The sequence below is a fragment of the Bacillus sp. YBWC18 genome (genome assembly GCF_002998775.1).
Taxonomy (GTDB): Bacteria; Bacillota; Bacilli; order Bacillales; family Bacillaceae; genus Bacillus.
The window spans coordinates 1-55,532 of sequence record NZ_PVRI01000010.1; the positions used below are offsets into that span (position 1 = coordinate 1).

General features: G+C 41.9%; 58 protein-coding genes, 2 tRNA genes, 2 rRNA genes and 1 pseudogene. 62 read left to right on the forward strand and 1 reads right to left on the reverse strand.

The window, feature by feature from the left end:
- Positions 1 to 42: 42 nt before the first annotated feature.
- The 14 genes from rrf to rsmI all read left to right on the forward strand — a co-directional run bounded on the left by rrf (position 43) and on the right by rsmI (position 9,464).
- Positions 43 to 158, forward strand: a 5S ribosomal RNA gene (rrf, locus tag C6348_RS18300).
- 171 nt (positions 159 to 329) lie between these two features.
- Positions 330 to 521, forward strand: a complete 192-nt coding sequence (locus tag C6348_RS18305) for a sigma factor G inhibitor Gin (RefSeq protein WP_017359334.1) — start codon at positions 330 to 332, stop codon at positions 519 to 521.
- Positions 522 to 650: 129 nt separating this feature from the next.
- The gene (locus C6348_RS18310; protein WP_106043928.1) at positions 651 to 1,265 is read left to right on the forward strand and encodes a 5-bromo-4-chloroindolyl phosphate hydrolysis family protein; all 615 of its coding nucleotides are present in this window, start codon (positions 651 to 653) and stop codon (positions 1,263 to 1,265) included.
- Between the two features lie 19 nt (positions 1,266 to 1,284).
- On the forward strand, positions 1,285 to 2,343 hold the full coding sequence (locus tag C6348_RS18315) for a toxic anion resistance protein (protein ID WP_106043929.1): 1,059 nt from the start codon (positions 1,285 to 1,287) through the stop codon (positions 2,341 to 2,343).
- A gap of 77 nt (positions 2,344 to 2,420) precedes the next feature.
- Positions 2,421 to 3,830 (forward strand): aminotransferase class I/II-fold pyridoxal phosphate-dependent enzyme, encoded by a 1,410-nt coding sequence (locus C6348_RS18320; RefSeq protein ID WP_106043930.1) that lies wholly within the window; start codon positions 2,421 to 2,423, stop codon positions 3,828 to 3,830.
- Entirely contained in the window at positions 3,827 to 4,465 is a 639-nt protein-coding gene (gene tmk, locus C6348_RS18325) for a dTMP kinase (protein ID WP_106043931.1), read from the forward strand. The genes C6348_RS18320 and tmk overlap by 4 nt, the downstream gene beginning before the upstream one ends.
- 79 nt (positions 4,466 to 4,544) lie before the next feature.
- Positions 4,545 to 4,874, forward strand: coding sequence for a cyclic-di-AMP receptor (locus C6348_RS18330; protein WP_106043948.1), 330 nt, complete (start codon positions 4,545 to 4,547; stop codon positions 4,872 to 4,874).
- Positions 4,875 to 4,886: 12 nt separating this feature from the next.
- Positions 4,887 to 5,327, forward strand: a complete 441-nt coding sequence (locus tag C6348_RS18335; RefSeq protein WP_034665673.1) for a YaaR family protein — start codon at positions 4,887 to 4,889, stop codon at positions 5,325 to 5,327.
- A gap of 11 nt (positions 5,328 to 5,338) precedes the next feature.
- Positions 5,339 to 6,328, forward strand: coding sequence for a DNA polymerase III subunit delta' (holB, locus tag C6348_RS18340; RefSeq protein ID WP_106037503.1), 990 nt, complete (start codon positions 5,339 to 5,341; stop codon positions 6,326 to 6,328).
- A 2-nt stretch (positions 6,329 to 6,330) separates the two neighbouring features.
- A complete protein-coding gene (gene ricT, locus C6348_RS18345; protein WP_012008643.1) occupies positions 6,331 to 7,158 on the forward strand; it encodes a competence/sporulation regulator complex protein RicT in 828 nt (275 codons plus the stop codon).
- 14 nt (positions 7,159 to 7,172) lie between these two features.
- A complete protein-coding gene (gene yabA, locus C6348_RS18350; protein WP_003217957.1) occupies positions 7,173 to 7,526 on the forward strand; it encodes a DNA replication initiation control protein YabA in 354 nt (117 codons plus the stop codon).
- Positions 7,527 to 7,581: 55 nt separating this feature from the next.
- Entirely contained in the window at positions 7,582 to 8,325 is a 744-nt protein-coding gene (locus C6348_RS18355) for a tRNA1(Val) (adenine(37)-N6)-methyltransferase (protein WP_044140390.1), read from the forward strand.
- Entirely contained in the window at positions 8,312 to 8,608 is a 297-nt protein-coding gene (locus tag C6348_RS18360) for a GIY-YIG nuclease family protein (protein WP_106043932.1), read from the forward strand. The genes C6348_RS18355 and C6348_RS18360 overlap by 14 nt, the downstream gene beginning before the upstream one ends.
- Positions 8,586 to 9,464, forward strand: coding sequence for a 16S rRNA (cytidine(1402)-2'-O)-methyltransferase (gene rsmI, locus C6348_RS18365; protein ID WP_060595349.1), 879 nt, complete (start codon positions 8,586 to 8,588; stop codon positions 9,462 to 9,464). Before C6348_RS18360 ends, rsmI begins: the two co-directional genes overlap by 23 nt.
- 45 nt (positions 9,465 to 9,509) lie before the next feature.
- Here rsmI and abrB read toward each other — a convergent pair whose 3' ends face one another.
- Complete coding sequence (gene abrB / locus C6348_RS18370; RefSeq protein WP_087975202.1) at positions 9,510 to 9,800, reverse strand: transition state genes transcriptional regulator AbrB; 291 nt, start codon at positions 9,798 to 9,800, stop codon at positions 9,510 to 9,512.
- A gap of 520 nt (positions 9,801 to 10,320) precedes the next feature.
- Between abrB and metG the strand changes: the two genes are divergently transcribed.
- From metG to C6348_RS18610, 48 genes and pseudogenes are all read left to right on the forward strand, one after another.
- Complete coding sequence (gene metG, locus C6348_RS18375; protein WP_106043933.1) at positions 10,321 to 12,318, forward strand: methionine--tRNA ligase; 1,998 nt, start codon at positions 10,321 to 10,323, stop codon at positions 12,316 to 12,318.
- An 82-nt stretch (positions 12,319 to 12,400) separates the two neighbouring features.
- Positions 12,401 to 13,168 carry a TatD family hydrolase gene (locus C6348_RS18380; protein WP_034665688.1) on the forward strand — a complete coding sequence of 256 codons (768 nt, stop codon included), beginning with the start codon at positions 12,401 to 12,403 and terminating at the stop codon, positions 13,166 to 13,168.
- Between the two features lie 244 nt (positions 13,169 to 13,412).
- Positions 13,413 to 14,615 carry a G5 and 3D domain-containing protein gene (locus tag C6348_RS18385; protein ID WP_106043934.1) on the forward strand — a complete coding sequence of 401 codons (1,203 nt, stop codon included), beginning with the start codon at positions 13,413 to 13,415 and terminating at the stop codon, positions 14,613 to 14,615.
- Positions 14,616 to 14,775: 160 nt separating this feature from the next.
- A complete protein-coding gene (gene rnmV, locus C6348_RS18390) occupies positions 14,776 to 15,336 on the forward strand; it encodes a ribonuclease M5 (protein ID WP_095286198.1) in 561 nt (186 codons plus the stop codon).
- Positions 15,329 to 16,207 carry a 16S rRNA (adenine(1518)-N(6)/adenine(1519)-N(6))-dimethyltransferase RsmA gene (gene rsmA / locus C6348_RS18395; RefSeq protein ID WP_095286199.1) on the forward strand — a complete coding sequence of 293 codons (879 nt, stop codon included), beginning with the start codon at positions 15,329 to 15,331 and terminating at the stop codon, positions 16,205 to 16,207. The genes rnmV and rsmA overlap by 8 nt, the downstream gene beginning before the upstream one ends.
- Before the next feature lie 135 nt (positions 16,208 to 16,342).
- Positions 16,343 to 17,227: a sporulation peptidase YabG gene (gene yabG / locus C6348_RS18400; RefSeq protein ID WP_012008652.1), complete on the forward strand. Its 885-nt coding sequence runs from the start codon at positions 16,343 to 16,345 to the stop codon at positions 17,225 to 17,227.
- 213 nt (positions 17,228 to 17,440) lie between these two features.
- Positions 17,441 to 17,698, forward strand: a complete 258-nt coding sequence (veg, locus tag C6348_RS18405) for a biofilm formation stimulator Veg (RefSeq protein WP_003217979.1) — start codon at positions 17,441 to 17,443, stop codon at positions 17,696 to 17,698.
- Positions 17,699 to 17,861: 163 nt separating this feature from the next.
- Positions 17,862 to 18,047 carry a small, acid-soluble spore protein, alpha/beta type gene (locus C6348_RS18410; protein WP_012008653.1) on the forward strand — a complete coding sequence of 62 codons (186 nt, stop codon included), beginning with the start codon at positions 17,862 to 17,864 and terminating at the stop codon, positions 18,045 to 18,047.
- 146 nt (positions 18,048 to 18,193) lie between these two features.
- Positions 18,194 to 19,063 (forward strand): 4-(cytidine 5'-diphospho)-2-C-methyl-D-erythritol kinase, encoded by an 870-nt coding sequence (gene ispE, locus C6348_RS18415; RefSeq protein ID WP_034665703.1) that lies wholly within the window; start codon positions 18,194 to 18,196, stop codon positions 19,061 to 19,063.
- 55 nt (positions 19,064 to 19,118) lie between these two features.
- Positions 19,119 to 19,952: a pur operon repressor gene (gene purR, locus C6348_RS18420; RefSeq protein WP_034665706.1), complete on the forward strand. Its 834-nt coding sequence runs from the start codon at positions 19,119 to 19,121 to the stop codon at positions 19,950 to 19,952.
- Between the two features lie 38 nt (positions 19,953 to 19,990).
- Positions 19,991 to 20,368, forward strand: a complete 378-nt coding sequence (ridA, locus tag C6348_RS18425; protein ID WP_106043935.1) for a 2-iminobutanoate/2-iminopropanoate deaminase — start codon at positions 19,991 to 19,993, stop codon at positions 20,366 to 20,368.
- A 225-nt stretch (positions 20,369 to 20,593) separates the two neighbouring features.
- A complete protein-coding gene (spoVG, locus tag C6348_RS18430; RefSeq protein ID WP_034324487.1) occupies positions 20,594 to 20,890 on the forward strand; it encodes a septation regulator SpoVG in 297 nt (98 codons plus the stop codon).
- Between the two features lie 199 nt (positions 20,891 to 21,089).
- Positions 21,090 to 22,460: a bifunctional UDP-N-acetylglucosamine diphosphorylase/glucosamine-1-phosphate N-acetyltransferase GlmU gene (gene glmU / locus C6348_RS18435; RefSeq protein ID WP_106043936.1), complete on the forward strand. Its 1,371-nt coding sequence runs from the start codon at positions 21,090 to 21,092 to the stop codon at positions 22,458 to 22,460.
- Positions 22,461 to 22,482: 22 nt separating this feature from the next.
- Positions 22,483 to 23,436 (forward strand): ribose-phosphate diphosphokinase, encoded by a 954-nt coding sequence (locus C6348_RS18440; RefSeq protein WP_034665714.1) that lies wholly within the window; start codon positions 22,483 to 22,485, stop codon positions 23,434 to 23,436.
- Positions 23,437 to 23,573: 137 nt separating this feature from the next.
- Positions 23,574 to 24,200, forward strand: coding sequence for a 50S ribosomal protein L25/general stress protein Ctc (locus C6348_RS18445; protein ID WP_060595355.1), 627 nt, complete (start codon positions 23,574 to 23,576; stop codon positions 24,198 to 24,200).
- 140 nt (positions 24,201 to 24,340) lie between these two features.
- Entirely contained in the window at positions 24,341 to 24,907 is a 567-nt protein-coding gene (gene pth, locus C6348_RS18450) for an aminoacyl-tRNA hydrolase (RefSeq protein WP_106043949.1), read from the forward strand.
- 55 nt (positions 24,908 to 24,962) lie between these two features.
- On the forward strand, positions 24,963 to 25,193 hold the full coding sequence (gene fin / locus C6348_RS18455; RefSeq protein ID WP_003217967.1) for an anti-sigma-F factor Fin: 231 nt from the start codon (positions 24,963 to 24,965) through the stop codon (positions 25,191 to 25,193).
- A gap of 67 nt (positions 25,194 to 25,260) precedes the next feature.
- Positions 25,261 to 28,794 (forward strand): transcription-repair coupling factor, encoded by a 3,534-nt coding sequence (mfd, locus tag C6348_RS18460; RefSeq protein WP_106043937.1) that lies wholly within the window; start codon positions 25,261 to 25,263, stop codon positions 28,792 to 28,794.
- Between the two features lie 139 nt (positions 28,795 to 28,933).
- A complete protein-coding gene (spoVT, locus tag C6348_RS18465; protein ID WP_003217990.1) occupies positions 28,934 to 29,470 on the forward strand; it encodes a stage V sporulation protein T in 537 nt (178 codons plus the stop codon).
- A 193-nt stretch (positions 29,471 to 29,663) separates the two neighbouring features.
- A complete protein-coding gene (locus tag C6348_RS18470) occupies positions 29,664 to 31,268 on the forward strand; it encodes a putative polysaccharide biosynthesis protein (RefSeq protein ID WP_106043938.1) in 1,605 nt (534 codons plus the stop codon).
- A complete protein-coding gene (yabN, locus tag C6348_RS18475) occupies positions 31,258 to 32,742 on the forward strand; it encodes a bifunctional methyltransferase/pyrophosphohydrolase YabN (RefSeq protein WP_106043939.1) in 1,485 nt (494 codons plus the stop codon). The genes C6348_RS18470 and yabN overlap by 11 nt, the downstream gene beginning before the upstream one ends.
- On the forward strand, positions 32,739 to 32,999 hold the full coding sequence (locus C6348_RS18480) for an RNA-binding S4 domain-containing protein (RefSeq protein ID WP_106043940.1): 261 nt from the start codon (positions 32,739 to 32,741) through the stop codon (positions 32,997 to 32,999). Before yabN ends, C6348_RS18480 begins: the two co-directional genes overlap by 4 nt.
- Before the next feature lie 74 nt (positions 33,000 to 33,073).
- The gene (yabP, locus tag C6348_RS18485; protein ID WP_034665732.1) at positions 33,074 to 33,382 is read left to right on the forward strand and encodes a sporulation protein YabP; all 309 of its coding nucleotides are present in this window, start codon (positions 33,074 to 33,076) and stop codon (positions 33,380 to 33,382) included.
- A complete protein-coding gene (gene yabQ, locus C6348_RS18490) occupies positions 33,379 to 34,017 on the forward strand; it encodes a spore cortex biosynthesis protein YabQ (RefSeq protein WP_106043941.1) in 639 nt (212 codons plus the stop codon). The genes yabP and yabQ overlap by 4 nt, the downstream gene beginning before the upstream one ends.
- Before the next feature lie 18 nt (positions 34,018 to 34,035).
- On the forward strand, positions 34,036 to 34,410 hold the full coding sequence (locus tag C6348_RS18495) for an FtsB family cell division protein (protein ID WP_003217952.1): 375 nt from the start codon (positions 34,036 to 34,038) through the stop codon (positions 34,408 to 34,410).
- Positions 34,411 to 34,492: 82 nt separating this feature from the next.
- Complete coding sequence (locus C6348_RS18500; RefSeq protein ID WP_003217901.1) at positions 34,493 to 34,891, forward strand: S1 domain-containing RNA-binding protein; 399 nt, start codon at positions 34,493 to 34,495, stop codon at positions 34,889 to 34,891.
- A 177-nt stretch (positions 34,892 to 35,068) separates the two neighbouring features.
- Positions 35,069 to 35,142, forward strand: a tRNA-Met gene (locus C6348_RS18505).
- A 26-nt stretch (positions 35,143 to 35,168) separates the two neighbouring features.
- Positions 35,169 to 35,240: transfer RNA gene (locus tag C6348_RS18510), tRNA-Glu, on the forward strand.
- Positions 35,241 to 35,443: 203 nt separating this feature from the next.
- The gene (gene spoIIE / locus C6348_RS18515; RefSeq protein ID WP_034665738.1) at positions 35,444 to 37,927 is read left to right on the forward strand and encodes a stage II sporulation protein E; all 2,484 of its coding nucleotides are present in this window, start codon (positions 35,444 to 35,446) and stop codon (positions 37,925 to 37,927) included.
- Positions 37,928 to 38,004: 77 nt separating this feature from the next.
- Positions 38,005 to 38,742: a vWA domain-containing protein gene (locus C6348_RS18520; RefSeq protein WP_034665741.1), complete on the forward strand. Its 738-nt coding sequence runs from the start codon at positions 38,005 to 38,007 to the stop codon at positions 38,740 to 38,742.
- Positions 38,726 to 39,733: a protein kinase domain-containing protein gene (locus tag C6348_RS18525; RefSeq protein ID WP_034665743.1), complete on the forward strand. Its 1,008-nt coding sequence runs from the start codon at positions 38,726 to 38,728 to the stop codon at positions 39,731 to 39,733. The genes C6348_RS18520 and C6348_RS18525 overlap by 17 nt, the downstream gene beginning before the upstream one ends.
- A 96-nt stretch (positions 39,734 to 39,829) precedes the next feature.
- Positions 39,830 to 41,252 (forward strand): annotated as a pseudogene (tilS, locus tag C6348_RS18530) (tRNA lysidine(34) synthetase TilS).
- Positions 41,249 to 41,788, forward strand: coding sequence for a hypoxanthine phosphoribosyltransferase (hpt, locus tag C6348_RS18535; protein ID WP_003217950.1), 540 nt, complete (start codon positions 41,249 to 41,251; stop codon positions 41,786 to 41,788). The pseudogene tilS and the gene hpt overlap by 4 nt, the downstream one beginning before the upstream one ends.
- A gap of 95 nt (positions 41,789 to 41,883) precedes the next feature.
- Positions 41,884 to 43,788: an ATP-dependent zinc metalloprotease FtsH gene (gene ftsH / locus C6348_RS18540; RefSeq protein WP_106043943.1), complete on the forward strand. Its 1,905-nt coding sequence runs from the start codon at positions 41,884 to 41,886 to the stop codon at positions 43,786 to 43,788.
- Between the two features lie 162 nt (positions 43,789 to 43,950).
- Positions 43,951 to 44,727, forward strand: coding sequence for a type III pantothenate kinase (locus C6348_RS18545; protein ID WP_060595364.1), 777 nt, complete (start codon positions 43,951 to 43,953; stop codon positions 44,725 to 44,727).
- Positions 44,728 to 44,742: 15 nt separating this feature from the next.
- Complete coding sequence (gene hslO, locus C6348_RS18550) at positions 44,743 to 45,618, forward strand: Hsp33 family molecular chaperone HslO (protein WP_060595365.1); 876 nt, start codon at positions 44,743 to 44,745, stop codon at positions 45,616 to 45,618.
- A gap of 46 nt (positions 45,619 to 45,664) precedes the next feature.
- On the forward strand, positions 45,665 to 46,573 hold the full coding sequence (locus C6348_RS18555) for a peptidyl-prolyl cis-trans isomerase (protein ID WP_034665753.1): 909 nt from the start codon (positions 45,665 to 45,667) through the stop codon (positions 46,571 to 46,573).
- A 77-nt stretch (positions 46,574 to 46,650) separates the two neighbouring features.
- Positions 46,651 to 47,574: a cysteine synthase A gene (gene cysK / locus C6348_RS18560; RefSeq protein WP_012008673.1), complete on the forward strand. Its 924-nt coding sequence runs from the start codon at positions 46,651 to 46,653 to the stop codon at positions 47,572 to 47,574.
- 124 nt (positions 47,575 to 47,698) lie between these two features.
- Complete coding sequence (gene pabB / locus C6348_RS18565) at positions 47,699 to 49,117, forward strand: aminodeoxychorismate synthase, component I (RefSeq protein ID WP_106043950.1); 1,419 nt, start codon at positions 47,699 to 47,701, stop codon at positions 49,115 to 49,117.
- Between the two features lie 13 nt (positions 49,118 to 49,130).
- Positions 49,131 to 49,724, forward strand: a complete 594-nt coding sequence (gene pabA, locus C6348_RS18570; protein WP_106043944.1) for an aminodeoxychorismate/anthranilate synthase component II — start codon at positions 49,131 to 49,133, stop codon at positions 49,722 to 49,724.
- On the forward strand, positions 49,721 to 50,569 hold the full coding sequence (gene pabC / locus C6348_RS18575) for an aminodeoxychorismate lyase (RefSeq protein ID WP_106043945.1): 849 nt from the start codon (positions 49,721 to 49,723) through the stop codon (positions 50,567 to 50,569). Before pabA ends, pabC begins: the two co-directional genes overlap by 4 nt.
- A gap of 9 nt (positions 50,570 to 50,578) precedes the next feature.
- Positions 50,579 to 51,436 carry a dihydropteroate synthase gene (folP, locus tag C6348_RS18580; RefSeq protein ID WP_106043946.1) on the forward strand — a complete coding sequence of 286 codons (858 nt, stop codon included), beginning with the start codon at positions 50,579 to 50,581 and terminating at the stop codon, positions 51,434 to 51,436.
- The gene (gene folB, locus C6348_RS18585) at positions 51,429 to 51,791 is read left to right on the forward strand and encodes a dihydroneopterin aldolase (RefSeq protein ID WP_034665765.1); all 363 of its coding nucleotides are present in this window, start codon (positions 51,429 to 51,431) and stop codon (positions 51,789 to 51,791) included. Before folP ends, folB begins: the two co-directional genes overlap by 8 nt.
- The gene (folK, locus tag C6348_RS18590; protein WP_034665768.1) at positions 51,788 to 52,291 is read left to right on the forward strand and encodes a 2-amino-4-hydroxy-6-hydroxymethyldihydropteridine diphosphokinase; all 504 of its coding nucleotides are present in this window, start codon (positions 51,788 to 51,790) and stop codon (positions 52,289 to 52,291) included. The genes folB and folK overlap by 4 nt, the downstream gene beginning before the upstream one ends.
- A complete protein-coding gene (locus tag C6348_RS18595; protein WP_003217963.1) occupies positions 52,243 to 52,476 on the forward strand; it encodes a helix-turn-helix domain-containing protein in 234 nt (77 codons plus the stop codon). Before folK ends, C6348_RS18595 begins: the two co-directional genes overlap by 49 nt.
- Positions 52,469 to 53,470, forward strand: a complete 1,002-nt coding sequence (gene dusB / locus C6348_RS18600) for a tRNA dihydrouridine synthase DusB (protein ID WP_095286206.1) — start codon at positions 52,469 to 52,471, stop codon at positions 53,468 to 53,470. Before C6348_RS18595 ends, dusB begins: the two co-directional genes overlap by 8 nt.
- 90 nt (positions 53,471 to 53,560) lie before the next feature.
- Positions 53,561 to 55,060, forward strand: coding sequence for a lysine--tRNA ligase (lysS, locus tag C6348_RS18605; RefSeq protein WP_106043947.1), 1,500 nt, complete (start codon positions 53,561 to 53,563; stop codon positions 55,058 to 55,060).
- Positions 55,061 to 55,402: 342 nt separating this feature from the next.
- Positions 55,403 to 55,532: ribosomal RNA gene (locus tag C6348_RS18610) — 16S ribosomal RNA — on the forward strand; the annotation flags it as partial.

A 55,532-nucleotide genomic window follows, 5' to 3' on the forward strand; every position in this document is an offset into this window, starting at 1 on the left:
AACATTGTTATCTAGTTTTGAGAGAACATTCTCTCCATCAGGTTTGGTGGCGATAGCGAAGAGGTCACACCCGTTCCCATACCGAACACGGAAGTTAAGCTCTTCAGCGCCGATGGTAGTTGGGGGTTTCCCCCTGTGAGAGTAGGACGCCGCCAAGCTTTTCTAAGGATCAGTTCCATACGGAACTGGTCTTTTTTGTTTTTTAAGAAAAGGAACAAACACCCGATCTGACATGGATACATATACTAAACTACCATCTAAAACATTCTTAATTTTGTATACAATTGAAAGCGCTAGGGCATACTGAAGCTATAAGTGGAGGTGTCACAATGAGCAAAAAAGAGCGAGAAGCGATTTGTTTGATTTGTGAAGAGAAAAAGACAAAGGGAATTTATTTATATCATCAGTTTTTGTGCCGAGACTGTGAGCGAAAGTTAATTTCTACATCGACCTCGGATCCTAGCTATGCCGATTATGTGAGAAAGCTTAAAAATCTTCATACGCCGCCTTTGTATTCATAGACCACTAGATGGTCTTTTTTTATGAGCTATGAAGGATTGGGCTTGTTTTTTGGGAACTTAGTTTGGACATCATCCGTAATTCATAATAAGATAAACAGAGAGCCTGATTATTCATAGGAGTCGATGAACATGAAATCAATCTTTTATACATTTATATGGGCCATCCTCTCTACTTTTTTTTCGGTTGTGATTTTAACCGTCAGTATAGGGGTTTTCCATCATCATGCTGGATTATCGATACTGTATGCGATGATTGGATGGGGTGTGATGTTTGTAGGGGGCAGATGGGCTGCTTTCCAATTGTTTTTAAAGAAACACGGACTGTCTCGTAGTGATTATGTATATATCAAACAGCATTTAAAAGAAGCAGGGCAAAAGCTCGTGCGTTTAAAAAAAGCTTTATTTGCTGTGAAAAACGTACAAACGATCAAACATAATTATGAAGTTCTTCGGCTTGCTCGACGAATCTATACAATAACAAAAAAAGAGCCAAATCGATTTTATGATGCACAGCGTTTTTATTTCGAAAGCTTGGATTCTGTCGTTGAACTAACTGAGAAATATGCACTATTGTATAATCAGCCTAATCGTAGTCATGAGCTGGAAATGACATTGAGCCAAACCCGAGTGACATTGACAGAGCTGCAAAAGCAATTGACCAATGATTTGCAGCAAGTTTTAGGAAGAGACATAGAAGCTCTTCATATTGAGCTTGAAGTAGCAGATAAAATGATGAAGAAATAGATGAAAGGAGTCAAACTCGATGAAACCGGAAGATCACGCCACACCATCACCTGCCTCCACTACAGATCTTCAGTTTCGGGTGTTTGATACCTTATCTGATGAGGAGAAAAAAGAAGCCGTGCAGCGTGCTAAGCAGATCCCTGACAATCCGCAAAAACTGCTTTTCTATGGTACACGTGTGCAGGAACAATTATTGGAACAATCACAACAGATGATGAAATATGTTGAGAAAAAAGATATCGATCAAATAGGAGACGTGCTTGAGACCTTTTTGCAGCAGCTGCATGTAGTGGAGCCTGAGGATTTACTGCCAAAGAAACAGGGCATTTTTTTAAAATGGTTTCAACGGGATAAACGATCTACTCAGGAGATCATATCGCGTTTTCAACATGCAAAATCACAGATCGAGAGATTGTCAGCAAGACTTCGTTATGCAAGAGGCGTATTAATCTCCGACCATATGTTATTAGAGCGTTTATTTGAAGAAAATCAAACTTATTTTCAAGAGATGACGCTGCAGGTCGCAGCAGTTGAAGCGAAAATGACAACGTTAGAGCAGCGGCCTATTTCAGAAACGCAACTTTCTGTTGACCGGACAATAGAGGAGCAATTGATGAGTCAAGAAGTCAATGAAGAAGAGTATGTGGAGAGACTAAAGGAACGAAAGTATGATTTGCTGTTAAGCCGGCAAATTGCATTGCAATGTAATGCACAAATTCGCATGATCCAGCATACGAATCATACATTGACCAATCATATTCAATCAACTGTTTCTGCGTCTATTCCTCTATGGATCAACCAAATGTCGATTGCGTTAACGCATATTCAGCAGCGGGCCAATTCAGCTCTTGAGAACCGAATCCAAAAAACATATGAAAAGGTATCGAAGCAGCAGGAACAGCTTCTTGAAGAGGCATCTTTTGCTCCTATAGATACGTTGAAAAAGGTCCAACGTCAATTAGCTGAAACATTACAGGAAACGTTACAGGTGAAAGAGCATGGAAGCCAAGAGCGAGCTCAATTGAAAAGCAGTATGTATGAGGCAGAGCAGCAGCTGGCGAATCCAATAAAGGAATGAGAAACCATCTTTCGGTTCACTTGTTTGAACGTTATAATAGACTTAAGATATCGTTAAAGTGAAAAGGGTCGATTTGTTTGAGAACACCTTTATATACAGCATTAGCACAGCATGCGGAAAAGAAGCCTTATTCTTTTCACGTTCCAGGACATCACAATGGAGATGTCTTTTTTGATGAGGCACGGTCCCACTATGCTTCAATCCTTCAGCTGGATGTGACGGAGCTTGAAGGTCTAGATGACCTCCATCACCCGACTGGTGTGATTCAAGAGGCAGAAAATTTATTGACTAAGCTATATGGTTCAGATCAAAGCTTTTTCCTTGTGAATGGCACAACAGTCGGAAATTTGGCGATGGTGATGGCGGCATGCCGCACGGGAGACGAGATTTTTGTCCAGCGTAATTGCCATAAGTCTGTCTTCCATGCGATCGAGCTTGCAGGGGCAACGCCTATTCTGGTAGACGCTGAGATAGACCCACACTTGCATGTTCCAACACATGTGACGGATGATACAGTCAGAAAAGCCATAGCAAGACATCCTAATTGCCGAGCAATCGTTTTGACTTATCCGAACTACTATGGACATGCAGCTGATTTATCAAAGCTGATTCACATGTGTCATGAAGCAGATGTGGTTGTTCTGGTTGATGAGGCTCATGGCGCGCATTTTGTATTAGGCGGCGCATTTCCTCCATCTGCTCTTTCCTATGGAGCGGACGTGGTGGTACAATCAGCACATAAAACCCTTCCGGCAATGACGATGGGTTCCTATCTTCATCTTCAAGGGGACCGAATCGATGCGAAGCGATTGAAAACATTGCTCACGATGCTTCAAAGCAGTTCGCCGTCTTATCCAATTATGGCCTCATTAGATGTGGCGAGAGCTTATGTCGAGGAGATCAAAGGAAAAGGGACATTGCATGTAATCATGAAAGAACTGACAGAGCTGAAAGATCAGTTCAACCGTCTGACTCATCTTGAAGTGGTTGAGCCTGACTCGCTGCTTTCCGATCCATTAAAATGCGTCATTCGATCAACAAAAGGACTGACTGGTTACGAACTAAAACGGGTGCTTGAATCAGTGGATGTTCATCCAGAGCTTGCGGACGAACTTCAGGTTTTACTTATTCTTAGCTTAGAACAGAGGAAGGACGTTCCTTTCAAGCGGATCGAGCAGGCTCTTAAGCAAAGTGATTCATTGCTCAAAGGAAAAAAACATATCCAAAATGAGACGTTATCTATTGAGACTGATGAGCAAAATCAAGACATAGAGGCTGTCCCATTTGAACATGCAGCAGGCCGGATGAGTGCAGAATCAATTATTCCCTATCCGCCTGGTATTCCTTTGATGATTAAGGGAGAGCGTATTGAGATAGATCAAATTGAGGCGTTAAGCCGTTTGCTTGGACATCAGGTTCATGTTCAAGCAAGTCAGGTCATTCATCAGAGAAAATTATATGTTTATATAGAAGAGGAGACACTATGAGGGGTATGTTTATTACGTTTGAAGGGCCAGAGGGCGCCGGAAAAACGACAGTGATTCGAAAAGTGTACGAAGAAATGGAACGTCAAGGATATGCAGTCATGGCGACACGTGAGCCGGGAGGCATTGAGATTGCTGAGCAGATTCGTGAAGTCATTTTAAATGAAAAAAACACGAAAATGGATGCGAAAACAGAGGCATTGCTGTATGCAGCAGCGAGAAGGCAGCATTTGGCTGAAAAGGTAGAACCGGCATTGCAGCGCGGAGACACAGTCTTATGTGATCGTTTTGTTGATAGCTCTCTCGCTTATCAAGGCTATGCGAGAGGGCTTGGAATTGACCAAGTCAGATCAATTAACGACTTTGCTATTGATGGCACGATGCCGCAAATGACCATTTATTTTTCCATTACACCTGAAGAAGGGTTAAAACGAATTCACGCCAATCAAGGAAGAGAAAAAAACAGATTAGACATGGAGACGCTGAATTTCCACCAGTTGGTCAGAGAAGGCTATGAACTGCTTATTGCGCAATCGCCAGAACGATTCCGTGTAGTAGATGCGTCTCAGCCGATGCAGGATGTCTATGAAGAAGTACTTCGGGTGATTCAGGACACATTAAAGAAAAATCAAATATGACCTCATTCCCAATCGTTGTTATAATATAGAGGAAGACATCGGCATGTCACCTGTGCCTAAAACAAAGGAGGCCAATCAAATGAAATTAATTGTTGCCGTTGTACAGGACCAAGATAGCAGCAAGTTGTTGAAAATATTGACTGAACATCATTTCGGCGTGACAAAATTAGCTTCAACTGGTGGGTTTTTAAAGTCTGGGAATACGACTTTTCTTATTGGTTGTGATGATGTCCGAGTGGATAAAGCATTACAGCTTATAAAAGAAAATTGCCGCAAACGTGATCAAATGATTGCACCTGTATCTCCAATGGGTGGTAACGCAGATTCATATGTACCATACCCTGTTGAGGTTGAAGTTGGTGGAGCTACTGTCTTTATTCTGCCAGTTGAACAATTTCATCAATTCTAAGGATGGGTTGCTGTGAAAATTAATCAAGATATGCGGCTGCTTTTAGAAAAGCGTGAACTCCAAGGCATTAAAGGAAGCCAAACATCTGCCTCCTTTAAAGCATCGATGGAGACGCAAAGCGGCAAAATGCGCTTAGAGCAGCTGACGGTCATGCTGAGTGATATCGAAGTGTTCGGTAAAAAGCTGACAAAGTCACGAAACCTAAAGGACTTGGCTAGGTTTAAAGGGCTTGTGAAGCGCTTTGTAAAAGAGACAGTCGATAATGGATTCAATATAGAAACATCAAGGAGCTTTGACATTTATGGCAACACGCGTACACTCGCTTTAGTCAAAGCATTAGATGAAAAGCTGATTGAATTAACAGAGGATATGATGGACCAAGAGAAACCTTCTATTGATTTGCTTGAACGTATTGGAGAAATAAAAGGTTTATTGATTAACCTTTACACATAGAGAGTGATAACATGGCAATTAGCTGGGATGACATGAATGATTTGCAGCCGCGCGTCATGCGGCTGATTTTTAATAGTATTGATAAAGACCGACTTGCGCATGCCTACTTATTTGAAGGAAAAAAAGGGACGGGAAAGCTGGATGCTGCGATGCTTTTGGCTAAGAGCTTTTTTTGCTTGAAAGCAGGAGTGAAACCATGTGAATCCTGCCAAAACTGCAAAAGGATTGAGTCAGGAAACCATCCCGATTTACATCTCGTGCAGCCTGATGGTCAATCGATTAAGAAAGCGCAAGTGCAGGCATTGCAAGAGGAATTTACAAAAGCAGGTGTGGAATCTCACCGAAAAATGTATATCATTCTTCATGCGGACAAAATGACGGTCAATGCCGCGAACAGTTTATTGAAGTTCCTAGAGGAGCCTAACCGGGAAACGATGGCAATTTTAATCACTGAGCAATCGCATAAAATGCTGGATACGATTATTTCAAGATGTCAGATGCTTAGCTTTCAGCCGCTGCAGCCGCAATCCTTGGAGCAGCAGCTATTACAAGAAGGCGTATCTCAGCATCTTGCAAGGCTTTTGTCGAATTTAACCAATAATTTAGCAGAAGCACTCGAATTAAGTCGAAATGATCAGTTTGCAGAGTCTAGAGCGAAAGTGATAAAATTGTATGAAGTCTTACACCAGCGAAAAGAACATGCATTTTTTTATATACAGGATCAATGGATGCCTTTTTTCAAAGAGAAAGACCTTCAAGAAACAGGTCTGGATATGCTTTTATTTATATATCGTGATGTATTGTCGATTCAAATAGGAAATGAAGATAAAGTCATTTATCAAGACTTATTCCAGACAATGAAGCAGCACGCGCTGCATTCCACACAGCAGATGGTGACGAACCAGATCCTTGCTGTATTAGAAGCGAAAAAGAGACTTCAATCCAACGTGAATGCCCAAGGGCTGATGGAGCAATTGGTGTTGATGTTGCAGGAGGGATAAGTTTGTACAACGTAATTGGTGTTCGTTTTAAAAAAGCGGGCAAAATCTATTATTTCGATCCTAATGGATTTCATATAGAAAATGATAGTTGTGTCATTGTAGAGACGGTCAGAGGAGTTGAGTACGGACAAGTGGTCATCGCTAATAAAAAAGTAGATGAACACGATGTCGTTCTTCCTCTGCGTAAGGTGATTCGTGTAGCAGACGAACGAGACCGGCTCATCGTTGAGGAAAACAAAGAAGCAGCGATGACAGCCTTTGATACATGTCTTCAGAAGGTAAGTGAACACGGGCTAGAAATGAAGCTGGTCGATGTTGAATTTACATTTGACCGAAACAAGGTCATCTTCTACTTCACAGCGGATGGCAGAGTAGATTTCCGCGAGCTAGTGAAAGATCTTGCTTCAATTTTCAAGACGAGAATTGAACTTCGCCAGATTGGTGTAAGAGACGAGGCAAAAATGCTGGGCGGCATAGGTCCTTGCGGGCGAATGCTTTGCTGTTCGACATTCTTAGGAGACTTTGAACCAGTATCCATTAAGATGGCAAAAGACCAAAACCTGTCGCTAAATCCTACAAAAATTTCAGGGCTTTGCGGCCGTTTGATGTGCTGCTTGAAATATGAGAATGATGAGTATGAAACAGCGAAAGAACAATTGCCCGATATCGGTGAAACGATTCAGACATCTAGTGGCTCTGCAAAGGTAGTAGGGCTCAACATTTTAGAACGAATTTTGCAAGTTGAATTAACCGGGCAAGAAAAAGTGATAGAATATACTTGGGAAGAATTATTACAAGAAGGCGTTGTATCTGCACAAACAACTGAGTAACGAGGTGTGCCACCTTGGATAAAAAGGAACTATTTGATACGGTGATCAATTTAGAAGAACAAATCGGTTCTCTTTATCGCCAGTTAGGTGATTTGAAAAATCATATCGGTGAAGTGATTGAAGAAAATCATCAGCTGCAGATGGAGAATCAGCACTTGCGTGAACGTCTGGATCAGTCTGATCGGGACAAATCGTCTGAGACAGAGAATGATTCTGCTCAGAAGCCAGGTCATTCTGATATAGGAGAAGGTCATGATAACCTGGCTCGGTTATATCAGGAGGGCTTCCATATTTGTAATGTACATTATGGGAGCATTCGTAAAGAGGGAGACTGTTTGTTCTGTCTGTCATTTTTAAATAAAAAATGAGAAAAGGCTTCCGCTGAATCGGAAGCCTTTTTCACAGGAAAAGAAAGGATACATCATGGTTTCGTTAAGAGAAGATGAACGATTAGATTACTTGCTCGCCGAAGATATGAAGATTATTCAAAGTAAAACGGTTTTCGCCTTTTCATTGGACGCAGTATTATTAGCGAAATTTGCGTATGTGCCAATCCAAAAAGGAGAGATCATTGATCTTTGTACGGGAAATGGCATTGTGCCATTGCTGCTTTCGACTCGATCTAAGGCCTCCATTACTGGGGTCGAAATTCAAGAACGGCTGTTTGATATGGCAAAAAGAAGCGTGGCGTATAATCAACTTGAAAAGCAGATTGAATTGATTCATGGTGATTTGAATGATATGCCAGCACGCTACGGCAACCACAAAGTAGATGTCATCACATGTAATCCGCCATATTTTAAGACACCTTCTAAGGAAGAAATCAATGAAAATGAATACTTGGCAATTGCCCGGCATGAAATCCATTGTACATTAGAAGATGTCATTCGTGTTTCTTCCACGCTGCTGAAGCAAGGAGGTAAACTGGCGATGGTTCATCGACCGGGACGGCTGCTTGAGATTGTGGAATTGATGAAGAAATACCGAATTGAGCCAAAACGAATTCAATTTGTTTATCCCAAACAGGGAAAAGAAGCCAATACCATCTTAGTAGAAGGTATAAAAGATGGAAAACCAGATCTGAAAATTCTCCCGCCTCTTTTTGTTTATGGAGATGATCAAGAGTATACAGAGGAAATCAGGACGATACTGTATGGAGAAGCATAATCATTATTTCTATGTATTGAAATGTGCAGACGGCAGCCTATATGCAGGTTATACAAATGATTTACAAAAAAGACTGACGAGCCACAATAGTGGAAAGGGAGCAAAATATACAAGAGCAAGACGGCCGGTTGAGCTGTATTATCATGAATGTTTTGCAACCAAAAGAGAAGCCATGCAGCAAGAATACCGTTTTAAAACGTGGACGCGGAAAAAGAAAGACCTTTATATAGAAGAAATGCGAATAGAAAAGGAGGCGGCACATGAAAACACAGAAAAGCTTTGATGGTCAATCAGATATGGGCATTCTGTATCTCGTCCCAACCCCAATTGGCAATTTAGAAGATATGACGTTTCGAGCCATACAAACATTAAAAGATGTAGACTATATTGCCGCAGAAGATACAAGACAAACGAAAAAACTTTGTCATGTCTATGAAATTGATACGCCATTAACGAGTTATCATGAGCATAACAAAGACAGCAGCGGCCACAAGTTAATCGAATGGTTAAAAGAAGGAAAAAACATCGCACTCGTGAGCGATGCTGGTTTACCGACGATCTCAGATCCAGGTGCTGAAGTGGTTCGAGACTTTACTAATATCGGCGGCTATGTCGTTCCGTTACCTGGAGCAAATGCTGCACTTACAGCACTCATTGCATCAGGGATTACACCTCAGCCATTTTTCTTTTATGGTTTTCTTGACCGACAAAAAAAGGAAAAGAAAAAACAGCTCGAAGCTTTAAAGAAGCGTCAAGAAACAATCATTTTCTATGAAGCGCCCCATCGATTAAAAGAAACACTGACTTTGATGAAGGAAGTGTGGGGCAACCGGAATATCGCCATTACGAGAGAACTAACGAAAAAATTTGAAGAGTTTATTCGTGGAGATTTAGAGTCTGTGCTGACATGGGCCGCAGAGCATCAAATCCGGGGTGAATTCTGTCTTGTCGTACAAGGTAATGATCAAGATGAAGAAGAGTTAAATGAAGATGTCTGGTGGAAGTCCTTATCTGAAAAGGAACACGTGATCCATTACATAGAAGAAGGATTAACGTCGAAGGAAGCCATTAAACGTACAGCCGTCGAACGTGGTGTACCAAAGCGCATGATATACGATGCCTATCATATTGAACAATAAAGAAAGGTTCTTGCAAACGGTGCAAGAACCTTTTTTATATAAAACTTATTTTTGTGATTGAAGTTGGTTTTGGATTTCGTTAATGATTTGCTCTGCACCTTCACGGCTAAGAACTAATTTACCATTAGCAAGTTTAAGGTTATCGTCTGATACTTCACCTGTAACTTGGCAAGTCATGTTTGGTTTATATTTTTTTAGGATAATTTTTTCATCATCAACATAAATTTCCAAAGCGTCTTTTTCAGCGATTCCTAGAGTACGGCGAAGTTCGATTGGAATCACCACGCGTCCTAATTCGTCAACTTTACGTACAATACCTGTAGATTTCATCTTCATTCTCCTCCCAAAGAGTTCTTATTCTTAATATAATATTATCTTCGTCATTATTCGACAAATTCCTTACATTCATAGCATAACAAGGTTTCCATAAATCGTCAATCATTTTGTTTACTATTGTTTGTAAAATATGACTCTTAAAGTCAAAAGACCTTGAAACTATTGATTTATAAGGATTTCTCGGGTTTTTTCTATGAAAATATGAGAAATGACGAGTTCAGATTAACAAGACTTTTGCCCTAAATTAGACAATTGTAAATCTGGAAATAGATTTCATACGACAATATTCGACAAAATGTCGACAGGTTTGTCGTTTTTTTCGAAAAACTCATCTTTTTCGATCATTTCATCTTGTTCTATGTATATATGCTTGATCTTAAAGGCTAAGATGGTATCATAGAGAAAGCACAAGTGCAAAATTTAATGAATTGATCTAACACATTTTCATGTAATGATGATAACCGCTCTCGTCCATTGGGCGGGAGTTTTTGACATTTACACACACGCAGGAGGTTCCGACATGCCGGAAAAGAAAAAAACGTTTTATCTGACAACACCTATTTACTATCCGAGCGGAAAATTACATATTGGACATGCTTATACGACAGTAGCAGGGGATGCTATGGCTCGTTATAAACGTCTTCAAGGCTATGATGTGATGTATTTAACGGGTACAGATGAGCACGGACAAAAAATTCAGCAAAAAGCTGAAGAACAAAATATTACACCGATCGAGTATTTAGATCCGGTCGTAGCAGACATTCAATCATTATGGAAGAAACTCGACATTTCGAATGATGATTTCATCCGTACAACAGAAAAAAGACATACGAAAATCATTGAGCAAGTGTTTCAAGAGCTGCTTGATCAAGGTGATATTTATTTAGATCAATATGAAGGCTGGTACAGTATTCCTGATGAGACATTCTATACGGAAACACAGCTTGTGGATGTTGAGCGGAATGAAAAAGGGGAAGTCATTGGCGGGAAAAGCCCTGACAGCGGACATCCTGTCGAATTAATTAAAGAGGAATCATATTTCTTCCGTATGAGTAAGTACGCGGATCGTTTACTAGACTATTATGAGAAGAATCCGACGTTCATTCAGCCTGAATCAAGAAAAAATGAAATGATCAATAACTTCATTAAACCCGGTTTAGAGGATTTGGCTGTATCAAGAACAACCTTTGATTGGGGAATTAAAGTTCCTAACAATCCAAAACACGTCATCTATGTATGGATTGATGCGTTATTCAACTATTTAACTGCGATTGGCTACGGAACTGATCAGGATGAAAAATATAAAAAATATTGGCCTGCTAACGTGCATCTCGTAGGGAAAGAAATTGTACGCTTCCATACGATTTATTGGCCAATTATGCTGATGGCACTAGATCTGCCGTTGCCGAAACAAATTTTCGCACACGGCTGGCTGCTGATGAAAGATGGTAAGATGTCTAAATCAAAAGGGAACGTAGTAGATCCCGTCACATTAATTGATCGCTATGGCCTTGATGCCCTTCGTTATTACCTCCTTCGTGAAGTACCATTTGGTGCGGATGGTGTGTTTACACCAGAAGGATTCGTGGAACGTGTAAACTATGACCTTGCCAATGATTTAGGTAACTTGCTTAACCGTACAGTTGCGATGGTACAAAAATATTTTGACGGTACATTAAGCAGCTATAAGGGTCCAGTTAATGAGTTTGATGAGGAACTTAAAGCGGTAGCTGAGCAAACAGTCAAAGCCTATGAAGAAGCGATGGAAAACCTTGAATTCTCGGTGGCTCTTTCAAATGTTTGGACATTAATCAGCAGAACCAATAAATATATTGACCAGACAGCTCCATGGGTGTTGGCAAAGGATGAAACAAAACGAAAAGAGCTGCATTCTGTCATGTATCATTTAGCAGAATCACTGCGCATCACAGCGGTGCTCTTAACGCCATTCCTAACGAAAACACCTGAGAAAATCTTCTTCCAGCTTGGCATTGAAGAAGAGAAGCTTAAAAGCTGGGATAGCATTCTATCTTTTGGTGCCATTCAACAAGCGACGGTACAAAAAGGAGAGCCTTTGTTCCCTCGTTTAGAGGTTGAAGAAGAAGTAGCGTATATTAAAGAGAAAATGCAGGGAAGTGCACCAAAGGAAGAAGAGAAAGTAGAAATAGAAGAAACGGAATTACCTGAGCTTGGAGCAGAAATTGCATTTGATGATTTCTCAAAAGTTGATCTTCGAGTAGCACAGGTACTGGAAGCAGCCCCAGTGAAAAAAGCGGATCGACTCTTAAAGCTTCAGCTTGATTTTGGATTTGAAAAAAGACAAATTGTTTCAGGGATTGCCAAGCATTATCAACCTGAGGAATTAGTAGGGAAAAAGCTCGTTTGCGTAGCGAATCTCACACCAGTCAAACTCAGAGGGGAAATTTCCCAGGGAATGATTTTAACTGGAGAAACTGATGGGAAATTGCAGGTTCTTGAAGTAGACCGATCTCTAGCAAATGGAACAAAAATTTTATAAATCAACAAAAGGTGTTCCACGTGTAACATTTCGTCGAACACCTTTTGTTTTTTAGAAGAATTGTCGAAAGGAGCAATCAACGATGTTATTTGATACACATGCCCATTTAAATGCTGAACAATATAATGAAGACTTAGAGCAGGTGATCGAAAGAGCGAAAAGTGAAAAAGTCGAAAAAATCGTGGTGGTAGGGTTTGACCGCCCGACAATTACGAGAGCAATGGAATTAATTGAAGAGTATGATTTCATCTATGCAGCCATTGGCTGGCACCCAGTCGATGCCATTGATATGACAGATGAGGATTTGCTGTGGATCAAAGAATTATCTCAACATGAAAAAGTCGTTGCGATTGGAGAAATGGGTCTGGATTACTATTGGGACAAGTCGCCAAAAGATGTACAAAAGGAAGTCTTTAGACGTCAAATTGCTCTTGCGAAGGAAGTGAATCTTCCAATCATTATTCATAATCGTGACGCAACGGAAGATGTCGTGACGATCTTAAAGGAAGAGGGAGCGGCTGATGTTGGAGGGATTATGCATTGCTTTACTGGCAGCCTAGAAATCGCAAAAGCGTGTATGGATATGAACTTTTATATTTCATTCGGTGGACCCGTGACATTTAAAAATGCCAAAAAACCGAAGGAAGTTGTCAAGGACATACCAAGTGACCGGCTTTTAATTGAAACAGATTGCCCATACTTAACGCCAGCGCCATTTAGAGGGAAACGTAACGAGCCAAGTTATGTGAAATATATCGCAGAACAGATCGCGGAGTTACGAGAAACAAGCTTTGAAGAGCTTGCTGAATTGACCACAAAAAATGCGAAAAAAGTTTTCGGTATAAACTGACAGTATATGATGTCAATCCTTGTTTAAGCTTGTCCAATTGTGAAACATAACGAAAATGTTCTACACGTTTGCGCCTCTTCATAGGATAAGTTGTCGATAAGTCTTTCTTCCCTTCCTTCCATCAATCTCCCATAATAGGGTTACAATCGAGCATTTTTGTACAGTGGGTGGAAGGGTTGACAGGTTTTGAGATACTCTATATAATCTCTCCGAGGAGAAGGAGGCGTTTTTCATCGTACAAAAAATGAAAAATCTGTTTTCTGTTAAGCTAGGAAAAGGCAAGGTTTTATTACTAGTTGTTTGCTTGCTTTTAGCTGGAACTGGGACGGCTTACGGTGCGCATGAGCTCACTAAGCAGTCTATTACCATTTCAATCAATGGTAAAGAGAAGACAATTCGTACACATGAAGAGACAGTAGCACAGCTGCTTTCAGACCTTGGAATAAAGACCAGGGCGGAGGATCATATCTCTCCAAGTCTAAATACAAAGATTGAAGACAACATGAACATTGTGTATGATGCGGCTATACCGGTTCATCTGACCCTAGATGGGAAAGAGAAAACGATATGGACAACAGATCAGACGGTTGGAGCATTATTGAAGAATGAGAAGATAGATATTGGAAAGCACGATCAAGTAACTCCAGGAAAGAATGACAAGATTAAAAAGGATATGAATCTTGTGGTTCAGCAGGCCTTCCAGGTCAGCTTAAATGATGGAGGCAAAGATAAAAAGGTGTGGACCACTTCGACTACGGTCGCTGACTTTTTAAAGCAACAAGAGCTGAGGCTCAAGAAGCACGATAAGATCAAACCTGCGTTACATAGTCATATTTCTAAAAAAAGCGCAGATATCCAGATCACTCGGGTGGAAAAAGTCACCGATGTAGTGGAAGAGAAAATTGCTTTTGATACCAAACATAAAAAGGATCGTTCTCTTGAAAAAGGAAAAGAGAAGGTGCTTAAAAAAGGTGAAGAAGGTAAATTGAAGAAGCACTATGCCATTGTGAAAGAAAACGGCAAAGTGGTGTCTAAAGAATTGATTAAAGAAGTGACTGAAAAAGATAGCAAGGATCGTTTAGTGGCTATTGGTACACAAGTGTCCAATAAAGAGCCTAAAGCGACACCTGCCGTTTCAAGAAGCAATGAATCGTCTGGAAAAGAATTTTATGTGGCGTCGACAGCCTACACAGCGAGCTGTGCTGGATGTACGGGCAGAACGTCAACAGGCTTTGATTTAAAAGCAAATCCGGGTGCAAAGGTTATAGCAGTAGATCCGAGTGTCATTCCGCTAGGCTCTAAAGTGTATGTGGAAGGCTATGGATATGCCGTTGCATCAGACACTGGATCTGCTATAAAAGGGAATAAAATCGATGTGTTCGTCCCAAATAAGTCGGCAGCTTATCAATGGGGAAATAAACGAGTGAAAATTAGAGTACTCAAATAAACACATCCAATCATTTATATGAACAGAGGGCTTTGCGCACCCTCTGTTTTTTTGGTTATAATAGAAGCACTGTTTTCTAATTAATTAGACGCAAAAACAGCATGAAAGGTTTCATTTTTTAACCGAAAATTGTTTATTGTTTTTGCAAGCGGAGGAATACATGAAAATCAAAGAAATCATTGTGGTGGAAGGTCGTGATGACACTGCCAGAGTGAAGATGGCAGTTGATGCAGATACGATCGAAACAAACGGATCAGCTATTGGTGATACAGTTATTCAACAAGTGCGTCTTGCTCAGGAGACGAGAGGGGTCATTATTTTAACTGATCCTGATTTCCCTGGTGAGAAGATCCGGAAAACCATCGCAGAAGCGGTTCCTGGCTGTAAGCACGCATTTTTGCCAAAACATCTTGCGAAGGCGAAGCGAGACAAAGGAATTGGCGTCGAGCATGCTTCCTTGGACAGTATTCGAGAATGCCTAGCCCATGTCCATGAGGAAATGGAAGAATCGGAAAGTGACATTACATTAGATGACTTATTTGACGCAGGCCTTATCGGAGGCGAATCGTCGAAACGCCGCCGCGAACGACTAGGTGTGCTTTTAAATATAGGATATACCAATGCGAAGCAGCTGCAAAAGCGCCTTCACATGTTCCAAATAACCAAACATGATTTTATTGCGGCCTTAAAGACCGTCATGCAGGAGGAAGCCGATGAATAAAGATATTGCGACACCCATCAGAACGAAGGAAATACTGAAGAAATACGGTTTCTCTTTTAAAAAGAGCTTAGGGCAGAACTTTTTAATTGATACAAATATACTCGATCGTATTGTCGATCACGCAGAGGTGACGGATGAGACCGGCGTGATTGAGATTGGGCCTGGTATCGGTGCATTGACCGAGCAGCTCGCTAAGCGTGCAAAGAAAGTCACTGCTTTTGAAATCGATCAGCGTTTATTGCCCATTTTAAACGATACGCTTTCTCCATATGATAATGTCACGATCATTCATCAAGACGTATTAAAGGCGGATGTGAGGAAGGTCATCGAGGAAAATTTTGCTGACTGTAAAGAAGTGATGGTTGTCGCCAACCTTCCATATTACGTGACGACACCGATTATTATGAAGCTGCTTGAAGAAAACCTTCCATTGAAAGGGATTGTCGTCATGCTGCAAAAAGAAGTAGCAGATCGTATGGCAGCAGTCCCTTCATCAAAGGAATACAATTCGCTGTCTATCGCAGTTCAATACTATACGGAAGCGAAAACAGTAATGGTTGTGCCTAAAACTGTTTTTGTTCCACAGCCTAATGTGGATTCGGCTGTGATTAAACTAACCGTTCGTGAAACGCCTGCTGTCTCAGTAGAAAATGATGTGTTTTTCTTTCAATTGATCCGTGCGAGCTTTGGTCAGCGCCGAAAAACATTGATGAATAATCTCATGAACAATTTACCTGATGGAAAAAAACATAAAGCCATCATCGAAGAAGCACTTCAAACAGCAGACATTGATGGAAAGCGCCGCGGCGAGTCATTATCCATTGAGGAATTTGCCCGTTTGTCGAACGTTTTACAAAAAGCCCTGTCTTAAGGGCTTTTTTCTTTTGTTTTTCACCACTTTGTTCGTTCGGGCATAGGCTAGAAAGAACAGCACACATGAAAGAAGAACATATTTTAGCGTAAGACGATACCAACAGGATATGAGCCTGATTGTGGAGTGAAAAGCATGCAATTTCAAATAGGAGATATGGTGACAAGGGCATCCTATCAAATGGATATTTTGTTTCGAATCATTCGAATTGATGAGACCGATCAGCACGAAGCTACCGCCATATTGCATGGGAATGAAGTGAGGCTGATTGCTGATGCCAAGTTGTCAGATCTCGTCAAGGTTCAAAAAGAGGAACAGCTGACTAGAGAGAAAAATGACGAACGAAAAATCAATGAATCGCTTGACTTACTTAGACAGGATTATCAGCTGCTGCGGGAAAAACAAGAGTATTATACTTCTGGACAATATCAGCATCAAGAGCAGTATTTTCACATGCCTGGAAAGGTCCTTCATTTAGATGGAGATGCTTCATACTTAAAGAAATGCTTAGATGTATATGAACGAATTGGTGTACCTGTGTATGGTGTACATTGCCATGAGAAGAAAATGCCAAGCATGATTGACTCGTTAATTGATCAATATCGACCTGATATTTTGGTCATCACAGGACATGATGCGTATTCCAAGCAAAAGGGCGGCGTACATGATATCGGTGCCTATCGCCATTCTCGTCATTTCGTTGAAACGGTTCAAAAAGCAAGACGGAAAATTCCTCATTTAGATCAGCTTGTGATCTTTGCAGGTGCCTGTCAATCTCACTTCGAATCATTGATCCAAGCAGGTGCCAATTTTGCGAGCTCGCCTTCCCGTGTGAATATCCATGCGCTCGACCCCGTCTATATCGTTGCGAAGATCAGCTTCACTCCATTTGTAGATCGAATCAACGTGTGGGATGTGCTCCGAAATACATTAACAAGAGAAAAAGGCCTCGGAGGCATCGAGACGAAGGGCGTTCTAAGGGTAGGTATGCCATATAAAAGAGACCATGAATCGACATAACCCGACTGATTACAGTCTGGTTTTTTTTATGTTCAAAAAGAAATTGCAAAAGGATACATAATTCACCGGAATTTGAGAAAAATAGGGAGAAGAAAAGGTAGAAGTTTGTCAAAATTATTTTGTTGACAATGGCTCGTGTTCGTTGATATAATTTAATTTTTATTTGACAAAAACGAGCCGTTGTTGTATAATTATCTCAGTGAGGTGGATGCAATGGCGAAGACTTTGTCCGACATCAAAAGATCGCTTGATGGTAACTTAGGTAAACGTTTGACGTTAAAGGCTAACGGGGGCCGCCGTAAAACAATTGAGCGTTCGGGCATTTTAGCTGAAACGTACCCTTCTGTATTTGTGATTCAATTAGATCAAGATGAGAATTCGTTTGAAAGAGTTTCTTATAGTTATGCAGATATACTGACTGAGACGGTCGAATTAACGTTCGATGATACCGCTAGCTCAGTCGCCTATTAATGGGCAGTGAACTTCTTGTTTACTGCTTTTTGTTTTGCCTTTTTTTCTGAATGGGAGTCTGTCCATTTTTTGAAAGGGTTAAAAGGAAGGAATCGATACAAAATAAGAAAGCCACACAAGCAGTGGCACTGATTCGAATTCTCGACTAAAGGGGCTGTTTCGTTTGGGTAGACGCCGAGGCATTATGTCAGATGAGTTCAAATACGAGCTGGCGAAGGATCTTGGATTTTATGATACCGTCAAAAATGGAGGCTGGGGAGAGATTCGTGCGCGTGACGCAGGTAATATGGTCAAACGTGCCATTGAATTAGCTCAACAGCACATGGCTCAGGATGAGAATCAACGATAGAAAAACGGTCAGGGATACCTCGGGTGTCTCTGGCTTTTTTTGATGAAAAAGTCAGTGTGCTCGGCGTAAAAGCCTATATTCATCAGATCCATCAAATGTGATACAATATTGATACTTATGTTTAGATGGAGAAGTAGGTGAAATGTTTGCGTATTTTAGAAAAAGCACCGGCAAAAATTAATCTCTCACTTGATGTTCATGGAAAAAGACCGGATGGATATCACGAAGTGGAGATGGTGATGACAACAATAGACCTTGCAGATCGACTAGAGCTGACGGAGCTGGACAAGGATGAAATCCGTGTATCATCTCATAATCGATTCGTGCCAGATGATCAGCGTAATTTGGCTTATCAGGCGGCTAAATTACTCAAAACAAGGTTCGGTATTCAAAAAGGTGTATCAATTGTCATCACAAAAGCAATTCCAGTCGCAGCAGGTTTAGCTGGGGGCAGCAGTGATGCGGCAGCAGCTCTTCGCGGCTTAAATCGTTTGTGGAAATTAAACCTCACGTTAGATGAACTAGCTGATCTTGGAGCGGAGATCGGCTCAGATGTGTCTTTTTGTGTACACGGAGGCACAGCACTAGCGACAGGACGTGGAGAAAAGCTGAAGCATATTGCGACACCGCCGCATTGCTGGGTGATTTTAGCGAAGCCGGTGATCGGGGTATCTACAGCTGAAGTCTATAGACAATATGACGCAAGCAAAGTAGAACACCCGAATGTAAAGCGTATGATTGAAGCGATTGAAGCGAAAGATTATAAAGAGATGTGCGGCTCACTCGGCAACGTTCTAGAGTCTGTGACATTAAAGATGTACCCAGAAGTAGATATGATCAAAAGACAGATGAAGCGTTTCGGTGCTGACGCTGTTTTAATGAGTGGAAGCGGCCCTACAGTATTTGGCTTGATTCAATATGAATCGAAGGTACAAAGAATATATAACGGACTGAGAGGATTTTGTGATCAAGTATACGCTGTCCGCATGATCGGCGAACAAAATGCCCTTGATTAAATCCGTATATTAAGTTATATTTATCATAAATTATTCGGGTTCTGGGGGTAAGTTCATGAAGTTTCGTCGAAGCGGCAGATTGGTGGACTTAACAAATTATTTGTTAGCCCACCCGCACGTACTAGTACCGTTAACTTTTTTTGCAGAAAGATATCAATCTGCGAAGTCCTCTATTAGTGAAGACTTAACGATTATCAAACAGACCTTCGAACAGCAGGGAATAGGCACATTGCTTACTGTACCTGGTGCTGCTGGCGGAGTGAAATATATTCCAAAGATTCACCTAAAAGAAGCAGACGACGTAGTAAACGATATCGGAGAGGCTCTATCGACTCCTGAACGTGTACTTCCTGGCGGTTATTTATATTTAACCGATGTTTTAGGTAATCCATCAATTCTTGCGAAAATCGGTAAGCTGTTTGCGACCATCTTTGCAGACCGTGCGATTGATGTCGTCATGACCGTTGCGACAAAGGGTATTCCAATTGCCTATTCTGTTGCGGGTTATTTAAATGTGCCTGTTGTGATCGTTAGAAAAGATAATAAGGTAACCGAAGGATCAACTGTAAGTATTAACTACGCGTCAGGTTCGTCTAACCGAATTCAAACCATGTCACTTGCAAAGCGGAGTTTAGATAAAGGATCCAATGTCCTAATCATTGATGACTTTATGAAAGCGGGCGGAACCATTAACGGCATGATGAATTTGCTTGAGGAATTTAATGCAAATGTTGCAGGGATCGGTGTTCTTTTAGAAGATGAAGGCGTAAATGAACGTCTCGTTGATGAATATGTATCGCTTTTAAAGCTTTCAACCATTGATATGAAGCAGAAGATCATTGAGATCAATGAAGGCAATTTCCACGAGTTTTTTCATTCGAAAGCTTAAGCTTTGATCAAACATGTAGTTGAATGGGAGAGATTGATATGACAAAAGTTGTTCAAACCAAACATGCACCAGCAGCCATTGGACCTTACTCTCAAGGGATTATTGTCAATAACATGTTTTACAGCTCAGGGCAGATTCCATTAACGCCAGCTGGAGACTTTGTAAATGGAGATATTAAAGAACAAACACATCAAGTGTTCCGTAATCTTAAGGCCGTACTTGAAGCAGCAGGTGCTTCCTTTGAGACAGTCGTGAAAGCAACAGTTTTTATCAAAGATATGGAACAATTCGCAGAAGTAAATGAAGTGTACGGTGAGTATTTCCATACACATAAGCCAGCTCGTTCATGTGTGGAAGTAGCAAGACTTCCTAAGAATGCACTCGTAGAAATTGAAGTAATTGCATTAGTAAAGTAAACAGGCAGTCTCAACGAAAGCCGTTTGGTTTCATCATATGCAGGAAAAGACATCATCATGATGTCTTTTTTTCACGCAGAGAATGTAAGCGTCGTCACCAAAATGACAAATAATGTATAAATATCCCGATATTTCAAAAAAAGTTTAAAAAAAGAGCAGGAGAATCACCACAATCGTTGAATACCTAAGTAATGCTTTTATATTGGGAAAAGGTGGTGAACTACTGTGGAAGTTACTGACGTAAGATTACGCCGCGTGAATACCGATGGTCGCATGAGGGCGATTGCATCCATCACGCTGGACCACGAATTTGTTGTTCATGATATTCGTGTGATTGATGGAAACAATGGGTTGTTTGTGGCAATGCCTAGCAAACGCACGCCTGATGGAGAGTTTCGCGATATTGCACACCCAATTAATTCAGGTACTCGGGGTAAAATCCAAGATGCTGTATTAAATGAATATCATCGCTTAGGCGAAGAGGAAGAAACAATTGAATATGAAGAAGCTGGAGCTTCTTAATCATATGTGAATCCAAAAAGACAGCTTTAAGAGAAAATGGAATGTTTTCTTTTAAATGCTGTCTTTTTTGCGTTTTTTCTCTTGTTTCTTATCTCTTTCATCCATTAGAAAATTATTGCACTTCCTCTTGTATCCTTGAAATCAGTCCTTATTTAGGATATATTTTTCTATGGATAATAGGGATATTGGAGGCCAATCAATGGATAAGCGGTTCGCAGTGATTTTAGCAGCGGGAAAAGGAACGAGAATGAAGTCAAAGCTATACAAAGTACTTCATCCAGTTTGCGGAAAGCCAATGGTCGAGCATGTGGCAGATGAAGCGTTAAAGCTTTCTTTAGCCAAGCTAGTGACGATCGTCGGTCATGGAGCAGAGAACGTCAAAGAGCAGCTTGGAGACAGAAGTGAGTATGCACTTCAAGAAGAACAGCTGGGAACAGCACATGCCGTCAAACAAGCAAAGTCGTTCCTTGCGCAGGAAAAGGGAACAACCATTGTCATTTGTGGTGATACGCCATTATTGACAGCGGAAACAATGGAAGCTATGTTGAGCGAGCATCAAAAACATCAAGCGAAAGTCACTATTTTAACAGCACATGCGGATGACCCGACAGGTTATGGTCGTATTATTCGTGACGAAACCGGTGCTGTCGTGAAAATTGTGGAGCATAAAGATGCGAATGATGCGGAACGTCAAGTGAATGAAATTAATACAGGGACCTATTGTTTTTCAAATGAAGATCTCTTCCGTGTGATTGAGCAAGTATCGAATGAAAATGCACAGGGTGAATACTATTTGCCAGACGTCATTGAAATTTTAAAGAATGAAGGGCAAACGGTTGCAGCATATCAAACACCGCATTTTGAAGAAACACTTGGAGTCAATGATCGTATCGCTCTATCACAAGCAGAGCAATTCATGAAGCGACGTATTAATCATCAGCATATGAAGAATGGTGTGACCTTGATTGATCCTGAGAACACGTATATTTCACCAGATGCTGTCATCGGTGAAGATACAATCATTTATCCTGGGACGGTCATCAAAGGGAATGTAAAAATCGGTGCAGACGCTACTATTGGGCCAAACACTGAAATTGTTGACAGCATCGTCGGAGATCGCACAGTGATTAAGCAATCTGTCGTCTGCGATAGTGAGGTTGGAATCGATGTGACAATTGGGCCGTTTGCTCATATTCGCCCGTTGTCGAAAATTGGCGATGAAGTGAAGATCGGGAATTTTGTCGAAATCAAGAAAACGGTTTTCGGTGACCGCAGCAAAGCATCTCATCTAAGCTATATTGGAGATGCAGAGGTCGGAACTGATGTAAACCTTGGCTGTGGATCTATTACAGTCAACTATGATGGGAAGAACAAATTCTTAACGAAGATTGAAGATGGCGCTTTTATTGGCTGTAATTCAAATCTCGTAGCACCAGTCACTGTCGGAAAAGGGGCATATGTTGCAGCTGGTTCAACGGTTACAGAAGATGTACCGCAGGATGCATTGTCTATTGCTAGAGCAAGACAAGTCAATAAAGAAGATTATGTGAAAAATATTCATAAAAAATAATCCAAATACCCGGAGGTTTACCATGTCTAATCGTTATGCTGATGCGAATTTAAAGATATTCTCTTTGAATTCAAACCCTGAACTTGCTAAAGAAATTGCCGATCGTATCGGAGTTGATGTAGGAAAGAGCTCTGTTAAACGCTTTAGTGACGGTGAAGTCCAAATCAATATTGAAGAAAGTATTCGCGGCTGTGATTGTTATGTCATTCAATCAACGAGTGCGCCAGTCAATGAGCACATTATGGAACTGCTCATTATGGTGGATGCACTAAAACGCGCTTCTGCGAAAACGGTCAATATTGTGATCCCTTATTACGGATATGCACGTCAAGATCGTAAGGCAAAACCTCGTGAGCCAATCACTGCGAAGCTTTTTGCGAACTTGCTTGAAACAGCAGGTGCTACTCGTGTCATTGCACTTGATCTTCATGCGCCGCAGATCCAAGGTTTCTTTGATATTCCAATCGATAACTTAATGGCTGTGCCAATCTTAACAAACTATTTCGAACAGAAAAATTTGAATGATATCGTCGTTGTGTCTCCAGACCACGGTGGTGTGACACGTGCGCGTAAAATGGCAGACCGCCTGAAAGCGCCAATCGCTATTATCGACAAACGTCGTCCGAAGCCAAATGTTGCTGAAGTGATGAACATCATTGGTAACATTGAAGGCAAAACGGCGATTCTCATCGATGATATCATTGATACGGCTGGTACCATTACACTTGCTGCAAATGCACTTGTGGAAAATGGAGCGGCTGAAGTATATGCTTGCTGTACTCACCCAGTATTGTCTGGACCAGCAGTAGAACGTATCACAAATTCTAAAATAAAAGAATTGGTTGTGACAAACAGTATTCACTTAACAGATGACAAGAAAGTTGAAAAATTCATTCCGCTTTCAGTTGGGCCTTTGCTAGCAGAAGCCATCATCCGTGTACATGAAGAAGAATCTGTGAGCTACCTTTTTAGCTAATTTTCTGATTAAAAAAGGCCCTAGGCATCAGCTTGGGGTCTTTTTGCTGGCATCATTCAGAGTAAATAGGTTTAAAATGATTCGCTTATGGGTAATTATGAGAGTAGTGACAAAAATGAAATAGGATGGTGCTGAATATGGCAACTTTAAAAGCAAATAAAAGAACTGATTTCAAACGTTCCACACTGCAAAAAATCCGTCATTCAGGACACGTTCCTGGTGTCATATACGGAAAAAATACAGACAACCTGGCTGTTTCACTAGACAGCATCGATTTATTAAAGACCTTACGTGATGAAGGAAAGAATACAATCATCACATTAGACGTGAACGGTGAAACAAAATCCGTGATGGTCACAGAATTACAAACAGATCCGCTGAAAAATGAGCTTGTCCATGCAGATTTCCAAGTGGTCGACTTACAGCGTGAAATTGAAGCAGATGTACCTGTCCAGCTGATTGGCGAATCTAAAGGGGTAAAAGATGGCGGTGTGCTTCAGCAGCCACTATTTGAACTATCCATTACAGCGAAACCAAAAGATATCCCGCAGCATATTGAAGCAGATATTACAAACTTAGAAGTAAATGATGTCCTAACAGTCGCTGATTTGTCTGTTCAGTCATCATATCAAGTGAATAACGATCCAGAAGAAGTCGTTGCATCCATTTTGCCGCCTCAGCAATCAGAGGTTCCTGAGCCAGATAGCGAAGAGGAACCAAAAGAACCTGAGGCCATTAAAGAAAAGGATAACGATGGAGAATAACTGGTCATTTAGAGACGTAACCCTCCCGCGGTTGCGTCTTTTGTGCTAGAATGAAAAGAATTCATACGTTTTTACATGAGGCAATCCTATTGGCTCATTTTTTAGGCGTGTGCTTTGTGACAAAGGAGGTTATTGGTTTCATGATTGCATTCGTTGGATTGGGTAATCCAGGAAAAGAATATGAAAAAACAAGACATAATGTCGGGTTTATGACAATAGATGAATTATCGAATAAATGGGACATCCCCTTAAATCAATCAAAATTCCATGGACAATTTGGAACAGGGTTTGTTTCAGGGCAAAAGGTTCTACTTGTAAAGCCGCTTACATATATGAACTTATCAGGAGAATGCGTGCGTCCGCTAATGGATTACTATGATATTCCACTTGAACATTTGAAAGTCATCTATGATGATCTTGATTTGCCAACTGGGCGGATTCGTTTGCGTACAAAAGGAAGTGCAGGCGGGCATAATGGAATCAAATCGTTGATTCAGCATTTAGGGTCACCTGAGTTTGACCGATTCCGTATCGGCATTGGACGTCCTCAAAATGGCATGAAGGTCGTCGATTACGTGCTAGGACGCTTTTCTGAAGAGGAGCAGCCTGACATTGCATCAGCCATTCAGGCGTCTGTCGAAGCTTGCGAGGCGGCTTTAACAAAGCCATTTTTAGAAGTGATGAATGATTTTAACAAGAAGGTATAAGAATGATAAGCAAAGCACATACTGATTATAAAATCTCAGCATGGGAGGATCACGTATGGCTTTGCATTATTACTGCCGGCACTGTGGTGTAAAGGTTGGCAGTCTAGATGAATCCGCTGTTCAAAGTGAAGCACTTGGATTTCATCACTTAACAAATGAGGAAAGAAACGATATGATTTCTTATAGGGAAAATGGTGATCTACATGTACAAACCATTTGTGAGGATTGCCAAGAGGCGCTCGAAAGAAATCCTGATTACCATCAGTATCATACCTTTATTCAATAAAAAGCTTTGGTGTAGATAATAGACCAAAGCGTTTTTCTGTTTTAAACAAGCAGGGAGGAGGAGCCAAATGAAAAATATACAATCATTTATCAAACAAAGTGATGATTTTCAGTCCATTTTTAATGGGCTAAAGGAAGGGTTAAAAGAACAGCTGCTCGCCGGACTATCAGGCTCCGTCAGATCTTTATTTACAGCCGCTATATCAGACGAACTTAAGCGGCCGATGTTTATTGTGACTCACAACTTGTATCAAGCGCAGAAGGTAACAGATGATCTTGCCAGTGTGATTTCAGATCGCTCGGTCCTTCTTTATCCTGTTAATGAACTCATTGCTTCAGAAATTGCCGTTGCCAGCCCTGAGCTCAGAGCACAGCGTCTAGATGTTCTGAACCGGCTGGCGAATGGAGAAAACCCCATTATCGTCACACCGGCTGCAGCGGTGCGCAGAATGCTTCCGCCAGTTGAGCTCTGGAAGGAGAGTCAGATCCATTTAAAGCTCGGTGAAGAAATTGATTTGGAGGCGTTTTCAAAACAACTTGTACAAATCGGTTATGACCGGACGTCGATGGTTGCTGCGCCCGGAGATTTTAGTGTGCGCGGAGGAATCATTGATATTTATTCTTTAACGGAAGATCATCCGATCCGTATTGAGCTGTTTGATACAGAAGTAGACTCGATTCGAACGTTCCACTCAGATACACAGCGTTCATTAGAAACACTTCAAGAGATTAAAATCGGTCCCGCAAAAGAGCTGATTGTGAGAGGTCCTGAACGAGTGAGAGCCATTGAACAGCTTGATCAAGGACTTGCGAAGAGCTTAAAGAAATTTAACTCAGACCAGCAAAAAGAACTGCTTCATCAACATATTTCTGCTGATCGAGAGAAGCTGCTAGAAGGTATCGTGACACAGGAAATGACGAAGTACCTGTCCTATTTCTATGAAAAGCCTGCTAGTTTGCTAGATTACACATCACAGGATACGATTATTATTTTAGATGAAATTAGCAGAATTCAGGAGATGGAAGAACAGCTTGAACAGGAAGAAGCTGATTGGACAATTAGCCTGCTTGAAGAAGGCAATATCCTTCATGATTTATCCCTTTCTTTCCCGTTCCAACAACTGATCAATCAGCAATCGCGGTCTATTCTGTACTACTCCTTGTTCCTGAGACATGTCCAGCAGACAAATCCACAAAATATCGTCAATGTATCTAGTAAGCAAATGCAGAATTTCCACGGGCAGATGAATGTGCTTGCGAGTGAAATTGAACGCTACAAAAAACAACAATATACAGTTGTCTTCTTAGGTGCGGATGAAGAGCGGACAGATAAACTATCTTCTGTCTTACATGATTATGACATTGAAGCCGCTCTTGCCAAGCCGGACGCCGAGCTTGTAAGCGGACAGGTGTATATTTTACAAGGTGAGCTGCAAACAGGCTTTGAACTGCCGTTATCGAAAATTGCCGTGATCACAGAAGGCGAGCTCTTCAAGAAACGTGTGAAGAAGCAGGCACGTAAGCAAAAGCTGACCAATGCAGAGCGAATTAAGAGCTATTCAGAGCTTCAAGTCGGCGATTATGTGGTGCACATTAACCACGGGATCGGTAAGTATTTAGGAATTGAAACGCTTGAAATCGGCGGCATTCATAAAGATTATTTAAATATTCATTATCAAGGAAGCGACAAGCTTTATGTACCGGTTGAACAAATTGATCAGGTGCAGAAGTATGTCGGATCAGAAGGTAAAGAACCAAAGCTGTACAAACTAGGCGGCAGCGATTGGAAACGTGTGAAGAAAAAAGTGGAAACATCTGTACAGGACATCGCAGATGATCTCATTAAGCTGTATGCGGAACGTGAGGCAAGCAAAGGGTATGCCTTCTCGCCTGATCATGAGATGCAGCGCCAGTTTGAATCAGCGTTCCCTTACCAGGAAACAGATGATCAAATCCGTTCGATTCACGAAATCAAACAAGACATGGAGCGGGAGCGTCCAATGGACCGCCTGCTTTGTGGAGATGTGGGATATGGAAAAACAGAAGTGGCGATTCGAGCGGCCTTCAAAGCCATTGCTGACGGAAAACAGGTTGCTCTGCTTGTGCCGACAACCATCTTAGCGCAGCAGCATTTTGACACGATTATGGACCGATTCCAAGACTACCCTGTCAAAATCGCTCAGCTGAGCCGTTTCCGTACAAGAAAAGAAACAACCGAAACGTTAAAAGGGCTGAAAAACGGAACGATTGATATGGTCATCGGCACACACCGTTTGCTTTCTAAAGATATTGTCTATAAAGACTTAGGTTTGTTGATCATTGACGAAGAGCAGCGTTTTGGTGTGACGCATAAAGAGAAAATTAAACAGATGAAAGCCAATATCGATGTACTGACATTAACGGCTACGCCAATTCCGCGTACGCTGCATATGTCTATGCTTGGCGTACGGGATTTATCGGTTATTGAGACACCGCCTGAAAACCGTTTCCCTGTTCAAACCTATGTGGTTGAGTACAATGGCGCTTTAGTCAGAGAAGCGATTGAGCGAGAACTAGCACGCGGCGGTCAAGTGTACTTTCTTTACAACCGTGTTGAAGATATTGAACGCAAAGCAGATGAAATCTCCATGCTAGTCCCAGACGCGAAAGTCAGCTATGCACATGGGAAAATGAGTGAGAACGAGCTGGAATCAGTGATGATCAATTTCCTTGAAGGTGAATCAGATGTATTGGTCAGTACCACCATCATTGAAACGGGAGTAGACATTCCAAATGTGAACACGCTCATCGTCCACGATGCGGATAAAATGGGGCTTTCTCAGCTTTACCAGCTAAGAGGACGAGTAGGACGCTCGAATCGTGTCGCATATGCTTATTTCACGTATCGAAAAGATAAAGTTCTGTCTGAAGTAGCAGAGAAGAGACTTCAAGCTATTAAAGAATTCACAGAGCTCGGATCAGGATTTAAAATTGCGATGCGTGATTTAACGATTCGAGGAGCAGGAAATTTACTTGGTGCACAGCAGCATGGATTCATTGATTCTGTTGGATTCGACCTCTATTCTCAAATGCTGAAAGAAGCCATTGAGGAAAGAAGAGGCGATACAACGGCTCAAGATAAATTCGAACCGGAAATCGATCTGCAAATTGATGCCTACATCCCGGACACTTACATTTCGGATGGGAAGCAAAAGATCGAGATGTATAAACAGTTCAGAGCGATTGGATCAATTGAAGAGCGAAAAGAGCTTCAAGATGAAATGATCGACCGATTTGGTGAATATCCGCAAGAAGTGGCGGACTTGTTCACGATTGCGACGATGAAAGTATACGCAGTGCAGGAACGTGTCGAACTGATCAAGATGGAGAAAGGCATTGTCAGACTCACCCTTGAAGAGCAAGCAAGCAGTGAAATCGACGGTCAAAAATTATTCGCACTCGGCAGTAAATATGGCCGTGATATTGGATTGGGAATGGAAGGCAGCAAGCTGATTATTTCTGTCCAAACCAAAGGCAAGAAGACGGAGGAATGGCTTGAGATCGTTCTGAATATGCTTCGAGGCCTTCAAGAAGTGAAAAAAGAAACCATTCCATCTTCATAAAATTTTGTTTGTCTCTCGTGTATATTACGTTTGATGTGACGGATACTAAACTCAGGGTCAAGTGGTGAATGTTGCATAAAGTGGACGCTTTTGTTCCATTCACCCAACACATCATCAAACGAAAGAGAGGCAGCAGTGAATGAAAGCAACTGGAATTGTACGCCGCATCGATGATCTAGGTAGAGTGGTTATTCCGAAGGAGATTCGCAGAACATTGCGCATCCGGGAAGGAGATCCGCTTGAGATTTTCGTCGACCGCGATGGAGAAGTGATTTTGAAGAAATATTCGCCGATTAGTGAGCTAGGAGACTTTGCGAAGGAATATGCTGATGCATTATTCGACAGTTTGGGTCATTCCATCCTGATCTGTGATCGAGATACGTATATTGCTGTATCCGGCAGTTCGAAAAAAGAGTACTTAAACAAATCCATCAGTGATTTACTTGAACGAACAATGGACCAGCGTAATTCTGTATTAGAAGAAAGCAAAAAAGAAATTCAACTTGTCGATGGTATTGATGATGACGTATCTGCTTATACCATTGCACCTATTGTTGCAAACGGAGATCCTATTGGCGCCGTCGTCTTATTTTCTAAAGAGCGTTCAATGGGAGAAGTGGAGCATAAAGCGGCAGAAACGGCAGCTGGCTTCTTAGCCCGTCAAATGGAACATTAGGTCTAATAATTCTATATCATATAGATAAAACGAAAGAATGCCGATGAAATCATTTGATTTTGTCGGCGTTTTTTATATGGGATGAAACAAAACGAGGAATGTGCCGTCTACTCCTTAGAAAGAAACGGCTTTTCATTCACGTATGATATAATGAGTGCGTTTAACTGTAGATCTATTTTTAAAGGAGTCATCCATGAAAAATGCTGTGAATCAGCCGCATTGGCTTTTCCAGGGTGCGGTGATTTTGACCATCGCAGGCTTGTTATCAAAGGTTCTAAGTGCCGTTTATCGTGTTCCGTTCCAGAACATCGTAGGAGACACAGGGTTTTATATTTATCAGCAGGTGTATCCCTTCCTTGGCATTGCCATCATGCTCGGCACCACAGGGTTTCCTGTCATGGTGTCCAAGCTTCTGAGTGAGCATGGGGAAGAGAATCGAAGGATCATTACAAGGGTATCCTTGGTCTATATCACTTTACTGAGCTTGGTCTTATTTCTTTGTCTTTACATAGGAGCAGGCAGAATTGCGAGCCTTATGGCGGACAGTCAATTAATCCTGCTCATCCAAATGAGTGCTTTCGTGTTTTTATTTCTTCCGCTTACCGTGATGCTGAGGGGAGTTTTTCAGAGTGACGGTATGATGCTTCCAACGGCTATTTCTCAATTGGTGGAGCAACTCATCAGGGTAGGCGTCCTGCTTGTTTTATCCTTCTATTTCGTGAGGCGCGGCTATTCGCTTTATGAAACAGGGGCGGGGGCAGTCTTCTCCTCCATAGCGGGAAGTGCGGCCTCGCTCATACTGCTTCTTTTTCTTTGGCTGACTTACCGGCAACAGCCTGCTGCAAGTATGGCAGGCAAACAGGCGACACTTCGGAAAAAGGATGTTTTGAAGAGTTTGGTGCTGTATACATTCACGATTTGTGTCAGCGGACTGCTCATTTTATGGATGCAAATGGTTGATGCCTTTCATCTGTATGCGTTGCTGCGCAGTGAGGGTCTGAGTGAAGCCGCGGCAAAGGCGGCAAAAGGTGTGTATGACCGGGGGCAGCCGTTCTTACAGCTAGGGACGGTGTTTGCCATTAGCATCGGAACCTCTCTTGTGCCATTTTTATCGGCGGCCATGAGGAATGGAGAGCATGAAGCGATAAGGCAAAAAGTGCGTACATCGTTTAAGACCACGTCGGTTTTAGGGATTGGTTCAGCAATTGGGCTGATTTGTATTCTAGCGTCAGTCAATACCATGCTTTTTCGTAATGACTTAGGCACCGATGCGCTGCAAATATTCTGTATTTCCATCGCATTTACATCGATTGCGATTACGCAAGCAGCTTTACTTCAAGGGCTCGGGCATACTGTGTATCCGGCTGTTGTGGTGATTCTCAGTGTGCTGGTGAAATGGATACTAACGCTTGCACTTGTCCCGCTATTTGGCATCTACGGTGCCGCATGGTCAACCGTATGTGGTTTTCTCGCTGCGGCTCTGCTCAATGCCGTTTATTTGAGGCATAAAGGATGGATTTCGTTGAGAGAGCTGTTCCCAGTGAAAATTCTTTTATCGGCTGCTTTCATGGCCATTGTCTTAATAGGGTATCAGGCACTGTTTTCTTGGGTCATTCCCTTTGAAAAACGTCCTTTTTTCGTTTTAGAGAGCCTGACGTCAGTTTTTATTGGTGGTTTCGCCTTTTTATATAGTATTCTTAAGCTAGAAGTATTTACGGACGAGGAATGGAGACTCATTCCATTAGGAGAAAAGATTTTATATTTTAAACAGATGAGAGGGAATCGAAATGGCAGGTAAGATTACCGTCGTCGGTCTCGGGGCAGGCGACATGGATCAGCTGACGCTCGGTGTATACAAGCAGCTGAAGCAGGCGAAAGAAGTATTTATGAGAACGCAGGACCATCCGCTTACCGCAGAGTTGATGCAGGAGGTCCCATCGCTGACCTTTTTTGATGAGATTTATGAAAAGCACGATCAGTTTGATTCGGTATATCTGGAAATCACTGAAATTTTATTTACAGAGGCTGCGGAAAAGGATATTGTGTACGCAGTACCAGGTCACCCATTTGTCGCAGAAAAGACCGTCCAGCTATTAGTTTCTCAGCAGCAAGAGCGCGGGATTGAGGTGTCTGTTGCTGGTGGACAAAGCTTTTTGGATGCGACGTTTAACTCCTTGCAGATTGACCCAATCGAGGGATTACAATTCGTCGATGCAGGAGATATGAGAGCGGACGATCTGAAATTGACCCAGCATGTCCTCATTTGTCAGGTATATGATCAGCTGACCGCTTCGAATGTGAAACTCACGCTGATGGAAAAGCTTCCTGACGATTATGAAGTCTATATTGTGACTGCGGCTGGAAGCAGTCAGGAACAGATTACTGCCGTTCCTTTATTTGAACTTGATCGAGATGTGTCGATAAATAACTTAACGAGTGTTTATGTACCTCCGATTCAAGATGAAAAGCTGCTTTATCAACAATTTGACACTTTCCGTGACGTCATACGTACATTAAGAGGTCCGGGCGGCTGTCCATGGGATCAAAAACAAACCAATGAGTCACTTAAACCATATTTAATTGAAGAATGCTATGAACTGCTTGAAGCGATCGATGAAGATGATCCAGACCATATGGTGGAAGAGCTCGGAGATGTGCTGCTGCAGGTGTTACTTCACGCCCAAATTGGTGAAGATGACGGCTTTTTCTCAATTGATGACGTCATCCAGCATGTCACAGAAAAAATGATTCGTAGACATCCCCATGTGTTTGGTGACACAAATGTTTCTGAAGCAGCAGATGTGGTCGCCAACTGGGAAAAAATCAAGCAGCAGGAGAAGCCGGAGCGGGCAGCCTCCATTTTGCAATCCATCCCGGCGACGCTTCCAGCACTAACAAAGGCATATAAGCTCCAAAAGAAAGCCGCCAAAGTAGGCTTTGATTGGACAGATGTGAAAGATATTTGGAACAAATACGAAGAAGAGAAGCAGGAATTTCTCGTTGAAGTGGCAGAGAAGCCGGACGAAAGTGCAACGAAGCAGATGAAAGATGAATTTGGAGATCTTTTGTTTGTTCTCGTCAACATTGGAAGGTTCTATCAGCTAGAGCCTGAAACGGCACTCGCTTCCGCCAACACAAAATTCATGCGTCGCTTTCAGCATATCGAACAAAAAGCAAAGGACATGGGACGTTCATTAGAGGACTTAACGCTAGAGGAAATGGACGATCTATGGAACGATGCCAAACGTATAGAAAGAGGTGAGCATACATGAGACTAGATAAATTTTTAAAAGTGTCCCGTTTAATTAAAAGAAGAACATTGGCAAAAGAAGTAGCTGATCAAGGCAGAATTTCTATTAACGGCACACAGGCGAAAGCCAGCTCTGACGTGAAAGAAGGAGACGAGCTTCAAATCCGTTTTGGTCAAAAACTTGTGACGGTTCAAGTCAACGAGTTAAAGGACACGACGAAAAAAGAAGATGCCGCTGGCATGTATACTGTGCTAAAAGAAGAAAAAACAGCAGAATAGGGCTTGTTCTAAATGATCCTCCTGTCACATACAATGCAGTAACAATGCAAGTATGAGATATGGGGGATGTATAAATGAATCAATATTATAATCAACCTCAAGGCACGAAGCTGTCATCAGAAGCGGAGCACAATGTCACAATGCGAAACAGAAAGCATTTAGATATTACCGGCGTCAAACAGGTGGAAAGCTTTGATAATGAAGAATTTCTGCTTGAGACGGTCATGGGGATTCTCGCTATCCGTGGAGAAAATCTGCAAATGAAAAACCTAGACGTCGAAAAAGGCGTTGTGTCGATCAAAGGGCGTGTCTTTGACTTAATTTATGTAGATGAGCAGCACGGGGAGAAAGCTAAAGGATTTTTTAGCAAGCTGTTTAAATGACACTGACAGTCCAGTTTTATACGATGCTTTCGATGGTAGCGATGGGCATCTGGCTGGGCGCATCGCTTGATACGTACAAGCTGTTTGTGAATCGGGAAAAGACAGTAAAATGGCTTTTGGTTATACACGATCTCCTTTTTTGGCTGGTGCAGGGTCTCTTATTCTTTTATGTCCTGCTGCTGACAAATGATGGAGAATTCAGGCTTTATATCTTTCTAGCCGTTGCACTAGGTTTCTCGATGTATCAGGCATTGATGAAACAGCTGTATATGAACATTCTCAAGTTTATGATGATGTGTGTGTATCAGACCGCTCTCGTCTTTAAACGGCTGGTTATGTCCATCGTCTTCCAGCCAATCCGCTGGCTGCTGACATTGATTATAAGTGCTATTATGTTCTTGCTCCACTTGCTCTTACGTCTTGTTCATTTTACGTTTCGGCTCGTGTGGAAGGTGCTGTCCGTTGTTTGTTATCCGCTCATCTGGTTACTTAATGTGACCATTATTCATCGGATTCCCGAAAAATGGCGAACATCAATGAGATTGTTTTTCTCTAAAGGAGCAGGAATTTTACAAGGGACCAAGAAATTATCTGGTACCATCAAAACGAAATGGAAACAATTCTGGACAAAGTAAGAGAGGAGGCCTTCAACCTTGAACAAGAGAAAAAGAAATATCGCACAAATTCAAAATGATTACCAAAAACAAATGGAACAGCAAGCACAGCGCTTAAAACGCAAACGCCGTGGACTCCTTAGAAGGCTTACCGTATTTGGTGTGATTGTGCTCATGTTTGCTGTCTTGGTGACAAGTGCCCTCTGGTCGCAATCGTCCTCATTAAAGGAAAAAGAAGAGAAGAAGGTTGCGCTTGAAAAAGAATTGAAGCAATTACAAACAAAGCAGGAAGATATTTCTGATGAAATTAAAAAGCTGAAAAGCAAAGAATACGTACTCGAACTGGCACGACGAGACTATTATATGTCCAAAAAAGGCGAAAAAATCTTTGATGTGGGCAATAAGAGCGATTAGCCTTGTTGACACTTAAAATTCAGTTTATGTATAATTGAACAAATGAGATTTTTTTATAAGTCTAAGGAGGAGCACTTTTTTTATGTCGATTGAAGTTGGCAGCAAGTTACAAGGGAAAGTTACGGGCATTACAAATTTTGGAGCTTTTGTGGAGTTGCCAGGCGGTTCAACTGGTCTCGTTCATATCAGTGAGGTAGCCGATAACTATGTAAAAGATATTAATGAGCATTTAAAAGTCGGTGAACAAGTTGAAGTGAAAGTGATTAACGTTGAAAAAGACGGTAAAATCGGCTTGTCCATTAAAAAAGCAAAAGATCGTCCTCAACAACAACAATCAAGACCGAGCAGAAATGATTTCCGTCCGAAGGAATCGTTTGAGCAAAAAATGAACAAATTCTTAAAAGATAGTGAAGACCGCTTAACATCTTTAAAACGTAACACGGAATCAAAACGTGGGGGACGCGGAGCAAGAAGAGGTTAACTTGTTGCTGCTTTCTATATATCTTTCACAACAAAGCACCTGCTGTCCGCAGGTGCTTTTTTTCTTGATCCATACGACATTTTTTGAGATTTCGTCATTTAATTTAAAACTTTCTATTGACGGACAAGCGATTCCTTTGTATTATAGATCTTGTGCTTCTTAGCGCATTTTTATTATGGCGGTGTAGCTCAGCTGGCTAGAGCGTACGGTTCATACCCGTGAGGTCGGGGGTTCGATCCCCTCCGCCGCTATCCTTTTTAGTAGAACATAAAAGCAAGGCCCGTTGGTCAAGCGGTTAAGACACCGCCCTTTCACGGCGGTAACACGGGTTCGAATCCCGTACGGGTCATCTTCAAAACAGCTTTCTTTAGGAAGGCTGTTTTTTTGTGTCTTCGTAAAATTCTGATGAAAGACATCGACTTTCATGAAAGTATGCCTCTTTGACGAATAAAGCGTCGAACGTTTTATGGAAACGACAACTTCTTTTGACAAAATTTCTTTTTCACCTTCGCTATAATGACAAGCAACGAATATCAGGTGGGGGATGAAAAGATGGAAAAACTAGAAAGAAGAACTGATTTAACAGGAGCGGGGTTTGAAAGAATCAGTGCAGGGTTAAAAAAGATGAAAAACCTGTTTCTTCATCACACGCATTCTCTTTTTTTCTATAAAGGGTTTATTTATGTTGTTCTTGGTTTTTTATTAGGACGAGCCTTTATTTTATCTGAAATTATGCCGTTTGCTCTGCCTTTCTTTGGCTCCATGCTGCTTATCAAAAGAGATAAGGCCATGCTTGCTTGTCTCGCTTTACTCGCTGGAGCCATGACGATATCACCTCAAAACGCATTGTTTGTGTTTGCGTCGTTAATCGTGTTTCTCCTTATGTCCAAGGTGGTTTCTTTCATCATCAAAGACCCAGTGAAAACATTGCCGGTTGTCATTGTGCTGTCGATGCTGATCACCCGAGGAGCATTTGTTTACCTAGAGCAAGGTGCTGTGCAAAGCTACGATTACGTCATGGCGGGTGTTGAAGCAGGACTTGCCTTCATTTTGACACTGATTTTCCTTCAAAGCCTGCCGATTTTTACAGTCAGGAAAATCAAACACTCCTTAAAGGTTGAAGAAATTATTTGCTTTATGATTTTAATTGCCTCAGTTTTAACAGGTCTGGCTGGCATCACATTTCAAGGGATGCAGGCAGAGCATATTTTGTCACGTTATGTAGTGCTGAGCTTTGCTTTTATTGGAGGAGCCAGTATTGGTTGTACGGTGGGTGTCGTGACAGGATTAATTCTCGGTCTCGCTAACATCGGAAACCTTTATCAGATGAGTCTTCTTGCCTTTTCAGGCTTATTAGGGGGACTGCTGAAAGAGGGGAAGAAAGCAGGCGCAGCCATTGGCTTAATTGTGGGTTCCTTACTTATCTCCCTATACGGAGAAGGATCAGCAGGTCTCGTGACCACGCTGTATGAATCACTTATTGCAGTTGCGCTCTTCTTACTCACGCCACAATCAGTGACCTCTAAGGTAGCGAAATATATTCCTGGTACGGTAGAGCATGTACAGGAACAGCAGCAATACGCCCGGAAAGTACGAGATGTGACAGCAAAAAAGGTAGACCAATTTTCTAATGTATTTCATGCGCTGTCTGAGAGTTTTGCGACATTTTACGAATCCATTCCTGAAGAAAAGAAGCAGGAAGAGGATGTAGATCTTTTTTTAAGTACGATCACAGAACGATCCTGTCAAACGTGCTATAAGAAAAATAAATGCTGGGTGCAGAACTTTGATACAACCTATGAACTGATGAAACAAGTTATGCATGAATCTGATGAAAAAACCTACGAGCATAACCGGAAATTGAAGAAGAAATTTAGCCAGCACTGCTCAAAATCAAAACATGTCGAGGAATTGATTGAAGAGGAGATCGCTTACTATAAAGCCAACCAGACTCTGAAGAAAAAGGTCCAAGACAGCAGACGACTTGTAGCCGAACAGCTGATGGGGGTCTCACAAGTGATGGAGGATTTTTCCCGGGAAATAAAACGAGAAAGAGAACAGCATTTTATTCAAGAAGAGCAGATGATAGAAGCACTTCAGCACTTTGGGATTGAAATTCAGCAAGTAGAAATTTATAGCTTGGAGCAGGGGAATGTCGATATTGAAATGAGAATCCCATATTGCCAAGGACATGGTGAATGTGAAAAAATCATCGCTCCCATGCTCTCAGATATTTTAGAAGAACAGATTTTAGTCAAAGCAGAGCAGTGTGCAGAGCACCCAACAGGCTATTGCCACGTTGTATTTGGCTCTGCAAAATCATATCGAGTGGCTACAGGCGTAGCGCATGCAGCGAAAGGCGGAGGGTTAGTGTCTGGGGATAGCTACAGCATGATGGAGCTGGGTGCGGGCAAATATGCCGCAGCTATTAGTGATGGAATGGGCAATGGAGCAAGGGCTCATTTTGAAAGCAATGAAACGATTAAGCTGTTAGAAAAAATATTGGCGTCAGGTATCAATGAAAAAGTGGCAATCAAAACCATTAATAGTATTTTATCTTTACGAACGACGGATGAAATCTATTCTACATTAGATTTATCAATTATTGATTTACAGGATGCGAGCTGTAAGTTCCTCAAGATTGGTTCAACACCCAGCTTTATTAAACGGGGTGATCAGGTGATGAAGGTACAAGCGAGCAACTTACCGATTGGGATTATTGATGAATTTGAAGTGGAGGTAGTGAGTGAACAGATGAAGGCAGGAGATCTGCTGATTATGATGAGTGATGGCATTTTCGAAGGACCAAAGCATATTGAAAATCATGATCTGTGGGTGAAGCGCAAAATGAAAAGCTTTAAAACAGAAGATCCGCAAGAGATTGCTGATTTATTAATGGAAGAGGTCATTCGAACAAGAGCGGGTCAAATTGACGACGATATGACGGTTGTTGTCATCAGGCTTGATCACAACACACCAAAATGGGCATCCATTCCGACTGGTACATTCTATCTTGAGAAACAAGAGATTTCTTAAAATATCGTATAATATGAATTTCTTCTGGCGATGATGGGGATATAAAGCATTCAGTTACGATCCCAGGAGGAATGAAGATGCGAAAAGGTCACGTAAACCAAATCTTATTGATTACAGATGGCTGCTCAAATCACGGGGAAGATCCACTTGCGATTGCCTCATTGGCAAAGGAACAAGGGATTACAGTCAATGTCATTGGCATTATGGAGGAAAACAGACACGATCATGAAGCGATGAAAGAAGTCGAGGGGATTGCCCTCGCAGGCGGAGGCATCCATCAGGTTGTCTACGTCCAGCAGTTATCTCAAACGGTACAAATGGTCACAAAAAAAGCGATGACACAAACCTTACAAGGTGTTGTGAATAAAGAATTGCAGCAAATACTTGGCAAAGACACTGAAATTGAAGAGCTTCCGCCTGATAAGCGTGGGGAAGTGATGGAAGTAGTCGATGAGTTAGGAGAGACGGTTCATCTTCAAGTACTTGTGCTTGTTGATACAAGTGCAAGTATGAAACCGAAGCTGCCGACCGTTAAAGAAGCACTCATCGATCTCTCTATTAGTTTAAATTCAAGAATTGGTGAAAATCAGTTTGGGATGTGTATATTTCCCGGGAAAAACTCAGATGCTGAAATTGTGTTGAATTGGACGCCTCGATTCGATTCGTTATCATCTATTTTCCCGAAACTGACCACGGGAGGAATTACTCCAACTGGACCAGCGCTTCGAGAAGCACTCCAGCATTTCAAATCAGTTCGTTCGCGTAAAGGGCTGCTTGAAGCAAAGGAAGAGCATGATAATGAATTCGGCTTCTAACATTCCGTTAGGCACGGTGATTCAAGGGAAATGGCATCACCATCATTACCGCATTGTAAAAGAGCTGGGAAAAGGGGCGAACGGTATTGTCTATCTAGCCGAATCGCCAAATGGTCAAGTAGCCCTTAAAGTGAGTGATGACAGTATGCTCATTGCATCTGAAGTCAATGTATTAAAATCCTTTTCTAAGGCTCCTGTGAAAACCATGGGGCCTTCTTTTTATGATATGGATGATGCGATTTATCCCGGCATGCTTCAAAAGCGTTCCTTTTATGTGATGGAGTATGTCAGAGGCCCGTTACTGCTTGAATTTGTAAAACAAAAAGGTGATGAGTGGATCGTCGTTTTAATGGTTCAGCTTTTATCTAACCTGGCTCATTTACATCAGGAAGGCTGGATTTTTGGTGACTTGAAGCCAGATAATCTCATCGTGTCAGGTCCCCCAGCCGCGATCCGGTGCATTGATGTAGGGGGAACGACAAAAGCAGGCAGGGCAATCAAGGAGTATACAGAGTTTTTTGATCGAGGCTATTGGGGATTCGGCACAAGAAAGGCAGAGCCATCCTATGATCTGTTTGCCTTAAGTATGGTGATGGTGAATTGTGCGTATAAGAAAGAATTCAAAAAAGGAGCAGAACCGGAAAAGCAGCTTTACAGAGCGATTGAAGGACATCCTTTATTAAAGCGTTATGAAAGGGTGTTAAAGGCTGCTCTACAAGGTAAATATCAATCAGCGGCGGCTATGAAGAGTGCGATGCTGAAAGAAGGACAGCTGATCGCTTCAAGAAAAGCGAGTCAAAAGAAGCAGCAGCAAAAAAACGGGCAAAAGCCCGCTGTTCAACAAAATCAACAGGTGACTTCACGATCGAGAGTTGCAGCAGCAAAAAGAACACCAGTACGCAAAAAATCAGGCGGGCTTTTTGAAACTGTTCTGATCGTGTGCAGTGTACTTGCTCTTTACTGTGCATATGTAGTTTTGTTCCTGCTATAGACCTGTAAAAAAGCAGGCTTCATCTTTGCTTGGAGCTACTGAAAGTGATAGGATATGTATATCTTTAAATTACCTGCTCTTTGTGAGGAGGAAGTTGTGAATAGAATTGAATCATTTTTGAAAAAACATGATGTTTACCTTGAAAATACGACAGTCATTGTCGGGGTTTCTGGCGGACCAGATTCCATGCTTTTACTGCACGAACTAAACAAACGTCGAAAAGGTTCCTATCAGCTGATTGCAGCCCATGTAGATCACATGTTCAGAGGAGAAGAATCCTTTGCTGATTTGGCATTTGTTGAGGCTTACTGCAAGGAGCAAGAGATTCCTTTTGAATCGGCCCGCATACAGGTCACCCAATATGCAAAAGAAAACCGCTTAAACAAACAGGCAGCTGCAAGGGAGTGCAGATATGCTTTCTTTCGTCAATTGATGGAGCAATACAACGCTCAATTTATAGCGCTTGCACATCATGGAGACGACCAAGTAGAAACAATGATGATGAGGCTTGCGAGAGGGACTGTTGGAATAGGACTCGCCGGTATCCAAGCAAAACGTCCTTTTCAAGATGGATGGCTGATTCGGCCGCTCATTGGATATTCCAAGGACGACGTGCTGACCGCTTGTGAAAAAGAACATATTCCCTATGTCATTGATCAAAGCAATCACACTGATGACTACTTGAGAAACCGGATAAGAAGACACATTCTTCCCGTGTTAAAAGAAGAGGCACCTCATGTACATGAAAGCTTTCAGTTTGTAAGTGACATGCTGATTGAGGATGAGCAATACTTGCAGGCATTAACAAAGGAACAAATGAACCAAGTGATAACGAAACAATCGCCTAAGCAAATTAAGATCAAAACGAAGCCTTTGCTTGACCTGCCTTTGCCTTTACAAAGAAGAGGCATTCAACTAATATTAAACTATCTTTATGAAAACACTCAATCAGCGTTTTCAAACCAGCATATTCTAGGGACTTTGGACTGGTTATCTCATACCGAACAACCGTCTGGATCATTAGATTTGCCAAAAGGTTTACAAGCTGTCAAGTCTTATGATTACTGTATGTTTACCTTTGAACGATCGCTTGTACTAGACCAGTCTTATGCTCTTCACTTAAAGGGTGAGCTTGGAGAGGAGCTTTTCCTTCCGAATGGGCAGTCTATCGTGGTATCAAATCATGTTCCGAAGGATGCACGGAACGGAAACCATTTTTTCTTGCTTCAAAAAGATCATGTTCGTCTCCCTTTGATCATTCGCTCACGAAAAAATGGTGATCGAATCAAACTTAAAGGGATGAATGGATCAAAAAAGGTGAAGGATATATTTATTGATAAAAAAGTGCCTCTTGCAGAAAGAGACAGCTGGCCGATCGTCACTGACTCGGATCATCAAATCATCTGGATCCCAGGTCTGAAAAAATCCGTTTTTGAAGAAATTGATATGACAAACAGCGATCTCATTGTATTACAATATAGACAGCATGAAAATTTGTAGGGGGCAAGCAAAAGCATGAAACAAGATATTGAAAAGGTTTTGATCTCAGAAGAAGAGATCCAGCAAAAAGTGAAGGAACTGGGTGCAACATTAACCAGCGATTATGATGGTAAATTTCCCCTGGCTATTGGTGTTTTGAAAGGGGCTCTTCCATTCATGGCAGACCTGATCAAACACATTGATACATATTTAGAACTTGATTTTATGGATGTATCTAGCTACGGAAAATCTACCGTATCTTCAGGAGAAGTAAAGATCATTAAGGATCTTGATACTTCTGTTGAAGGAAGAGATATTTTAATTATGGAAGATATCATCGACAGTGGGTTAACTTTGAGCTATCTGGTAGAGCTTTTCCGATACCGTAAAGCAAATTCCATAAAAATTGTGACATTGCTTGATAAACCAAGCGGTCGTAAAGCAGACATCAAAGCAGATTATGTTGGATTTGAAGTGCCAGATGCATTTGTTGTCGGCTATGGATTGGATTTCGCTGAACGTTACCGAAACCTCCCGTATATTGGAGTGTTAAAACCATCTGTTTACGAAGGCTAATCAGCATACGTATACATGAGGTTATTGGTTGTATTGGAATGATTTTCTATGATACTATTGAACATAGTTGTGCTTACTGTGGGAGGAGGTAAGGAATGAATCGGGTTTTTCGTAATACGATTTTTTATATACTTATTTTATTACTTGTGATAGGGGTAGTCAGTTGGTTAGGATCCCCTAATCAAAAGCCTGAGAACATGTCTTACAGCAAATTTTCGCAAAATCTAAGTGCGGGAAAAGTGGAGAGTATCTCCATTCAGCCTGTAAGAGGGGTTTATGAAATTCGTGGTCAATTAGATGGCGCGAAGAAAGATCAATACTTCATTACCCATGTTCCAGATGGTCAAGGTGTTGACCAGATTTACAGTGCACTGAAGAATACAGATGTAAAAGTAGAACCAGCACCTGAAACAAATGGATGGCTGCAAGTTCTGACAACCATCATTCCGTTTATCATCATCTTTATCCTGTTCTTCTTCTTATTGAACCAAGCTCAGGGCGGTGGAAGCCGTGTTATGAACTTTGGTAAGAGTAAGGCGAAGCTTTACACAGAAGAGAAGAAACGTGTGAAATTTAAAGATGTTGCCGGTGCAGATGAAGAAAAGCAAGAGCTTGTAGAAGTGGTTGAATTCCTGAAGGACCCACGTAAATTTGCGGAGCTTGGCGCAAGAATCCCTAAAGGGGTTTTACTAGTAGGACCTCCAGGTACAGGTAAAACTTTGCTTGCGAGAGCATCTGCAGGAGAAGCAGGCGTTCCTTTCTTCAGCATCAGTGGTTCTGACTTCGTCGAGATGTTCGTCGGTGTCGGTGCATCACGTGTACGTGATTTATTCGAAAATGCGAAAAAGAATGCACCTTGCTTAATCTTTATTGATGAGATTGATGCAGTGGGTCGTCAGCGTGGGGCCGGTCTTGGCGGTGGTCATGACGAGCGTGAACAAACGCTTAACCAGCTTCTTGTTGAAATGGATGGTTTTAGTGCGAACGAAGGTATTATTATCATTGCTGCGACGAACCGTGCAGATATCCTAGATCCTGCATTGCTGCGTCCGGGACGTTTTGACCGTCAAATTACGGTTGACCGACCAGATGTCATTGGCCGTGAAGAAGTACTGAAGGTTCATGCGAAAAACAAACCGCTTGATGATACAGTGAACTTGAAAGCCATTGCAAGCAGAACACCTGGGTTCTCTGGAGCAGATCTTGAGAACTTACTAAACGAAGCAGCACTTGTTGCTGCCCGTCATAACAAAAAGAAAATCGATATGCGTGATATCGACGAAGCGACTGACCGTGTCATCGCTGGACCGGCGAAGAAAAGCCGCGTCATTTCGAAGAAAGAACGTAATATCGTGGCTTACCATGAAGCAGGTCATACTGTGATTGGACTTATCCTAGACGAAGCGGACATGGTGCATAAAGTAACGATCGTTCCTCGTGGTCAGGCAGGCGGATATGCGGTCATGCTTCCAAGAGAAGACCGTTATTTCCAAACGAAGCCAGAGCTTCTTGATAAAATTGTCGGCTTGCTCGGCGGTCGTGTTGCAGAGGAAATTACGTTTGGTGAAGTAAGCACAGGCGCTCACAACGACTTCCAGCGTGCAACAGGCATTGCAAGAAAAATGGTTACTGAGTTCGGTATGTCTGATAAGCTTGGTCCGCTTCAGTTCGGTCAAGCACAAGGTGGTCAAGTGTTCCTAGGCCGTGACTTTAACAACGAGCCGAATTATAGTGAAGCCATTGCTTACGAGATTGACCAAGAAATTCAGCGTTTCATCAAGGACAGCTACGACCGTGCGAAACAAATTCTCACTGAGAACAAAGATAAGCTAGAAATTATCGCACAAGCTCTTCTAGAAGTTGAAACATTAGATGCTGAGCAAATTAAATCTCTTTACGAAACTGGAAAGCTTCCAGAGCGTATATACGCGGATGACGAAGAGAAAAACGATGATGTGAAAGTGAACATCAAGAAAAAAGAAGAAGATGAGGAGATCTAATCTCCTTCTGTGAAAGCTGCCGGGATCACCGGCAGCTTTTTTTATTTCGATTCCTAAATGGATCGGTTTCGAATTGTTTACAAATGGAACTCAATTCGTGTATGGTATGATAGAAAGTCGAAAAATGCTCTTTTTGAGAAACTATTCAAAGTGGTGATGAAGTTGTTACTCGTGATAGATGTAGGAAACACAAATACCGTTTTAGGTGTTTATCATAACGGCGATCTAAACTACCATTGGCGAATTGAAACAAGCCGTCATAAAACAGAAGACGAATTTGGTATGGCCATCAGGTCTTTATTTGATTATGTGGGGCTGATGTTTGATCAAATAGAAGGAATTATCATCTCGTCTGTTGTCCCGCCAATGATGTTTGCACTAGAAAGAATGTGCGAGAAGTACTTTCACTTAACACCCCAAATTGTAGGGCCTGGAATGAAGACTGGATTAAACATTATGTGTGACAATCCAAAGGAAGTCGGGGCTGATCGAATTGTGAATGCAGTAGCGGCGATTCACCTATATGGGGCACCTCTCATTGTGGTAGACTTTGGCACAGCGACAACCTACTGCTATATCAATGAACAAAAACAATACATGGGTGGGGCAATTGCACCTGGTATTACCATCTCAACAGAGGCTTTATATACAAGAGCGGCGAAGCTGCCGAGAATTGAAATTGTCCGTCCAGATCACATTGTTGGAAAAAACACCATTAGTGCGATGCAATCCGGCATCCTTTATGGATATGTTGGGCAAGTCGAGGGAATAGTGAAACGGATGAAGCAGCAAGCGAAACAAACACCGAAAGTCATTGCAACAGGCGGTTTGTCAACATTGATTGGAAATGAATCAGACTGCATTGATATTGTCGATCCGTTCTTAACATTAAAAGGACTTCAACTTATTTATGAACGTAATCGTGTCGGTGTACTATAGGAGGTTTAAAATCGAATGGATCACTTAGTTAAAGCGTTAGCATATGACGGAAAAGTCCGAGCATATGCTGCAAACACAACAGATACAATCAACGAAGCACAAAGAAGGCACCATACATGGCCAACAGCATCAGCAGCGATTGGCAGAACAATGACAGCTACAGTCATGATGGGTGCTATGCTGAAAGGCGAAAATAAGCTAACGGTCAAAATTGAAGGCGGTGGACCAATCGGTGCCATCATTGCTGATGGAAACGCAAAAGGTCAGGTGCGCGGATATGTCTCAAACCCACAAGTCCACTTTGACTTAAATGAACATGGCAAGCTGGATGTCAGACGTGCAGTCGGGACATCTGGAACGTTGAGTGTTGTCAAAGATATCGGACTGAAAGATCACTTTACAGGACAAACGGAGATCGTCTCAGGTGAAATTGGAGACGACTTCACTTATTATCTTGTCTCTTCTGAGCAAGTGCCTTCCTCTGTAGGCGTAGGGGTTCTGGTCAATCCAGATAACTCGATCCTTGCAGCAGGCGGTTTCATCATTCAATTGCTGCCTGGAACAGAAGATGCTGTCATCGAAAGATTAGAAAAGCGGCTCTCAACCATTGAACCCATTTCTAAACTCATTGAAAAAGGGATGACACCAGAAGAAATTTTAGAAGAAGTACTCGGAGAAAAACCTCAAATTTTAGAAACTGTACCTGTCGAATTCTCTTGTAACTGCTCAAAAGAACGTTTTGCTAATGGCATTATCAGCCTAGGGAAAGCCGAAATTGACGACATGATTGAACAAGACGGACAAGCAGAAGCTCAATGCCATTTTTGTAACGAAACGTATGTATTTACAAAAGAAGAGCTAGAAGAGCTGCGTGAAGAAATAACCCGCTAAGCTCTAAGCAGCGGGTTTTCTTTTTAGAATGGAAAGGAGACGAAAAATGAGACTAAAAGCAAGAGTGGTATGGACATTTATCCTCGTGTTGCTTATGATCAATGCCGTTGTCATTGCATATGTATTAACAAAGTCGCAAATGTCACAGGCTTCTTCAAATGGGAAGAGCGGTGAAGAAATTGCGTCGATTGGAAAAGAGAAGGTGACGCGTCAAGAATGGTTAAAGAAGATGGAAGACCGCTATGGCAAGGCAACACTTGAGCAAATGATTAATCAGAAGGTGGTCAATCAGCTTGCGAAAGAAAACAAGCTTGAGGTGTCTTCAAAAGAGATCAATCGTGAATTGCTCATGCTTAAAGCGGTATCTAATAATTTCTACGAAGATGGACATACAAGTGAAAAGGAATGGAAAGAACAGATTCGTTATCAAATTTTATTAGAGCAGCTTTTAACGAGAGATGCTGTTGTTTCTGAAAAAGAAGCGAAATCCTTTTATGAAAAAAACAAGGACTTATATCAATATGATGATTCATACCGTATTCGTCATATCGTCGTGAAGACAAAAGGCGAAGCTGAAAATGTATTGAAGGATCTTAAAGGCGGATCTAGCTTCGAAGCGGTGGCAGCTGAACGCTCCATTGACCGCTACACCTCTCCATATGGCGGAGATCTTGGGTTTGTGACAGAAGAACAAGAAAGTATCCCAGCCCTATACATACAGGAAGCTCAAAAGCTTCAGCCAGACGAATGGACAAAAGAACCGATCGAGACCAAAAACGGGTATGCCATTATTCAACTAAAAGAAAAATTAGATGGCCGCTCCTTCTCTTATGAAGAAGTCAAAGATCAGATCAAAAGGCAGATTGCCATGGAAGACCTAGGTGAAAAGGCGAATGTCAAAACCCTGTGGAAAGAAGCAAAAGTCACGTGGTTTTACGATGGCGAGCAGGACTAAAAGCATTGACAAAATTTTTTGAAATTGATAATTTAATATTAATACAATAAAATTACTCGGAGATAGAGGTGTTAGTGATGGCTCGTATTGCAAATTCAGTTTTTGAACTAATAGGAAATACACCAGTCGTTAAATTAAACCGTTTAGTAGATGAAGACAGTGCGGATGTCTACTTGAAACTTGAATATATGAACCCGGGCAGCAGTGTAAAAGATCGTATTGCGTTAGCGATGATCGAAGATGCTGAAGCGAAAGGTACTTTAAAAGCCGGCGACACGCTCATCGAACCAACAAGCGGAAACACAGGGATCGGTCTTGCGATGGTAGCGGCAGCGAAAGGAATTAACGCAATTCTAGTGATGCCAGACACAATGAGTCAGGAGCGCCGCAACCTTTTACGCGCTTATGGAGCAGAGCTTGTATTAACACCAGGTGCAGAAGGAATGAAAGGTGCCATCAAAAAGGCAGAAGAATTGGCAGAAGAGCATGGTTACTTCATGCCTCAACAATTTAGCAACGAAGCCAATGCGGAGATTCACCGTCGTACTACAGGAAAAGAAATTCTTGAACAGTTTGACGGCGAACTTGATGCATTTATTGCAGGTGTTGGTACGGGCGGCACGATTACGGGTGCTGGTGAAGTCCTAAAAGAAGCCATCCCATCGATTCAGCTTTATGCGGTAGAGCCGACAGATTCTCCTGTATTATCAGGCGGAAAGCCAGGCCCGCATAAAATCCAAGGGATAGGAGCAGGTTTTATCCCTTCAATCTTGAACACGGAAGTATATGACGGTATTATCCAAGTGAAAAACGAAGATGCATTTGAGCTTGCAAGAAAAGCAGCGAAAGAGGAAGGAATTCTTGGCGGTATTTCTTCAGGAGCAGCTATTTACGCAGCACTTCAAACAGCGAAGAAGCTTGGTAAAGGGAAAAAGGTTCTGGCAATCATCCCAAGTAATGGGGAACGTTACCTCAGTACACCTCTTTATCAATTCGATTAAACCAATTACCCCAGCATTTGCTGGGGTTTTTTTATGAAATCTGTAGATGGAAAGCAAATACTATTTTCTAAATAAATTGGATTGCATTACAATAAGATTAATGAAAATGAAAAAGGATGATAACATGACACAACGCAGGCCGATGGGCATCAAAATTCCTTTTACGAAAGATGCTTTCCTGAAAAGATACGAACAATTAACTGCTGGCGAAACACACCATGTTCTTCTTGAAAGTGCTCGCGGCGGTTCATACAGCATTGCTGGCATTCACCCGATCGCTAAAGCGAAGGGGAAAGACGGGATGACAACCATCCATTATCAAGATGAGGTGCTGTTCAAAGAAGGCGATCCATTCAGAGCGTTTACGGATTGGTTCCAAACCCTTCAAACCGAAACGAATGAGGAATATCCTGATTTTCAAGGCGGGGCGATTGGATTTTTAAGCTATGATTATGCTAGATATATCGAGCATTTTAAGATGCTGTCCATTGATGACCTGAAAACACCTGATCTTTATTTTCTCGTGTTTAATGATGTTGCGGTCTTTGATCATGAAGAAAACGTGCTGTGGCTGATCACTCACACAGAAGGAACGGAACCTGTGAGTGACACTCATCAAAGACTCGAAGATTTGAAGCGAAAGTGGACAAGCTCTTCAGAAGAATCAGCGCAATCTCCTGTTCATGAATCTTCTGCAGAATTTGTACCAGCAGCACCGTTTACCGAAGAAACCTTTGGAGAAGCAGTAGAGAAAATTAAGCAATATATCGCAAGCGGTGATGTGTTCCAAGTGAATTTATCCATCAGACAAGATGAACAGCTCCACACACATCCGTATGATTTATACAAAACGTTACGTCAAGTCAATCCATCTCCGTATATGTCTTATCTGCACACGCCTGATTTCCAGATTGTTTGTGGATCTCCAGAGCTGCTTATTAAGAAAAAGGGGAATCAATTAGAAACAAGACCGATTGCGGGTACAAGATCAAGAGGCAAAGACGACGCTGAGGATCAAGCGCTGGCAAAAGAGCTCATTGAAAATGAAAAAGAACGCGCAGAGCATGTGATGCTCGTGGATCTTGAGCGGAATGACCTTGGACGCGTGTCTACTTATGGCTCAGTAAAAGTGAACGAATTTATGGCGATTGAAAAATATTCACACGTGATGCACATTGTATCCAACGTACAAGGGGAACTGCGTGATGATTGTGATGCAGTAGATGTCATGAGAGCTGTATTCCCAGGCGGAACAATTACAGGTGCTCCAAAGGTGAGAACAATGGAAATCATAGAAGAGCTTGAGCCGACAAGGCGTGGGCTTTATACTGGATCTATAGGCTGGTTTGGATTCAATCAAGATATGCACTTTAACATCGTCATTCGTACGGCGTATTGTACTGAAGGCAAAGCCTTTATGCAGTCGGGTGCTGGGATCGTCATCGATTCTGTACCAAAGCACGAATACAAAGAATCGATTAAAAAAGCCTATGCAGTAAAAAAAGCATTACAGTTGAGCAAAGAAGAGACTATTTTGAGTTAGAGGTGAGCAGAGCATGATATTAATGATTGATAATTATGATTCATTTACGTACAACCTGGTCCAGTATTTAGGTGAGCTTGGAGAAGAATTGATCGTGAAACGGAATGATCAAGTAACCATTCAAGAAATCGAAGAGCTTAAACCAGATTTTCTCATGATTTCTCCAGGGCCATGCAGTCCTGATGAAGCGGGAATTAGTATGGAGGCGATCAAGCACTTTGCGGGAAGTATTCCGATCTTCGGTGTGTGTCTAGGTCATCAATCCATTGCGCAAGTCTTTGACGGGGATGTCGTTCGTGCAGAGCGCTTAATGCACGGTAAAACATCAGAGATTGCACATGACGGAAAAGGCGTCTTCACTGGACTCCAAAATCCGCTTGTCGCAACGAGATATCATTCATTAATTGTCAAAAACGAGACGCTGCCGGAGTGCTTTGACGCAACAGCCAGCACAAAGGAAGGCGAGCTCATGGCCATTCGCCATAAAGAGCTGCCAATTGAAAGTGTACAGTTTCATCCTGAATCGATTATGACGTCCTTCGGAAAAGAAATGCTTAAAAATTTCATTGAAGCCTATCGTAAAAAGGGGCATGAAGTAAACACATGATCATTTATCTGAACGGTCAGTATATAGAGGAGAAAGACGCGACTCTTTCTCCTTTTGATCATGGTTTTCTATATGGCATCGGTGTATTCGAAACATTTACCAGCCTGGCAGGACAAGTCTTTCTGTTAGATTGGCACCTTGAAAGGCTCAATGAATCATTGCGTGACCTTTGCATCGAATCCACAATAGAGAAACCATTTGTACTCGACATCATTCATACCTTACTGAATAAAAACGAAATAGCCGGTGGTCATGCGAGAATTCGCTTCAATGTTTCTGCGGGCAGAGGCAATGGATTTTCTGCAGATCCTTATGAAGAGCCTGTCGTTTTTGTCATGATCTCTCCATTCCGGCCCGAATCTGTTTTAGATGAGAAGCAGGGAGTCATTCTTCAAACGAGGAGAAATACGCCGGAAGGTCCAAGGCGCCTCAAGTCTCATCATTATATGAACAACCTGCTGGCTAAAAGAGAAGTGGGAAATGATGCGTCGTTAGAAGGCATCTTTTTAACAAAAGAAAATGATGTGGCAGAAGGAATTACCTCCAATATATTTTGGCGAAAAGGTGATGTGATCTATACACCGTCACTTGATACAGGAATTTTAAATGGAGTCACTCGTCGATATTGTATTGAAACGCTTCAAGCTATGGGGGCTTCACTAAAAGTAGGGCGATACCCAGTCTCGCAATTGCTATCAGCTGATGAGGCATGGATGACCAATTCTGTTCAGGGGATTGTGCCCTTCAGAAGTATAGGAGAAATTTCCTTGCCCCAAAACAGCCGGATCATCTCAACAAAGTTGAGAACGCAATATACAAAAGAACGTCTAGATCATAAAGAGTAGGTGGACACAATGACACAACAAGTGATAAAACAGCCTAAAATCATACAAGCCAAGCACCACACCCTTAGTTATGAAGAAAAGACATTGGTCATGGGCATTTTAAATGTCACACCTGACTCTTTTTCAGATGGAGGAAAGTTTAATCAAGTGGATAAAGCGCTGGCTCATGCAGCACAGCTGATAGAAGACGGGGCGCATATGATTGATATTGGCGGAGAATCGACTCGCCCAGGAGCGGCACTTGTCTCAGAACAAGAGGAGCTTTCAAGAGTCATTCCCGTCATTGAAAAGATCACAAAACAATTGGATGTACCGATTTCCATTGATACGTATAAAGCCCATGTTGCAGATGAAGCGGTGAAAGCTGGAGCTTCCATCATTAATGATGTATGGGGAGCGAAGGCAGATCCTCAAATGGCGCATGTGGCAGCGAAACACAATGTGCCGATTATTTTAATGCACAATCGGCCAGAGCGAAACTACACACATCTGATTTCAGATATGATCGCAGATTTGAAAGAAAGTGTTCAAATTGCGAAACAAGCGGGTGTCCGTGATGACATGATCATATTAGACCCGGGTGTAGGATTTGCGAAAAATAAAGAGGACAACCTGATGGTCATGAATGAGCTCGAACATTTTTGTCACCTTGGGTATCCACTGCTCTTAGCTACATCTCGAAAACGATTCATCGGAGCTGTCTTAGACCTGCCGCCTGAAGAACGTACGGAAGGAACGGGGGCTACGGTCTGCCTTGGGATTCAAAAAGGCAGTGCGATGGTTCGCGTACATGATGTAAAAGAAATCGCAAGAATGGCAAAAATGATGGATGCCATGCTGAATAAGGGAGGCGCTTATCATCGATAAAGTATATGTAAATGGAATGGAATTTTACGGCTACCACGGCGTATTTGCAGAAGAAAATAAATTAGGACAGCGATTCCGTGTGGATTTAACAGCTTCACTTGATTTAAGTAAAGCCGGACAAACTGATGACCTCAATGAGACCATTAATTATGCAGAGCTCTACCAAATCTGCAAAAGCATTGTAGAAGGTGAATCAGTCAACCTCGTTGAAACACTGACAGAAAGAATTGCGAACCAAGTGTTAAAGGACTTTCCGACAGTTCAGGAATGTACAGTAAAGGTAATTAAACCAGATCCGCCAATTCCAGGACACTATCAGTCCGTTGCAATTGAAATGACGAGATCGCGCACATGAACAATACCGCATACATCGCTTTAGGATCGAACATAGGTAAAAAGGAAACCTATTTAAAAGAAGCTGTCAAAAAACTGCACGAACATCCAGAGGTTCAAGTAGAATTGATCTCCTCTATATATGAAACAACACCTGTAGGTTACGAAAACCAAGATGACTTTTTAAATATGGCTGTGAAAATTTCCACTTCGCTTCGTCCAAATGAACTACTGGCACTTACTCAGAAAATCGAGCAAGAGTTAGGCAGAACAAGAGAAGTGAGATGGGGACCGCGAACGGCTGACCTTGACATTTTACTTTATAATCGTGAAAATATTGAAACAGAACAGCTTGTAGTACCACATCCTAGAATGTACGAACGTTTATTCGTTCTTGTTCCGATGAGTGAGATTTGCCCAGAAATCGGCGAAGTACAAATAAATGCCGTAACAGACCAAGAAGGTGTAAGCATATGGAAAAAGACATGTGGGGTAGAAGAATTCGTGCATACCGAAAGCTAAAAGGGTATACTCAGGAAGGGTTCGCGAAAAGACTAGGCATCTCTGTCTCTGTCTTAGGAGAAATTGAGCGAGGCAATCGATTACCAACAAACCAATTGGTTGATCAAATAGCAGATGCTTTAAATATAACGGTGGAAGAACTTTCGCCAATTCTTGAAGAAGGAAGGAGGGGAAATGATGTTTAAAATCGGAGATATCGACATTAAAAACAAAGTGGTGCTCGCGCCTATGGCTGGTGTGTGCAACTCTGCCTTCAGACTGACAGTTAAAGAGTTTGGAGCAGGTTTAGTCTGCGCTGAAATGGTCAGTGACAAAGCGATCCTGATCAACAATGCAAGAACAATGGGTATGCTATACATTGATGAACGGGAAAAGCCTTTGAGCCTTCAGATATTTGGAGGTGAAAAAGACACACTCGTCGAAGCGGCAAAGTTTGTAGACCAGAACACAACAGCAGACATTATTGATATCAACATGGGCTGTCCTGTACCGAAGATTACGAAATGTGATGCAGGAGCGAAATGGCTGCTTGATCCAAACAAGATTTATGAAATGGTCTCTGCTGTCGTAGAAGCTGTAGAAAAACCTGTTACGGTGAAAATGAGAATGGGCTGGGACGAAGATCATATCTTCGCTATCGACAATGCCCGTGCTGTTGAACGAGCAGGCGGACAAGCGGTTGCGCTTCACGGACGGACACGTGTGCAGATGTACGAAGGAACAGCGAATTGGGATATTATAAAAGAGGTCAAACAATCTGTTTCCATTCCTGTCATCGGCAATGGAGATGTCAAAACCCCTCAAGATGCAAAACGAATGCTTGATGAAACGGGTGTGGATGCTGTCATGATCGGAAGAGCCGCACTAGGAAACCCGTGGATGATCTATCGAACGGTTCATTATTTAGAAACGGGTGAACTAAAAGAAGAGCCAAATGTACGTGAGAAGATGTCAGTGTGCAAACTTCACTTAGACAGACTCATTGACCTAAAAGGCGAACACGTGGCTGTCAGAGAAATGAGAAAGCACGCAGCATGGTACTTAAAAGGTGTCCGAGGCAATGCGGACGTAAGAAATCAAATCAATCAAAGTGAAACGAGAGCGGAGCTAGTACAAGTTCTTGATGACTTTACGATCGAAGCCGAGGCAAAAGAGCTTCAAAGTATAAAAGTAGGATAAGACTATCTAACTTTTTGTAGCTCACTGCTAGTGCATGTACTGGCAGTTTTTCTGCTTTTCTCTGCAAAATACATTATTGGAGTGATATAAATGAGTAATGAAGGGCTTAATAACGAAGAATTAAATGACCAATTCCAGGTCAGACGTGACAAAATGAATAAAATGAGAGAAGAGGGTATCGATCCATTCGGCGAACGATATGACCGCTCTCATCAATCCGCACAAATTATCGCTGAATATGATGAGTTTTCTAAAGAAGACTTAGAAGAAAAGTCTGCCCAAGTGACAATCGCTGGACGTATGATGACAAAGCGAGGAAAAGGGAAAGCTGGCTTTGCGCATATACAAGACTTAGAAGGACAAATTCAAATATACGTTCGTAAAGATAGTGTAGGAGAAGAAGCTTACGAGTTATTCAAAAGCTCAGACCTAGGCGATATCATCGGTGTAACAGGAATGATATTTAAAACGAACGTTGGAGAACTTTCAATTAAAGCGACTAGCTTTGAGGTTCTCACAAAAGCACTTCGCCCGCTTCCTGATAAATATCATGGACTCAAAGATGTTGAACAACGTTATCGTCAGCGCTACCTTGACCTGATTGTAAATCCAGAAAGTAAGCAGACGTTCATCATGCGAAGCAAGATTATTCAATCCATGAGAAGATACTTAGATTCTAAAGGGTACCTAGAAGTTGAAACACCAACAATGCACAGCATCCCTGGTGGTGCATCAGCACGTCCTTTCATTACTCATCACAATGCACTGGATATGCCGCTTTATATGCGTATTGCGATTGAACTGCACTTAAAACGCCTGATTGTCGGTGGCCTAGAGAAAGTATACGAGATTGGCCGTGTTTTCCGTAACGAAGGTGTATCAACTCGTCATAACCCAGAATTCACTATGATCGAGCTGTACGAAGCTTACGCAGATTACAAAGACATCATGAACCTAACTGAAAACCTGATTGCTCATATTGCCGAAGAGGTACTAGGAACAACCACTATTCAATATGGAGAAGATGAAATTGATCTCAAGCCTGAATGGAAGAGACTCCATATGGTTGAAGCGGTCAAAGAAGCAACTGGTGTAGACTTCTGGCAGGAGATGTCTGTTGAAGAAGCGAAGCAGTATGCCGCTGATCACGGAATTGAAATCACGAAAAACATGACAGTAGGTCATATCATCAATGAGTTCTTCGAGCAAAAAGTAGAAGAAACATTGGTTCAGCCTACATTTATTTACGGACACCCAGTGGAGATTTCTCCATTAGCTAAGAAAAATCCTGAAGACCCTCGCTTCACTGATCGCTTTGAACTATTTATCGTACGCCGCGAGCATGCTAATGCATTCACAGAGCTAAACGATCCAATCGATCAAAGAGAACGATTCGAAGCTCAATTAAAAGAACGTGAAGAAGGGAATGACGAAGCGCATCTAATGGATGACGATTTTGTTGAAGCATTAGAATATGGTATGCCTCCAACAGGCGGACTAGGAATCGGTATCGACCGGTTAATCATGCTATTAACAAATTCTCCATCAATCAGAGATGTACTGCTTTTCCCACAAATGAGAAACCGTTAATACATCAATCAAAGCGCCATTTTAACTATGGCGCTTTTTATTTTTCATAAAATGAAACTTTTTTTAAAAAAACTATTGCAAGGAAAGAATCAAGATGGTATATTATTATTCGTTGCCGCAAAACAGCAACGAGGTTAAAAAGAAATTGAAAAAAGTTCTTGACTTTAACCGATGCGAAATGTTAAGATATTAAAGTCGCTTACGAGCGATAACGAAAATGATCTTTGAAAACTAAACAAGACAAAACGTACCTGTTAATTCGAGTTTTTATAAAAAAATCCTATGAAACAACATAGGTAGTCAGTCAAACGCTGACGAAAAACAAAACTTCGGTTTTGTACTTTTTCGGAGAGTTTGATCCTGGCTCAGGACGAACGCTGGCGGCGTGCCTAATACATGCAAGTCGAGCGGACAGAAGGGAGCTTGCTCCCGGATGTTAGCGGCGGACGGGTGAGTAACACGTGGGTAACCT

Coding starts and splice junctions, on each gene's coding strand:
- rnmV (WP_095286198.1), top strand. CDS start 14,776: ATGAAAATCAAAGAAATCATTGTGGTGGAAGGTCGTGATGACACTGCC.
- rsmA (WP_095286199.1), top strand. CDS start 15,329: ATGAATAAAGATATTGCGACACCCATCAGAACGAAGGAAATACTGAAG.
- C6348_RS18360 (WP_106043932.1), top strand. CDS start 8,312: ATGGAGAAGCATAATCATTATTTCTATGTATTGAAATGTGCAGACGGC.
- C6348_RS18330 (WP_106043948.1), top strand. CDS start 4,545: ATGAAATTAATTGTTGCCGTTGTACAGGACCAAGATAGCAGCAAGTTG.
- pabB (WP_106043950.1), top strand. CDS start 47,699: ATGACACAACGCAGGCCGATGGGCATCAAAATTCCTTTTACGAAAGAT.
- folK (WP_034665768.1), top strand. CDS start 51,788: ATGAACAATACCGCATACATCGCTTTAGGATCGAACATAGGTAAAAAG.
- C6348_RS18500 (WP_003217901.1), top strand. CDS start 34,493: ATGTCGATTGAAGTTGGCAGCAAGTTACAAGGGAAAGTTACGGGCATT.
- abrB (WP_087975202.1), bottom strand. CDS start 9,800: ATGAAGATGAAATCTACAGGTATTGTACGTAAAGTTGACGAATTAGGA.
- C6348_RS18520 (WP_034665741.1), top strand. CDS start 38,005: ATGCGAAAAGGTCACGTAAACCAAATCTTATTGATTACAGATGGCTGC.
- pth (WP_106043949.1), top strand. CDS start 24,341: ATGATTGCATTCGTTGGATTGGGTAATCCAGGAAAAGAATATGAAAAA.
- yabP (WP_034665732.1), top strand. CDS start 33,074: ATGAATCAATATTATAATCAACCTCAAGGCACGAAGCTGTCATCAGAA.
- C6348_RS18595 (WP_003217963.1), top strand. CDS start 52,243: ATGGAAAAAGACATGTGGGGTAGAAGAATTCGTGCATACCGAAAGCTA.
- yabQ (WP_106043941.1), top strand. CDS start 33,379: ATGACACTGACAGTCCAGTTTTATACGATGCTTTCGATGGTAGCGATG.
- mfd (WP_106043937.1), top strand. CDS start 25,261: ATGAAAAATATACAATCATTTATCAAACAAAGTGATGATTTTCAGTCC.
- cysK (WP_012008673.1), top strand. CDS start 46,651: ATGGCTCGTATTGCAAATTCAGTTTTTGAACTAATAGGAAATACACCA.
- yabG (WP_012008652.1), top strand. CDS start 16,343: ATGCAATTTCAAATAGGAGATATGGTGACAAGGGCATCCTATCAAATG.
- C6348_RS18555 (WP_034665753.1), top strand. CDS start 45,665: ATGAGACTAAAAGCAAGAGTGGTATGGACATTTATCCTCGTGTTGCTT.
- C6348_RS18445 (WP_060595355.1), top strand. CDS start 23,574: ATGGCAACTTTAAAAGCAAATAAAAGAACTGATTTCAAACGTTCCACA.
- ftsH (WP_106043943.1), top strand. CDS start 41,884: ATGAATCGGGTTTTTCGTAATACGATTTTTTATATACTTATTTTATTA.
- spoVT (WP_003217990.1), top strand. CDS start 28,934: ATGAAAGCAACTGGAATTGTACGCCGCATCGATGATCTAGGTAGAGTG.
- pabC (WP_106043945.1), top strand. CDS start 49,721: ATGATCATTTATCTGAACGGTCAGTATATAGAGGAGAAAGACGCGACT.
- C6348_RS18385 (WP_106043934.1), top strand. CDS start 13,413: ATGAAAAATCTGTTTTCTGTTAAGCTAGGAAAAGGCAAGGTTTTATTA.
- C6348_RS18470 (WP_106043938.1), top strand. CDS start 29,664: ATGAAAAATGCTGTGAATCAGCCGCATTGGCTTTTCCAGGGTGCGGTG.
- holB (WP_106037503.1), top strand. CDS start 5,339: ATGGCAATTAGCTGGGATGACATGAATGATTTGCAGCCGCGCGTCATG.
- yabN (WP_106043939.1), top strand. CDS start 31,258: ATGGCAGGTAAGATTACCGTCGTCGGTCTCGGGGCAGGCGACATGGAT.
- folP (WP_106043946.1), top strand. CDS start 50,579: ATGACACAACAAGTGATAAAACAGCCTAAAATCATACAAGCCAAGCAC.
- hslO (WP_060595365.1), top strand. CDS start 44,743: ATGGATCACTTAGTTAAAGCGTTAGCATATGACGGAAAAGTCCGAGCA.
- lysS (WP_106043947.1), top strand. CDS start 53,561: ATGAGTAATGAAGGGCTTAATAACGAAGAATTAAATGACCAATTCCAG.
- purR (WP_034665706.1), top strand. CDS start 19,119: ATGAAGTTTCGTCGAAGCGGCAGATTGGTGGACTTAACAAATTATTTG.
- spoIIE (WP_034665738.1), top strand. CDS start 35,444: ATGGAAAAACTAGAAAGAAGAACTGATTTAACAGGAGCGGGGTTTGAA.
- C6348_RS18525 (WP_034665743.1), top strand. CDS start 38,726: ATGAATTCGGCTTCTAACATTCCGTTAGGCACGGTGATTCAAGGGAAA.
- C6348_RS18305 (WP_017359334.1), top strand. CDS start 330: ATGAGCAAAAAAGAGCGAGAAGCGATTTGTTTGATTTGTGAAGAGAAA.
- C6348_RS18440 (WP_034665714.1), top strand. CDS start 22,483: ATGTCTAATCGTTATGCTGATGCGAATTTAAAGATATTCTCTTTGAAT.
- C6348_RS18355 (WP_044140390.1), top strand. CDS start 7,582: ATGGTTTCGTTAAGAGAAGATGAACGATTAGATTACTTGCTCGCCGAA.
- C6348_RS18480 (WP_106043940.1), top strand. CDS start 32,739: ATGAGACTAGATAAATTTTTAAAAGTGTCCCGTTTAATTAAAAGAAGA.
- hpt (WP_003217950.1), top strand. CDS start 41,249: ATGAAACAAGATATTGAAAAGGTTTTGATCTCAGAAGAAGAGATCCAG.
- fin (WP_003217967.1), top strand. CDS start 24,963: ATGGCTTTGCATTATTACTGCCGGCACTGTGGTGTAAAGGTTGGCAGT.
- metG (WP_106043933.1), top strand. CDS start 10,321: ATGCCGGAAAAGAAAAAAACGTTTTATCTGACAACACCTATTTACTAT.
- tmk (WP_106043931.1), top strand. CDS start 3,827: ATGAGGGGTATGTTTATTACGTTTGAAGGGCCAGAGGGCGCCGGAAAA.
- veg (WP_003217979.1), top strand. CDS start 17,441: ATGGCGAAGACTTTGTCCGACATCAAAAGATCGCTTGATGGTAACTTA.
- C6348_RS18380 (WP_034665688.1), top strand. CDS start 12,401: ATGTTATTTGATACACATGCCCATTTAAATGCTGAACAATATAATGAA.
- ridA (WP_106043935.1), top strand. CDS start 19,991: ATGACAAAAGTTGTTCAAACCAAACATGCACCAGCAGCCATTGGACCT.
- dusB (WP_095286206.1), top strand. CDS start 52,469: ATGTTTAAAATCGGAGATATCGACATTAAAAACAAAGTGGTGCTCGCG.
- pabA (WP_106043944.1), top strand. CDS start 49,131: ATGATATTAATGATTGATAATTATGATTCATTTACGTACAACCTGGTC.
- glmU (WP_106043936.1), top strand. CDS start 21,090: ATGGATAAGCGGTTCGCAGTGATTTTAGCAGCGGGAAAAGGAACGAGA.
- C6348_RS18310 (WP_106043928.1), top strand. CDS start 651: ATGAAATCAATCTTTTATACATTTATATGGGCCATCCTCTCTACTTTT.
- rsmI (WP_060595349.1), top strand. CDS start 8,586: ATGAAAACACAGAAAAGCTTTGATGGTCAATCAGATATGGGCATTCTG.
- C6348_RS18315 (WP_106043929.1), top strand. CDS start 1,285: ATGAAACCGGAAGATCACGCCACACCATCACCTGCCTCCACTACAGAT.